Origin of the sequence: Tabrizicola sp. (genome assembly GCF_041913445.1) — a bacterium.
In the GTDB taxonomy this organism is placed as follows: domain Bacteria; phylum Pseudomonadota; class Alphaproteobacteria; order Rhodobacterales; family Rhodobacteraceae; genus Tabrizicola.
On the sequence record NZ_JAYSFG010000003.1, the window covers coordinates 131,858 to 188,604 of the forward strand.

Annotated in this window: 53 protein-coding genes (1 of these 53 cut by a window edge); 37 read left to right on the forward strand and 16 right to left on the reverse strand. The window is 66.2% G+C overall.

Annotated elements, in window-relative coordinates; all coding sequences use genetic code 11:
• Positions 1-76 precede the first annotated feature (76 nt).
• The 3 genes from ACE3Q6_RS04830 to ACE3Q6_RS04840 form a co-directional block, all read right to left on the reverse strand.
• The gene (locus ACE3Q6_RS04830) at positions 77-244 is read right to left on the reverse strand and encodes a YdcH family protein (protein WP_374429207.1); all 168 of its coding nucleotides are present in this window, start codon (positions 242-244) and stop codon (positions 77-79) included.
• A 95-nt stretch (positions 245-339) separates the two neighbouring features.
• Positions 340-1,098, reverse strand: a complete 759-nt coding sequence (locus ACE3Q6_RS04835) for a tRNA1(Val) (adenine(37)-N6)-methyltransferase (protein ID WP_374429209.1) — start codon at positions 1,096-1,098, stop codon at positions 340-342.
• A complete protein-coding gene (locus ACE3Q6_RS04840) occupies positions 1,098-1,313 on the reverse strand; it encodes a DUF2007 domain-containing protein (protein WP_374429211.1) in 216 nt (71 codons plus the stop codon). Before ACE3Q6_RS04840 ends, ACE3Q6_RS04835 begins: the two co-directional genes overlap by 1 nt.
• A gap of 85 nt (positions 1,314-1,398) precedes the next feature.
• Between ACE3Q6_RS04840 and ACE3Q6_RS04845 the strand changes: the two genes are divergently transcribed.
• The 20 genes from ACE3Q6_RS04845 (at position 1,399) to ACE3Q6_RS04940 (ending at position 22,317) form a co-directional block, all read left to right on the forward strand.
• Entirely contained in the window at positions 1,399-2,379 is a 981-nt protein-coding gene (locus ACE3Q6_RS04845; RefSeq protein ID WP_374429676.1) for a polyprenyl synthetase family protein, read from the forward strand.
• Between the two features lie 261 nt (positions 2,380-2,640).
• Positions 2,641-3,471, forward strand: coding sequence for an FHA domain-containing protein (locus ACE3Q6_RS04850; RefSeq protein ID WP_374429679.1), 831 nt, complete (start codon positions 2,641-2,643; stop codon positions 3,469-3,471).
• The gene (locus ACE3Q6_RS04855) at positions 3,452-4,534 is read left to right on the forward strand and encodes a PP2C family serine/threonine-protein phosphatase (RefSeq protein WP_374429213.1); all 1,083 of its coding nucleotides are present in this window, start codon (positions 3,452-3,454) and stop codon (positions 4,532-4,534) included. Before ACE3Q6_RS04850 ends, ACE3Q6_RS04855 begins: the two co-directional genes overlap by 20 nt.
• Positions 4,535-4,537: 3 nt before the next feature.
• Positions 4,538-7,006, forward strand: coding sequence for a hypothetical protein (locus ACE3Q6_RS04860; protein WP_374429215.1), 2,469 nt, complete (start codon positions 4,538-4,540; stop codon positions 7,004-7,006).
• A 132-nt stretch (positions 7,007-7,138) separates the two neighbouring features.
• Entirely contained in the window at positions 7,139-9,202 is a 2,064-nt protein-coding gene (locus ACE3Q6_RS04865; protein ID WP_374429217.1) for a dynamin family protein, read from the forward strand.
• Between the two features lie 30 nt (positions 9,203-9,232).
• On the forward strand, positions 9,233-10,186 hold the full coding sequence (locus ACE3Q6_RS04870; RefSeq protein WP_374429219.1) for a dynamin family protein: 954 nt from the start codon (positions 9,233-9,235) through the stop codon (positions 10,184-10,186).
• 24 nt (positions 10,187-10,210) lie between these two features.
• Positions 10,211-10,576 carry a hypothetical protein gene (locus ACE3Q6_RS04875; RefSeq protein ID WP_374429221.1) on the forward strand — a complete coding sequence of 122 codons (366 nt, stop codon included), beginning with the start codon at positions 10,211-10,213 and terminating at the stop codon, positions 10,574-10,576.
• A 129-nt stretch (positions 10,577-10,705) separates the two neighbouring features.
• The gene (locus ACE3Q6_RS04880; RefSeq protein WP_374429222.1) at positions 10,706-11,458 is read left to right on the forward strand and encodes a hypothetical protein; all 753 of its coding nucleotides are present in this window, start codon (positions 10,706-10,708) and stop codon (positions 11,456-11,458) included.
• Positions 11,459-11,562: 104 nt separating this feature from the next.
• Positions 11,563-12,408 carry a flagellar motor protein MotB gene (locus tag ACE3Q6_RS04885; protein ID WP_374429224.1) on the forward strand — a complete coding sequence of 282 codons (846 nt, stop codon included), beginning with the start codon at positions 11,563-11,565 and terminating at the stop codon, positions 12,406-12,408.
• Positions 12,409-12,498: 90 nt separating this feature from the next.
• Positions 12,499-13,806 carry a flagellar hook protein FlgE gene (locus tag ACE3Q6_RS04890; protein ID WP_374429226.1) on the forward strand — a complete coding sequence of 436 codons (1,308 nt, stop codon included), beginning with the start codon at positions 12,499-12,501 and terminating at the stop codon, positions 13,804-13,806.
• A gap of 6 nt (positions 13,807-13,812) precedes the next feature.
• On the forward strand, positions 13,813-15,270 hold the full coding sequence (gene flgK / locus ACE3Q6_RS04895) for a flagellar hook-associated protein FlgK (protein ID WP_374429228.1): 1,458 nt from the start codon (positions 13,813-13,815) through the stop codon (positions 15,268-15,270).
• A gap of 26 nt (positions 15,271-15,296) precedes the next feature.
• Positions 15,297-16,268, forward strand: coding sequence for a flagellin (locus ACE3Q6_RS04900; RefSeq protein ID WP_374429230.1), 972 nt, complete (start codon positions 15,297-15,299; stop codon positions 16,266-16,268).
• Positions 16,265-17,308, forward strand: coding sequence for a flagellar basal body P-ring protein FlgI (locus ACE3Q6_RS04905; RefSeq protein ID WP_374429232.1), 1,044 nt, complete (start codon positions 16,265-16,267; stop codon positions 17,306-17,308). Before ACE3Q6_RS04900 ends, ACE3Q6_RS04905 begins: the two co-directional genes overlap by 4 nt.
• Before the next feature lie 299 nt (positions 17,309-17,607).
• Entirely contained in the window at positions 17,608-18,222 is a 615-nt protein-coding gene (locus tag ACE3Q6_RS04910) for a ribonuclease D (RefSeq protein ID WP_374429234.1), read from the forward strand.
• Positions 18,203-19,165 (forward strand): SIS domain-containing protein, encoded by a 963-nt coding sequence (locus tag ACE3Q6_RS04915; RefSeq protein WP_374429236.1) that lies wholly within the window; start codon positions 18,203-18,205, stop codon positions 19,163-19,165. Before ACE3Q6_RS04910 ends, ACE3Q6_RS04915 begins: the two co-directional genes overlap by 20 nt.
• Positions 19,166-19,768: an LPS export ABC transporter periplasmic protein LptC gene (gene lptC / locus ACE3Q6_RS04920; RefSeq protein WP_374429238.1), complete on the forward strand. Its 603-nt coding sequence runs from the start codon at positions 19,166-19,168 to the stop codon at positions 19,766-19,768.
• Between the two features lie 22 nt (positions 19,769-19,790).
• Complete coding sequence (gene lptA, locus ACE3Q6_RS04925; protein ID WP_374429240.1) at positions 19,791-20,276, forward strand: lipopolysaccharide transport periplasmic protein LptA; 486 nt, start codon at positions 19,791-19,793, stop codon at positions 20,274-20,276.
• Positions 20,276-21,031 (forward strand): LPS export ABC transporter ATP-binding protein, encoded by a 756-nt coding sequence (lptB, locus tag ACE3Q6_RS04930; RefSeq protein ID WP_374429242.1) that lies wholly within the window; start codon positions 20,276-20,278, stop codon positions 21,029-21,031. The genes lptA and lptB overlap by 1 nt, the downstream gene beginning before the upstream one ends.
• A gap of 212 nt (positions 21,032-21,243) precedes the next feature.
• Positions 21,244-21,819, forward strand: coding sequence for a ribosome hibernation-promoting factor, HPF/YfiA family (gene hpf / locus ACE3Q6_RS04935; RefSeq protein WP_374429244.1), 576 nt, complete (start codon positions 21,244-21,246; stop codon positions 21,817-21,819).
• Between the two features lie 33 nt (positions 21,820-21,852).
• The gene (locus ACE3Q6_RS04940) at positions 21,853-22,317 is read left to right on the forward strand and encodes a PTS sugar transporter subunit IIA (protein WP_374429246.1); all 465 of its coding nucleotides are present in this window, start codon (positions 21,853-21,855) and stop codon (positions 22,315-22,317) included.
• Positions 22,318-22,502: 185 nt separating this feature from the next.
• On the opposite strand, the gene ACE3Q6_RS04945 is transcribed toward ACE3Q6_RS04940, so the two are convergent.
• The 7 genes from ACE3Q6_RS04945 to cysQ all read right to left on the reverse strand — a co-directional run bounded on the left by ACE3Q6_RS04945 (position 22,503) and on the right by cysQ (position 30,400).
• Positions 22,503-23,891, reverse strand: coding sequence for a nodulation protein NodH (locus ACE3Q6_RS04945; RefSeq protein ID WP_374429248.1), 1,389 nt, complete (start codon positions 23,889-23,891; stop codon positions 22,503-22,505).
• Positions 23,888-25,567, reverse strand: coding sequence for a beta-1,6-N-acetylglucosaminyltransferase (locus ACE3Q6_RS04950; protein ID WP_374429681.1), 1,680 nt, complete (start codon positions 25,565-25,567; stop codon positions 23,888-23,890). The genes ACE3Q6_RS04945 and ACE3Q6_RS04950 overlap by 4 nt, the downstream gene beginning before the upstream one ends.
• 29 nt (positions 25,568-25,596) lie before the next feature.
• Positions 25,597-26,607 carry a glycosyltransferase family 2 protein gene (locus ACE3Q6_RS04955; protein ID WP_374429250.1) on the reverse strand — a complete coding sequence of 337 codons (1,011 nt, stop codon included), beginning with the start codon at positions 26,605-26,607 and terminating at the stop codon, positions 25,597-25,599.
• A gap of 31 nt (positions 26,608-26,638) precedes the next feature.
• The gene (locus tag ACE3Q6_RS04960; protein WP_374429252.1) at positions 26,639-27,652 is read right to left on the reverse strand and encodes a glycosyltransferase family 2 protein; all 1,014 of its coding nucleotides are present in this window, start codon (positions 27,650-27,652) and stop codon (positions 26,639-26,641) included.
• An 89-nt stretch (positions 27,653-27,741) separates the two neighbouring features.
• Positions 27,742-28,638, reverse strand: coding sequence for a UTP--glucose-1-phosphate uridylyltransferase GalU (gene galU, locus ACE3Q6_RS04965; protein WP_374429254.1), 897 nt, complete (start codon positions 28,636-28,638; stop codon positions 27,742-27,744).
• A gap of 188 nt (positions 28,639-28,826) precedes the next feature.
• Positions 28,827-29,615, reverse strand: coding sequence for a 3-deoxy-manno-octulosonate cytidylyltransferase (locus tag ACE3Q6_RS04970; RefSeq protein WP_374429257.1), 789 nt, complete (start codon positions 29,613-29,615; stop codon positions 28,827-28,829).
• Positions 29,612-30,400: a 3'(2'),5'-bisphosphate nucleotidase CysQ gene (gene cysQ / locus ACE3Q6_RS04975; RefSeq protein ID WP_374429261.1), complete on the reverse strand. Its 789-nt coding sequence runs from the start codon at positions 30,398-30,400 to the stop codon at positions 29,612-29,614. Before cysQ ends, ACE3Q6_RS04970 begins: the two co-directional genes overlap by 4 nt.
• Before the next feature lie 108 nt (positions 30,401-30,508).
• On the opposite strand from cysQ, the gene ACE3Q6_RS04980 reads away from it, so the two are divergent.
• The 13 genes from ACE3Q6_RS04980 (at position 30,509) to ACE3Q6_RS05040 (ending at position 44,225) form a co-directional block, all read left to right on the forward strand.
• Entirely contained in the window at positions 30,509-31,333 is an 825-nt protein-coding gene (locus ACE3Q6_RS04980) for an ABC transporter permease (RefSeq protein ID WP_374429265.1), read from the forward strand.
• Entirely contained in the window at positions 31,330-31,926 is a 597-nt protein-coding gene (locus ACE3Q6_RS04985; RefSeq protein ID WP_374429269.1) for an SH3 domain-containing protein, read from the forward strand. The genes ACE3Q6_RS04980 and ACE3Q6_RS04985 overlap by 4 nt, the downstream gene beginning before the upstream one ends.
• 204 nt (positions 31,927-32,130) lie before the next feature.
• Positions 32,131-34,038, forward strand: coding sequence for a molecular chaperone DnaK (gene dnaK, locus ACE3Q6_RS04990; protein WP_374429272.1), 1,908 nt, complete (start codon positions 32,131-32,133; stop codon positions 34,036-34,038).
• A 72-nt stretch (positions 34,039-34,110) separates the two neighbouring features.
• Complete coding sequence (dnaJ, locus tag ACE3Q6_RS04995) at positions 34,111-35,259, forward strand: molecular chaperone DnaJ (protein WP_374429276.1); 1,149 nt, start codon at positions 34,111-34,113, stop codon at positions 35,257-35,259.
• 72 nt (positions 35,260-35,331) lie between these two features.
• Positions 35,332-36,096: a DNA repair protein RadC gene (radC, locus tag ACE3Q6_RS05000; RefSeq protein WP_374429278.1), complete on the forward strand. Its 765-nt coding sequence runs from the start codon at positions 35,332-35,334 to the stop codon at positions 36,094-36,096.
• Positions 36,097-36,123: 27 nt separating this feature from the next.
• Positions 36,124-36,801: an HAD family hydrolase gene (locus ACE3Q6_RS05005; protein WP_374429280.1), complete on the forward strand. Its 678-nt coding sequence runs from the start codon at positions 36,124-36,126 to the stop codon at positions 36,799-36,801.
• Positions 36,798-37,745 (forward strand): sugar-binding transcriptional regulator, encoded by a 948-nt coding sequence (locus ACE3Q6_RS05010; protein ID WP_374429282.1) that lies wholly within the window; start codon positions 36,798-36,800, stop codon positions 37,743-37,745. Before ACE3Q6_RS05005 ends, ACE3Q6_RS05010 begins: the two co-directional genes overlap by 4 nt.
• Positions 37,746-37,860: 115 nt before the next feature.
• Positions 37,861-39,171 carry a sugar ABC transporter substrate-binding protein gene (locus ACE3Q6_RS05015; RefSeq protein WP_374429284.1) on the forward strand — a complete coding sequence of 437 codons (1,311 nt, stop codon included), beginning with the start codon at positions 37,861-37,863 and terminating at the stop codon, positions 39,169-39,171.
• 162 nt (positions 39,172-39,333) lie between these two features.
• Positions 39,334-40,206 carry a carbohydrate ABC transporter permease gene (locus ACE3Q6_RS05020; RefSeq protein WP_374429286.1) on the forward strand — a complete coding sequence of 291 codons (873 nt, stop codon included), beginning with the start codon at positions 39,334-39,336 and terminating at the stop codon, positions 40,204-40,206.
• Between the two features lie 2 nt (positions 40,207-40,208).
• Positions 40,209-41,039: a carbohydrate ABC transporter permease gene (locus ACE3Q6_RS05025; protein WP_374429288.1), complete on the forward strand. Its 831-nt coding sequence runs from the start codon at positions 40,209-40,211 to the stop codon at positions 41,037-41,039.
• Between the two features lie 7 nt (positions 41,040-41,046).
• The gene (locus ACE3Q6_RS05030; protein WP_374429291.1) at positions 41,047-42,036 is read left to right on the forward strand and encodes an ABC transporter ATP-binding protein; all 990 of its coding nucleotides are present in this window, start codon (positions 41,047-41,049) and stop codon (positions 42,034-42,036) included.
• A complete protein-coding gene (locus ACE3Q6_RS05035; protein WP_374429292.1) occupies positions 42,033-42,797 on the forward strand; it encodes an L-iditol 2-dehydrogenase in 765 nt (254 codons plus the stop codon). Before ACE3Q6_RS05030 ends, ACE3Q6_RS05035 begins: the two co-directional genes overlap by 4 nt.
• A 3-nt stretch (positions 42,798-42,800) precedes the next feature.
• A complete protein-coding gene (locus ACE3Q6_RS05040) occupies positions 42,801-44,225 on the forward strand; it encodes a mannitol dehydrogenase family protein (protein ID WP_374429294.1) in 1,425 nt (474 codons plus the stop codon).
• On the opposite strand, the gene ACE3Q6_RS05045 is transcribed toward ACE3Q6_RS05040, so the two are convergent.
• The 3 genes from ACE3Q6_RS05045 to secA all read right to left on the reverse strand — a co-directional run bounded on the left by ACE3Q6_RS05045 (position 44,222) and on the right by secA (position 49,532).
• On the reverse strand, positions 44,222-45,736 hold the full coding sequence (locus tag ACE3Q6_RS05045; RefSeq protein ID WP_374429296.1) for a phosphate ABC transporter substrate-binding/OmpA family protein: 1,515 nt from the start codon (positions 45,734-45,736) through the stop codon (positions 44,222-44,224). The genes ACE3Q6_RS05040 and ACE3Q6_RS05045 overlap by 4 nt on opposite strands.
• 18 nt (positions 45,737-45,754) lie before the next feature.
• Entirely contained in the window at positions 45,755-46,633 is an 879-nt protein-coding gene (locus tag ACE3Q6_RS05050; RefSeq protein WP_374429298.1) for a hypothetical protein, read from the reverse strand.
• A 160-nt stretch (positions 46,634-46,793) separates the two neighbouring features.
• Positions 46,794-49,532, reverse strand: coding sequence for a preprotein translocase subunit SecA (gene secA, locus ACE3Q6_RS05055; protein WP_374429301.1), 2,739 nt, complete (start codon positions 49,530-49,532; stop codon positions 46,794-46,796).
• A gap of 189 nt (positions 49,533-49,721) precedes the next feature.
• Between secA and ACE3Q6_RS05060 the strand changes: the two genes are divergently transcribed.
• From ACE3Q6_RS05060 to ACE3Q6_RS05075, 4 genes are all read left to right on the forward strand, one after another.
• A complete protein-coding gene (locus tag ACE3Q6_RS05060) occupies positions 49,722-50,564 on the forward strand; it encodes a peptidylprolyl isomerase (RefSeq protein WP_374429304.1) in 843 nt (280 codons plus the stop codon).
• Positions 50,565-50,588: 24 nt separating this feature from the next.
• On the forward strand, positions 50,589-51,968 hold the full coding sequence (gene argJ / locus ACE3Q6_RS05065) for a bifunctional glutamate N-acetyltransferase/amino-acid acetyltransferase ArgJ (RefSeq protein ID WP_374429305.1): 1,380 nt from the start codon (positions 50,589-50,591) through the stop codon (positions 51,966-51,968).
• A gap of 116 nt (positions 51,969-52,084) precedes the next feature.
• Positions 52,085-52,483, forward strand: coding sequence for a (deoxy)nucleoside triphosphate pyrophosphohydrolase (locus ACE3Q6_RS05070; RefSeq protein WP_374429307.1), 399 nt, complete (start codon positions 52,085-52,087; stop codon positions 52,481-52,483).
• An 82-nt stretch (positions 52,484-52,565) separates the two neighbouring features.
• Positions 52,566-52,709, forward strand: a complete 144-nt coding sequence (locus ACE3Q6_RS05075; RefSeq protein WP_374429309.1) for a hypothetical protein — start codon at positions 52,566-52,568, stop codon at positions 52,707-52,709.
• Between the two features lie 62 nt (positions 52,710-52,771).
• On the opposite strand, the gene infB is transcribed toward ACE3Q6_RS05075, so the two are convergent.
• The 3 genes in view from infB to nusA are tightly spaced (at most 24 nt apart) and all read right to left on the reverse strand, a layout consistent with a single transcriptional unit that may run on beyond the window.
• On the reverse strand, positions 52,772-55,354 hold the full coding sequence (gene infB / locus ACE3Q6_RS05080; RefSeq protein WP_374429311.1) for a translation initiation factor IF-2: 2,583 nt from the start codon (positions 55,352-55,354) through the stop codon (positions 52,772-52,774).
• Complete coding sequence (locus ACE3Q6_RS05085; protein ID WP_374429313.1) at positions 55,351-56,007, reverse strand: RNA-binding protein; 657 nt, start codon at positions 56,005-56,007, stop codon at positions 55,351-55,353. Before ACE3Q6_RS05085 ends, infB begins: the two co-directional genes overlap by 4 nt.
• A gap of 24 nt (positions 56,008-56,031) precedes the next feature.
• On the reverse strand, positions 56,032-56,747 hold the end of the coding sequence (gene nusA / locus ACE3Q6_RS05090; protein WP_374429315.1) for a transcription termination factor NusA. It continues 895 nt past the right edge of the window; only the last 716 of its 1,611 coding nucleotides appear in the window; its start codon lies beyond the right edge, outside the window — the gene reads right to left on this strand; the stop codon is at positions 56,032-56,034.

Below are 56,747 nucleotides of genomic sequence, written 5' to 3' on the forward strand. Positions count from 1 at the left end.
CCTGGACCATTGCCTTGGCGGCGGTGCTGATTGCCGGGGGGGCGGCGCAGGCCGCGCGGGCCAGCGCCGGAAAGGATCAGTGAGCGCTGAGGCGGGCGATCTCTTCCTTCAGCTTCAGCTTCTGTTTCTTCAACTCGGCGATCTTAAGATCATCCACGCCTGGGCTGCGCTGAGCCTGCTCGACCATTTCAGAGAGGTTTTCGTGTTTCCTGCGCAGTTCCACCAGATGCGATGCGACCGTCATGGATCCCTCCTTGGTTGTTGATGGGATCAGTGCACCACGAAAGCCGAGTCGTGTCATCACCTGTTACGGTTGTGTGACAGAATGATGCGGAGAATTCAGCGGAACGCTGCCAGCAGGTCGGCACCGTCCCGCAACACCGCGTTGGCGGCAGGGGTATAGCTTTCCCGGTCCCCGTCATGCGCGGCCCCGGCGTGGATCACGAAGGGCGCGAGCAGACGGAACGGCGCGCGGCCGCCTTTGCGGGCCTGGACGATGACGCGCAGCGCAGGTCGTCCCTCACGCGGGGCAAGGGGCAAGACAGCGGCCGAGCCAAGCTTGGGCGGCAGGGCCGCAAGGACCTCGGGCAGTCCATCGGCGCCGCAGATGAGGGTCAGCCAGCCCCCGGGGCGCAGGCGGCGGGTGGCGGCGGCGACCCAGTCGGCGAGGGGCGTCTCGACCTGCATGGCCGTGGCGCGGGCCGCGACGGGCGAGGGGCTGCCGCCGGCGTGATAATAGGGCGGATTGGCGATCACGTGGTCGAAGTCGCGGCGAAGCTCGCGGGGCATTCGGGCGAGGTCGCCCTGGTGCACCTCGACCGGAATGCCGTTCCGTTCGGCATTGCGGCGCGCCAGATCGGCATAGGCCGGTTGCAGCTCCAGCCCCGCAAGGAAAAGGCCCGGCACCCGGTGGCCAAGACACAGGGCCGCCGCCCCTGCCCCGCACCCAAGGTCAAGCACGGACTGTCCCGGTTCGGCCGGGCAGGCGGCGGCGAGCAGCACCGGGTCGGTCGCGGCGCGGTAGCCTTTCACGGGCTGCAACAGGCGCAGGCGGCCGCAGAGGAACTTGTCGTCCGAAAGCTGGTCCTCGGCGAACATCACGGGTCAAGCGGGATGTCGTTGTCGCGCAGGATCGCGGCGGCGCGGAAATGGTCCCGCTCGGCCACCATCAACCGGCGCGGCAGAATGCCCAGGCTGCCGTCCAGGACGCTCATGTGGACGTCCAGTGGAAAGGCCGCTATACCCTCGCCCTCAAGAAGGACCGTGGCGAAGGCGATCACCGTGGGGTCGGTCGTGCGCAGAAGTTCCTTCATGGATCTCAGGTAATCCCGCCCTTCGCGCGGGGCAAGGGCGGCAGGCGGCATGGACGGGTCGGGCGAGACGGCGGTGGACAAGGCAATGGCGCCGCAGGACGCGCTGAGCGATGCGCTGTCGGCAGACATGGCGGCGGTCAACGCGCTGATCCGCGCGCGGATGGCAAGCGAGCACGCCCCCCGCATCCCCGAGGTGACGGCTCATCTGGTCGAAGCGGGCGGAAAGCGGCTGCGGCCGCTGCTGACGCTCGCGGCGGCGCGGATGCTGGGCTACGGCGGGCAGGACCACGTGAAGCTGGCGGCGACGGTCGAGTTCATCCACACGGCCACCCTTCTGCACGACGACGTGGTGGACGAAAGCCAGCGCCGGCGCGGACGGCCGACGGCGAACCTTTTGTGGGATAACAAGTCCTCGGTCCTGGTGGGCGATTACCTTTTCGCCCGCAGTTTCCAGCTGATGGTCGAAACGGGCAGCCTTCGGGTGCTGGACATCCTGGCCAATGCCTCGGCCACAATTGCCGAGGGCGAGGTGCTGCAACTGACGGCGGCGCAGGACCTGAAGACCGACGAGGCGATCTACCTGCAGGTCATCCGGGGCAAGACGGCAGCGCTGTTCGCTGCGGCGACCGAGGTAGGGGGCGTCATCGCGGGGGCCGACGAACGCCACGTCACAGCCTTGCGCGACTATGGTGACGCCCTGGGCATCGCCTTCCAGATTGTTGACGATATGCTGGATTATGGCGGCTCGGCCACGGTGATCGGCAAGAATACCGGCGACGATTTCCGTGAACGGAAGCTGACCCTGCCACTGATCAAGGCGGTGGCTCGCGCCACGGCGGAAGAGCGCAGCTTCTGGACCCGGGTGATCGAGAAGGGTGACCAGCAGGAGGGCGACCTGGCCCAAGCCATGGCGATCCTGGCCCGCCACGACGCCATATCTGCCTGCCGCTTGGATGCCCTGGGCTGGGCTGCCAAGGCCAAGGCGGCGGTGAACAGCCTGCCCGAGCACCCGCTGCGCGACATTCTTTCCCGGCTTGCGGATTTCGTGGTAAGCCGCGTGGCCTGAGCGACAGGAAGCACTTGATCCGTGAAATGACCGAATTAGGATCATTTTTTGGACAAAGTTCTTGAATAATCGGTACGAAACGGGGTGGTCTGATCCATCAGACCATCACGGCTGCAAGGGCAGCCGGGGTGTTTCGGGCGGTGCGATGTGTTTCTGGATGCAACAGTTCGGCAGGCACGCTTGGCCCTTCAGGCCTTGGTAACCTGAACCGGCAACAATGAAGACGCTTCGGACGGTGTTCCGGGGTGCGGGGTGCAGAACATGAATCTCTTCGGCTGGCTCTTTGGACGGTCCTCGAAATCGAAGTCCGCGGCGCGCTTCGATGGCAGCGAGCAACAGAAGATCGAGGCCACGAAAGCGGCAGTCCAGTCGGTTGCGCAGGGCAATGGACCCGCCGCTGGCCGGTTTCCCAAGCTGTCCGACAGCAGCCCGGAAGTCCTGACCCAGACGCCGAACAGCGCGGTGGTGGCCAAGGACGGCCCGACCCCGGCGGTCAACATCTGGGAGCTTGAGGAAGAGGAGCCGGCACCCGCCGCTCCGGCCCCGACCCCGGCGCGCGAAGTCGCGGCCGACGCCAGCGCGCGTCGTCGGGCGACGCGGACCAAGACCCGGGTCCTTGGCTTCGAGCCGCAGCCGGCGGCGGTGGTGCCGCTCTTCGACGAAGGCCGCATGGAGGAATCGATCGAGCCGGGCGACAAGGCGGGCGTGGTGATGTACCCGACCGGCTGGCTGGTCATCATCTCGGGGCCCGGCCGTGGCGCGGCATTCCCGGTGATGCGGGGCGTGTCGCAGATCGGGCGCGGCAGCGACCAGACCATCTCGCTCGACTTCGGCGACATGGCGATTTCCCGCCAGAACCATGCGGCGATCGCCTATGACCCCGCCACGCACCAGTTCCACCTGGGCCATGGCGGCAAGTCGAACCTCGTGCGCTTGAACGGAAAACCCTTGCTTACTACCTCGGTTGTCACCGACAAGGACGTCATCCAGATCGGTGAAACGACGCTGATGTTGAAGGTTTTGTGTACGCCAGACTTTAACTGGTCTGCGGTCGAGTCCGAGGGAGACGGTAATGATATGGCGATCGCGTGAGCCACGATATGATGTGGCTTCCGGCATAAGCCAGGGCGCGCGCGACTATCAGGAAGACGCGATCACCGCGGATTTCCCGGTCGGCGCCGAGGCCGGCTTCGTCGTTCTTGCAGACGGGATGGGCGGCCATGCCGCCGGGGACGTCGCCTCCAAGATCGTGCTGACCGAGGTCTTCAGCGAGCTGAAGTTCCATTTCGCCGATGTCACGGCCTTCGAGACGCGCGCGCCGGAAATCCTGCGGTCCGTCGCGGATCTTGCAAACGAGACCTTGCGCCAGCACACCCGCACCCACCCTGAGACCGAGGGTATGGGTGCCACGCTTGTGGTCCCGGCACTGGTGGAGAACAGGCTCTGGTGGATCTCCATTGGGGATTCGCCGCTGTTCCTGTTCCGCAATGGCCGGCTGACCCAGCTGAACGAAGACCATTCGATGGCGCCGCAGATCGATTTCATGGTGAAGTCCGGCCTGATGGACCCGCAGGTGGCGGCCAATCATCCGGACCGCAACTGCCTGATCTCGGTCCTGATGGGCACCCGGATCCCGAAGATCGACTGCCCGACGAAGCCGTTCGAGCTGAAGGCGGGCGACATCGTCATCTGTGCCTCGGACGGGTTGCAGTTCCTTACGAATGCCCAGATCGAGAAGGTGCTGAACAAGTACCGCAAGACCCGGTCCACCGAAATCGCCGAACGGCTGTTGGAAGAGATCACGCGGCTGGACGACCCGGACCAGGACAACATCAGCTTCACCGTGATCAAGGTGAACGACGCCTCGGCCCGCGGCGCGGAGGATCGGCCCCAGGCTCCCACGGTCGCCGTGGCCCGCCCACGGCGGCTGACGACGGTCGCGCCGGATCACCTGCGGCAGCCGGGGCAGAAGTCGGCGGCTGCCCACACGCTTGCCCCGGTCCCGGTCCAGGTCCCGAACCCGCTGCCCGAAAGCCGGGCCGAGCGCGCGCCTCGCCGGGTCGTCGAGGCGGTGCAAGAAAGCAACCCCGATCCGGCGGTTGAGGATTTGTCCCCTGCAAGGTTGCGGCCACGGCGAGTCACCGTCATAAAGTAAGACATGGCAGATACCGACGGAGAACTCACAGTCGCCCAGCGGCTTGGCCGCGCGCTTGACCGCGGGCTGTTTCCTGCCGGCGGTCCGGCCGAGGCTGCCGAGCGTCTGATCGAACGGCTGGAACGCCCGGCGCGGATCGCGCTTCTGGGCCTGCCGGGTTCGGGCAAGTCGTCGATCCTGAACCTGCTGGTCGGAACGGTCGTCGTCCCGGAAACTTTGCGCCTGCCGACGATCATCGTCCAGCACGGCGACGTGGGGCGGATGCTGTGCACGCTGACCGACGGGACCACGAAGATCGTTCCGGGCACGGACCTGGCGGATGCCCTGCCGCTGGCCCCAGCGCTGGTGACGCTGGAGATCGACCTTCCTGCTTTGAAGGTCATCAGCCTTCTGGAAGTGTCCGCCGGGCCGATGGAGGCCGAACAGAAGCGCGCCGCGACCTGGGCCAGCAAGCGGTCGGACATCGTGATCTGGTGCACGACCTCGTATTTGCCGAAAGAGCAGGCGGTCTGGGAAAGCCTGCCGGATGCGGTCAAGGACAACAGCTTCATGTTCCTGACCAAGGTCGACCTCCTGGGCAGCCGGGATGCTGCGCAGGCGATGCATGACCGGGTCGAGCTGCGCGCCAGCGAAGAGTTCCGCCAGATCCTGTCGATCTCGGCCAAGCAGGCGCGGGCGGCGATGCCTCCGGGCGGACAAGTCAACCGCGAACTGTTCCGGGACAGCGGCGCCTCGGCGGTGATCACGGCCATCAAGACCCGGGTTCAGTCGGGTCGCCGCGCGGACATGGACACGGCCGAGTTGCTTCTGGCGCGGCACGTCGAGGCAAGCGAGCTGGTCGCCAAGCGCTTTGCGGATGCCGAGGACGACGCTCCCAAGGTCTGGACCCCTCCGCCCGAGCCGGTGGCCGAGCCGGTGCCTGCCGCCGAGCCCGCGCCGGTTGTCGAGACCCGGGCCGAGCCAATGGCAGTCCCGGCGCCAGAGCCTGAGCCATTGCCGGAGTCGGAACCCGAACCAGAGCCGGTGGCCGAGGCAGAGCCCGTCGTCGAGACGCCGGCGCCCGCCGTGGAGCCGGAACCGGCGCCCGAACTGGCGCCCGAGCCGGTGGCCGCCGCTGCGCCGGTCGAGCCGGAACCGCAACCGACGCCCGAGCCCAGCGCGCCGGAACCGGAGGCCGAGCCGTCAGGGACCCGGCGGCGGTTCGCCGACCGTATCAAGCGCGTTTCGTCGGATGGCGACGCGGCGGCTGCGCCTGCGGTTCCGCTGCGGACGACCTGGAAGTCCAAGGCCGAGACCGAGGCCTCGCCTGCACCAGCGCCCCAGCCGGAACCGGAGACGGCTCGGGAAAGCTCCCGTCGCCCGCGTGCCTCGGCCGTCGCTCCCGTCGCCGAAGAGCCCGCCGTGCCTGTGGTCGAAGAGGCGGCATCGCCTCCGCAGCCGGACCCGGTGCCCGAGCCGGAACCGGAACCCGTCGCGGCCGCGCCGGAGACGCTTGCCGAGCCGGATCTGCTTCCCGAGGACGAGGAACCGGTGGCGGAACGGCCCAGACTGCGCGACCGCCCTGCCCGTGCGGTAACGCCCAGACCCGAGCCCGCCGCCGAAGCGCCCCGGGCGATCCGACCGCAGTTGTTCGGTGCGCGGCGCCCCGCGGCGACGGGCCGCGACCTGCCGCTGCCCGACCTGTCCGCGCTGCGCGCCACGCCCGAGGAGATGGAGGCGGCGCTGGAGGAAAGCCAGCGCGAGGAGCTGGCCGGCGCCGAAGAGGGTGAAGAGCCCCCGGTGCCCGATCAGGGCCTTGACGTCGAGGCGCCGGAACCGGAAGAGGAGCCGGCCCCGGTCGCACGCGCCGAGCCGCCCCAGGATCTCCCGCGGCTGTTCGACCGCGAACCCCGCGCTCGGCCCGCTGCCCCCGTCGACACGCCCGCCGCACCACCGCCGTCCGCGCCGGTCACGCGCTCTCCGCGGGTGGCGGTGGCGGCGCCGTCGGCCGCTCCGGCGACGGCCGTCCCGGATGACCAGTTCTCGCCCGCGGCGATCATGCGGCGCGAGCCGCGCATCGCGCCCGACGCCCCCGCGCCGCGCCGGGAACGTCCCCGGATCGCCCCCCGCGCCGTGCCCGTCGCGGCCCCCGGCCCCGCCGCTGCGGCCCTGCCGACGACCGAGCAGGGGCTGGTCGACGAGGCCGTCGGACTGATCGCCGTGCGGTCGGCCGGCCTTGCCGGCGTTGTCGATCCCGAGGGCAAGGTGCCGGTCGACATGATTCTGGAACACGCCCGGGAAACTAGCGAACAGCTGCAGAACGTGGTATCGCGTGGCCGTTCCGAAGAGATGCGCAGAATCAGCAGTGACGTGGGGGAGGTCTTGGACCTTATCATGTTGATGCAGTTGGAAAAAGGTCATGCACCTGCAGATGATGCTCTGACGCTTCTTCTACAACTTAAACGCGAATTGGAAACATTACGCACAGTGTGACGTCATTGTGAGCGTAGAATCGTCAAGAATGTGCCCAATTGGGACCACTTTCCAAACTTATGACACGATTGCGAGGACTTGTGCGTTGCGCTTGCGAACGAAACGGATCGAGCCCGCAGGTATGAGGTGATCATGGGACTGGGTGCCGTAGCTGAGAACCAGGACGAGCTGGATGGGGTGGATATCCAGGAGCCGGAGGTTGCGCTGAAACGCAATTTCCCGGGCCTGACCCGTATTGCCGACGCCATCACGCAGTTCGAGGATGTGCTTCGCGATTTCGTGACGATGGCCGACCCGGACACTTCGAAGAAGGTGACCCGGATCATGAGCCAGGTCCGGGAAGTGGAACCCTCGGTGACCGTGATCGGCCAGATCAAGGCCGGGAAGACCTCGCTTCTGAACGCCATGATCGGCGCGCCGGGGCTGCTGCCGACGGATGTGAACCCCTGGACGTCGGTCGTCACCTCGCTGCACATCAACACGCCCTCGCCCGAGCTGAACGTGAAGGCGAAGTTCAAGTTCTTCGACAACGCCGAATGGGAGAAGCTTGTCTCGAACGGCGGCCGGATCGGCCAGCTGGCGGCGCGTGCCGGGGCGGATGACGAGCTGGAGAAGCTGCGCCTGCAGGTCGTGCAGATGCGCGAGAAGGCGCAGGCGCGCCTGGGCCGCAAGTTCGAGATGCTCTTGGGCACCGAACACCGCTACGGCACCGTGGATGACGCGCTTCTGCGCCGCTACGTCTGCGTCGGCGACGAGGAAACCGGCGGTGCCGAGGCGGGCCGCTTCACCGACATCACCAAGTCGGCGGACCTGTATATCGAGCGCGAAGATTTCCCGATCATGATGTGCATCCGGGACACCCCCGGCGTGAACGACACGTTCATGATGCGCGAGCAGATCACCATCAACGCGGTCCGCGACAGCCGGTCCTGTATCGTCGTCCTGTCCGCACACCAGGCGCTGACGACGATGGACATGGCGCTGATCCGCCTGATCGCGCACCGCCAGTCGCGCGAGATCATCATCTTCGTCAACCGGATCGACGAACTGCCCGACCCGGCCAACCAGGTCCCCGAAATCCACCGCGCGATCCTGGAGACGCTGGAAAAGAACAACGCGCCGCCGGACATCGACATCATCTACGGCTCGGCCCATTGGGCGAACTCGGTCCTCGAAGGCAAGATCGACGAGATGGCCGAGGATTCGACCGATTCGGCAATCAACTGGACCCGTGCGGCCTTCGCCGACAAGATGAACGACTGGTCGGCCGAACAGCTGGTCTGGCACGCCTCGGGCGTTCCGGCACTGCTGGATGCTTTGGGCCAGCGGATGTACGAAGGCCCGGTCCGCGAGGCGCTGCAGAAGTCGTCGCGCCAGGCGCTGAACCTAGCGCAGTCGCTGGACGTGGTCGATCAGGTCCGCATCCTGGAGTCGGACGGCCAGCTGAACCGGACGATGACGCCCGACCAGCTGGACAGCGAGCTGCGCAAGATCGAACTTGCCGCGGTCGAGAAGCTGACTGCGCTGACGAACAACGTCTGCAAGGATTTCACCAACCGCATCGACCAAAGCTATGAGCGGTTCCTGGATCGCGCGACCAACAGCCTGATCGAACACCTGCAGGCCAACGGCGAGGACGCGACCTGGCACTACAGCCCGCTGGGGCTGCGGATGCTGCTATCCTCGTCCTACCAGGTCGTGCTGAAGAAGATGCATGCCATCGCGGCCGAGGTGAACAACGAAACCGCGGTCAAGATCGCCGACCTGTACGGCAAGACCTTCTCGATCACGGTCGAAGGCTTCAAGATCGAGACGCCCGTGGTGTCCTACATCCCGCCGCCGATCAACCTGGGCCAGACGATCGCGCTGGACCTGCAGGTCAGCTGGTGGAAGGGCTGGTGGCAGCGCCGCCGCGGCTACAAGGCCTTTGCGCAGGACTTCAACAAGCTGATCCGGGCGGAAACCGATCCGATCATCAACGACCTGAAGACCATCCAGATCGGGCTGTTCCGCGAACGCACGCAGGCCACCCTCAAGGACTTCCTGCAAGAGCAGCGCGAACTTCTGATGAGCGCTCTGGCATCTTCCGAGATTTCGATGGAAGAGATGAAGGAACTCTTCGGCGTGAACGCCTGGGAGGACCGGCAGGAATGCCTGGCCTCGATCATGGACGAGCTGGCGATTTACGCCGACTAGGTTCTGCAAGGGTACGAAAGGACCTGAGGAATGCCGCTGACCCGCAAGCCCCGCATCGCCATCATGGGCGAATTCAGCTCGGGAAAGAGCACGCTTTGCAACGTGCTGATGGGGGCGAAGCCTCTGCTGGAGAAGGTGACTGCAACGCAGCTGCCTCCGGTCTGGCTGTCCTACGGCCCCGACGACGCCTACACGATGGGCCTGGACGGCCATGCCTATGACCTGGACCTGGCAGAGCTGGAGCAGGTCAGCCTGGAAACCACGGAACATGTCCGCATCTTCATGAAGAGCGACATCCTGCGGTACTGCGACCTGATCGACATGCCCGGGATCTCGGACCCGTCGATGTCGTCGGAAGTGTGGGAGCGGATGGCGCACCTCGCGGACGCGGTTCTGTGGTGCACCCACGCGACGCAGGCCTGGCGGCAGTCCGAATCGGGCGTCTGGTCCACCTTCCCGCAGGAAATGCGCCGCAACAGCCTGCTTCTCGTCACGCGCTTCGACAAGATCCTGGGCGAGAACGACCGGGCCAAGGTCCTGAAACGCGTCAAGCAGGAAACCGACGGCCTTTTCGCCGACGTCTACCCCGTGTCACTGCTCCAGGCGATGCGCGCGGGCGACGACGAGGAGAAGTGGCGGGCCAGCGGGGCGGACGACTTCACCAAGGCCCTGTTCGAGGTCATCCACCGCATCATCGACGAAGGCCACCCGGAGAAGGGTGACGAGGAGAAGCCCACGATCCAGCCTGATCCGGCGAACGAGACCGAGGTCGGCCAAAGCCTCATCTCGAAGACTTTCGAGCGCCTGATGGTCATCCGCAACACGCCGGTCATCAAAGTCCTGCCACGGCGCGTTGCCGCCGGCGAACGGCTCTTGCGCACGGAACGGCCGACGGGTGAAACCGGACCGACCACCGTGTCCTTTGCGGACCAGCTGGTCGGGATCGACGAACCGGCGCCGATGCCCCGGCTCAAGAGTTTTTAAGCCGGGAAAGGCACAAGCTTGGGTGTGACTGAAAGCCTTGGCGCCGTCGTGAAGGCGTATCCGCAGGCCCGTCTCGTGGCCTTCGCGGACCTGTCATCCCGCATGATCCTGTCAAGCGCGGGCACGCTCTCGACCACGCAGGAACATCTGGACAGGCTTTGCGACCAGGCGCGCGCCAGTTTCGACGATCCGCTCTTCGCGCTGGCGGTCGAGGCTTTCGGGGAACCCAACGGCGCGGTGGTCATGGGGCCAGAGAACCTGCGGGTCTTCTTGCGCTCAGAGACCGAACCGGCCGATGCCATGTGCTGCATCTGCGACCACGGCATTGACCTTCCTGCGTTTGTGGCCAAAATCCGCAGCACGCTTGAAAGCATCACTCATGCTGGGTGACGAGGGCCGGGCAGACCGTTGAACAGGGGCACGATTCCCATCCTTGCGCGTCTGCAAAGCCTGCAGACGGCCGCCCGCATCGTGCCGGGCGGTGGGTGGGTCGTTTCCGAAGCGACGGATAGAAACCCGGTGGCCCAGCTGCTTCGCGTCACGAACGAGACGATGCTGGCCCGGTCGCTGCGATTCGTATCGATGGGCGGACCCAGCCTGACGCTGGATGTCGCGGGGCGCCGGATCCTGCGTGTGACGGACGCTCAGGGACTGGTCGGTGCCGAGACCTGCCTTGGGCGCGAGGCGCTTGAGGACGAGAACAAGGACGACCTGATCAAGCTCCTGCAGGGCGTCGCGATGCCGCGGCAGGAGTTGCACGTGATCTCGGGCCCCGTCGGGCGTGGCGGCGAGGAGGTCAGTGTCGGCCTTCCGGTCGCGCTCTTGGCGGACCTGCTTCTGATCGATCTGAACGCGGTCGGCCCCGACGAGGACCCGGTGGCCGCACCGCAGGAGGAAACAGCACCGCCAGCCGCGTCGTCCGACGGCAGCCCGGCCGAAGGCGGTGGCCTGGCCGGTTTTGCGGCGGCGCTTGGACCGTCTCTGGTCGCCTGGCTGATCAAGGGCGGCAGCGAGGATGGCCGGTCGGAGGGACCGGAGGAGATGGTCTCGCACCTGGACGGCTTTCTGGGGGAGGAGCAGGCGTCGCTGGAGCAGCAGTTCGACGTCCTTTCCGCTGCCCCGGGGGATCCGATCTGCATGACGCTGGGCGCCACTCTGGTCGAGGGTCACAGCATCGTGGCCGCCCGCATCGGGGCGTCGATCCTGCTGGGCGTCATCGAGGGCGATGCGACGACGGCAACCCTTGGCGCGTGGCGGGCCGCGCTGGCTTAGGCCTGTGCCGCATCGCGAAAGTCGTTAAAATCCTTTGGGTTAAGCGCGCGTAAAGGCTGCGGATGCTATTCCTGTTGCTGGGTGTATGGCTTGGGTGATGTGGGATGGCTGCGCAAGGCAATGCGGCGCCGGTCATCATCAAGCGGAAGAAGGTCATCAGTGGCGGGGGCCACCACGGCGGGGCATGGAAAGTTGCCTACGCGGACTTCGTGACCGCCATGATGGCGTTCTTCCTCTTGATGTGGCTGCTGAACGCGACGACGGAAAAGCAACGGAAGGGGATCTCGGACTATTTCAATCCGACGATCCCGGTGAACCGCATCTCGGGCGGGGGCGACGGCGCCTTCGGAGGTGACAGCGTCTTTGCCGAAGAGACGATGGCCCAGACCGGGACCGGCGCGATGGACCGGAAGACCTCGGCCAGTTCCGCCGATGCCGCCGGAGATGAGGCCGGCAAGGGGGCAGCGGGCGAGGGCCGGGCCCAGTCCGAGCTGGAGGACGTCGAGAAGGCGCTTCTGGCGCGGGGCGGTGAAAGCAACACGATGGAACGGCTGCTGCGCCATGTCGTCACCCGGGTCACGGATGAGGGTCTGGTGATCGAGCTTTTCGATCTTCCCGATGCCCCCTTGTTCGATGCGGACAGCGCCGAGCCAACCAAGGTCACATTGGCGCTTGTGGATCTTCTGGGCGAAGTGCTGAACCTGACCACCAACGAGATTGCGGTCTCTGGCCACCTGCGTGCCCATCCGGTGACGCTGATCGACAATCCGGTTTGGGACCTGTCAGCCGACCGCGCCCAGCGCACCCGTGAACTGCTGGAGGCGGCGGGGATTGACGCGGCGCGGATGCAGCGCATCTCGGGCTTTGCCGACCGCAAGCCCGCGGTGGCCGATCCTGCGGCCGAACGCAACAACCGGATGGAGATCATCCTTCTGCGCCGCGACAGATAATCCTTCGACTTTTATCCATTAGGCGCGTGTTAAGGGGCCGTGCTGCAGGGTCGTTCCACCAGGAATCGAAGCTGCAGAAAGGCGCTTTCCATGACGATTTCCTCCTCGCTTTCGGCGGGCGTGGCCGGTCTTAACGCGAATGCAACGCGGCTAGCCTCGATTTCCGACAACATCGCGAACTCCAGCACCTACGGCTACAAGCGCGCCTCAACCGATTTCACCAGCATGGTGATCACCTCGTCGCGCGGGTCGGGGACCTATTCGGCCGGGGGCGTCCGGGCCTCGACGATCCGCCTGATCGACGAACGCGGCGACCTGGTGGGGACCGGGAACCCGCTGGACCTGGCGATCGCCGGCCGCGGGATGCTGCCGGTGATCAACGAAGTGTCGCTGGGCAATGCGCTGTCGGACACCCCGCTTCTCATGACGCGGACCGGCAGTTTCCGTACCGATGCGGACGGGGTGCTGAAGACCGATTCGGGTCTGGTGCTGCTGGGGTGGCCAGCGAATGCCGACGGCACGATTCCGTCCAATCCGCGAGACACGATCTCGGGCCTGGTTCCCATCGTGATCAACACCAACCAGACCGCAGGCGATCCCACGACGACGATGAACCTTGGCGTCAACCTGCCCGCCACCTACACCGAGGCCGGATCGACCGCCGTGCCGCCTCCCCTGTCGGTGGAATACTTCGGCAACCTCGGCACCTCGGAGTCGCTGGAGATCACCTTCATCCCGACCGTCCCGGCCACCGGCTCCTCGAATGCCTGGACCATGCAGATCCGCGACAGCGCCGGCGGCGGCAACCTGATCGGCGAGTACAACCTGACCTTCGACGACAGCCGCGGGGCGGGGGGCACGCTGGCCTCGGTCACCGTGGTGTCGGGCGGGGCCTACAACGCCGCCGACGGCACGCTGGCCCTGACCGTGGCCGGCGGCCCGCTGACCGTGGGCATCGGCCGCGCCGGCGACCCGAACGGGCTGACCCAGCTTTCCGACAACTTTGCGCCCGTCTCGATCACCAAGAACGGCTCGCCCGTCGGCAACCTGACTACGGTCGAGGTCGACGAGAAGGGCTATGTGAACGCCACCTACGACACCGGCTTCACCCGGCGCCTGTTCCAGATCCCGCTGGTGGATGTGCCGAACCCCAACGGGCTTCTGTCGCTCTCGAACCAGACCTACCAGGTCTCGCCCGACTCGGGGTCGTTCTTCCTCTGGGATGCGGGGTCCGGGCCGACCGGGTCGATCCAGGGCTATTCGCGCGAGGGATCGAAGACCGACGTCGCGGCCGAACTGACCAGCCTGATCCAGACCCAGCGCGCCTATTCGTCCAACGCCAAGGTCATTCAGACGGTGGACGAAATGCTGCAGGAAACCACCAACATCAAGCGGTGATAGGCGATGAGCGTCACCTCCGCCCTTGCCGGGGCCCTGTCGGGGCTGTCGGCCACCTCGCGTCAGGCGGAGATCCTGTCGTCGAACGTGGCCAACGCGACGACGCCCGGTTATGCCCGCCGGGAGGTAAGCCTTGGGGCTGCGGTCCTGGCAGCGCATGGTCAGGGGGTGCAGATCCTGGGCGTCCGCCGCGACGTCGACCGGCATCTTCTGGGCGAGCGTCGGCTGGCGGAAGCCGGAACCGGCGAGCGCAACGTCCGGGCCGAGTTCCTGCAGCGCGTCGAACAGGCGCTTGGCAGTGCGGACAGTCCCTCGTCGCTGGCGGCGCGCCTGGCTGCCTTCGACCAGTCCCTGGTCGAGGCGGCGGGTCGGCCGGAAGCGCAGGCCCGGCTGAACGGTATCGCCACCACCGCCAAATCGCTGATGGCCGGGTTCGCGGCAGCCACGACCGACATCCAGAACGCCCGCGCCTCGGCAGACCGCCGGATCGGCGAGGAAGTCACCCGGCTGAATTCCACTCTGCAGCAGCTGCATGAGCTGAACGTGAACCTCCGCTCGTTCACCGGGGCGGGTCGCGACGTCTCGGCGCTTCTGGATGAGCGGCAGCGGCTGGTCGACCAGATCTCGGCCATTGTCCCGATCCGAGAAGTTCCGCGCGACCTGAACCAGATCGCGCTGTTCACCACCGGCGGAGCGCCGCTGCTGGACGGCTCGGCGGCCGTGTTCGGCTTTACCCCGGTCCACACGATCACCCCCGAGATGACGCAGGCACTTGGCGGGCTGTCCGGGATCACCATCAACGGCCGGCCCTTCGACACTGCCGGTTCGGCAAGCCCGATCCTGGGCGGCACGCTCGGCGCGCTCTTTGCCGTGCGGGACGAGCTTGCCGTCACGGCCCAGGGCAAGCTGGACGCCGCGGCCCGCGACCTGGTGGAGCGGTTCTCGGGCCTTGACCCAAGCCTGGCTCCCGGTGCGGTCGGGATCTTCACCGATGCAGGCGGCGCCTTCGATCCTTTGGACGAGGTCGGCCTGGCCGGCCGCTTGCGCCTGAACCCCGCCGCCGATCCGGCCCAGGGCGGCGCGCTCTTCCGTTTGCGCGACGGACTGGGGGCCGCGACCGAAGGGCCGCCCGGCAATGGTGCGCTGCTGAACGCACTGCACGCTGCCCTGTCCGGAGCGCGGCCGCTCTCCTCGACCGGCTTCCCCGCCGGAAACCGCAGCTTTGCGGTGCTGACCTCGGACATCCTGTCCGACACTGCCGCCTTGCGGCTCTCTGCCCAGTCCGAGCAGAGCTTCACCGCCGCCCGGCTGACCGCACTGACCGACCTTGAAGACCAGAACGGCATCGATACCGACCAGGAAATGCAGGAGCTTCTGGTGATCGAGAAGAACTACGCCGCCAACGCCAAGGTGATCCAGGCGGTCGCCGACATGATCGACACGCTGATAAGGCTTGACCGATGACCCGGATCTCGGTTGGCGACGCAAGCATGACCAACATCCTGTCGCGGCAGGGGGCGGACCTGCGGGCCCAGGTGCAGCACGCTGCGCAGGAAGTCGCGACTGGGCGCCATACGGACATCGGTCAGGTGATGCGCGGCGACCTGTCCCCGCTTCTGGCGGTGGACGCAAGCCTGGCGCGCCTTGCGGCTTACCGGACCAACACTACCGACGCGGCCTTCCAGACGGCCGCACAGCAATCAGCGATTGGCGGCCTCTCGCAGCTCGCCGCCGGGATCACCATGACCCTCATGGGCTCACGCGACTTTCCGACGCCCGCCCAGGTGAACGCGACCGCCGCGGAGGCTCGGGGGCGCCTCGCCTCGGCGGTTGGGTTGGTCAACACGCAAGCCTCGGGTCGGGCGGTGTTCTCCGGCACGGCCACGGACACGGTCCCGCTGGGCAGCGCAGACGACATGCTGGTCGCGCTCGAGACGGCTGCGGCGGGGGCGACGACGGCGGGGCAGGTCGAGGCGGCGGTGAACGGCTGGTTCGCCGATCCGCTTGGGTTCGGGGCCTTCTACCAGGGCGACGTGGCGCTATCGGCAGCCCCCATCGCGCCAGGAGAGACGGCGGACCTGTCGACCACCGCGATGGATCCGGCGATCCGCGACACGCTGGCAGGCTTCGCGATGGCGGCGCTGATCGACCGCGGCGTACTGACCGGGAATCCCGAGGAACGCGCGCGGCTGGCGCAGATTGCCGGGCAGACCCTGCATCGGACCGAGGATGCCCGGATCACCCTTTCTGCCCGGATCGGCACGGTGGAAGCGCAGATCGAAGCCGCGCGGACCCGCAACGCGGCCGAGGAGACCTCGCTTGGCATCCTGCGGTCCGACATCGGATCGGTCGATCCCTACGAAGCCGCGACCCGGCTTGAGACGGTCCGGGCACAGCTTGAGTCTCTCTACCTCGTCACCGCCCGCGTCTCGCGGCTCAGCCTCACGGAGTATCTCAGATGATCCGCTTCCTTCTGGCCCTGATCCTGTCCGCCGGCGCCGCGCTGGCCGAGCCGATCCGGATCAAGGACCTGGTGGAGTTCGACGGCGTGCGCGGGAACGACCTGGTGGGCTACGGGCTGGTTGTCGGGCTGAACGGGACCGGCGACGGGCTGCGCAACGCGCCGTTCACCGAAGAGATCATGGCGGACCTCCTGGAACGGCTGGGGGCCAACGTGACGGGCGAGGAGTTCCGGCCGAAGAACGTGGCCGCCGTCTTCGTCACCGCCCAGCTGCCGCCCTTTGCGCGGGCGGGCGGGCGGATCGACGTCACGGTCTCGGCCATCGGAGACGCGAAAAGCCTGCTTGGCGGGACGCTGGTGATGACGCCCCTGAACGGGGCGGACGGGCAGATCTATGCGGTGGCCCGGGTGACGCAGGGCGTGCCCACCGCTGGCGTGATCCCCTCGGGCGCGCGGGTGGAGCGGGAGGTGGAGTTCGACTTCGCTGGCCTGCCGTCGCTGCGGCTCGCGCTGAAGTCGGCGGATTTCACCACGGCGGCGCGGATCGAGCAGGCGGTGAACAAGGAATTCGGCGCGCGGGTGGCCGAGATGACTGACGCGGGGACAGTCTCGGTGGACATCGGGGCGACGGGGATGCGGTCACCGGCCCATGTGCTGGCCCGGCTGGAGGGGATCCTGGTGCAGCCGGAAACCCGGGCGCGTGTGGTGGTGGACCAGCGGTCCGGCACCATCGTGATGGGGGCGGACGTGCGGATCAGCCGGGTCGCGGTGGCGCAGGGGAACCTGACGCTGCGGGTCGAGGAGAGTCCGCTCGTCTCGCAGCCGAACCCCTTCACCGAAGGAGAGACGGTGGTGGTGCCACGGTCGAATGCCTCGATCGCGACCGAGGGGACAGGCCTTGCCGAGGTGCGGGGCGGGACGGACCTGGCCGAGGTGGTGGCCGGGCTGAACGCGCTGGGGGTGGCGCCGCATGACATGATCGACATCCTGAAAAGCATCAATGCGGCCGGGGCGCTGCATGCCGAATTCGTCGTGAACTGAGGGATGTCCGGTGTGGACAGAAGTTTCCAGCATTTGGAATCAACGCGTTGACTGTGGACATTCGGAATTCGTTTACCGTGTCTTGGCTCTCGCCGATGCAGGTGATGCGCCAGGTTCCAAGGTCAGTGGACCTTGAGCCTGCCGGTGTCCGTGCCCACGACCGGGCAGGCCGGGTGCGCCGCCCCGGCGAGGAGGCCTGAAAGGCAACGGCGAGCGGCCCCATGCAGAGGCCTGAGCCCAAGGTTGACCCTTCGGGGCCGCAAGCGTAATCCGGGGTGGATCCAGCAAAGAGCACACCCTTGGCCATCCATCTGCACCAATCCGACCTTCCCGACGGCCTGATCCTTGGCCCCGTCGTCGCCATCGACACCGAGACCATGGGCCTTGACCCTCGCCGGGACCGGCTTTGCGTGGTGCAGCTGTCCGACGGCAGCGGCGACGCGCATCTGGTGCAGATCGCCAAGGGCCAGACCCGCGCGCCGAACCTGGAGCGGCTTCTGGCCGACCCCGCCACGCTGAAGCTGTTCCACTATGGCCGCTTCGACATCGCGGTGATGAAGAAGGCCTTCGGCGTCACCACAGCCCCGGTCTGGTGCACCAAGATCGCCTCGAAGCTGGTGCGCACATTCACCGACCGGCATGGGCTGAAGTATCTCTTGGCCGATCTGGTCGGCGTCGATGTCTCGAAGCAGCAGCAGACCAGCGATTGGGGGGCCGAGGTGCTGACGGAGGCGCAGAAGGAATATGCGGCCTCGGACGTCCTCTACCTGCACCAGCTGAAGGCCGAGCTGGAAGCCAGGCTGATCCGCGAGGACCGGCTGGATCTGGCACAGCGGCTGTTCGCCTTCCTGCCGACCCGGTGCGAGCTGGACCTTCTGGGCTGGGAAGATACCAATGACATCTTCCTCCACTGACCTTCTGGCCACCGGCCGCCGGGTGATCCGCCGCGAGGCGGGGGCGCTTGAGACCCTAGCCGAGGCGCTGGACGGAGCCTTCTCGCAGGCGGTGAGCCTTCTGATGGACGCGCGCGGCCGCGTCATCGTGTCGGGCATGGGCAAGTCGGGCCATATCGCGCGGAAGATCGCGGCCACCTTCGCCTCGACGGGAACGCCCGCGCATTTCGTCCATCCGGCCGAGGCGAGCCATGGCGACCTGGGGATGGTGGCCGAGGGCGACGTGCTGATCGTGCTGTCCAACTCGGGCGAGACGCCGGAACTGGCCGACCTTCTGGCCCATGCCAAGCGCTTCGGCATCCCTCTGATCGGTATCACCAGCCGCGACGGGTCCACCGTGATGCGGCAGGCGACCGTGGGCCTTCTGTTGCCGCAGGTGCCGGAAGCCTGCGAGAAGGGGATCGTGCCCACGACCTCGACCACCATGACGCTGGCCTTGGGCGATGCCCTGGCCATCGCGTTGATGGAACATCGCGCCTTCACGCCGGACCATTTCCGCATGTTCCACCCCGGGGGCAAGTTGGGGGCAAAGCTTCTGAAGGTCCGCGACCTGATGCATGACGAGCCGCCCTTGGTGGCCGACACGCTGCCGATGGGCGAGGCCCTGCTGGAGATCACGAGGCGCGGCTATGGCGTCGTGGGAGTGACCGACGCCAACGGCGATCTGATCGGGATCATCACCGACGGCGACCTGCGGCGGCACCTGGAAGGCCTGCTTCTGCACCGGGCGGGCGAGGTGATGACGCCCAACCCGCGCACCATCGGCCCCGACGCGCTGGCGGGCGAGGCGCTGGCCCTGATGAACGCCCGCAAGATCACCTGTCTTCTCGTCACGGCGCCCGACACGCGCCGGGCCATCGGCATCCTGCATGTGCATGACTGCCTGCGGGCCGGTGTCGTCTGAGTGGCCCAGGCCGACCGGCATACGCGCGTGGTGGGCTGGCTGAAGGTGGCCCTGCCGCTGATGGCGCTGGCGATCCTGTCGACCCTGTTCCTCGTCGCCCGCCGCGTGGACCCCGAGGCCGCTCTGCCCTATGCCGAAGTCGACGTCGAGGACCTTGCGCGCGAGCCGCGGATGACCGCGCCAACCTATGCCGGTACGACGGAGGACGGCGCCTCGGTGACCCTGTCCGCCGACGAGGCGCGCCCGGCCGCAGATGGTGCTCCTGCCAAGGCGGCGGCGCTTCGGCTGGACCTTGCCACCCCCGACGGTGGCCGCACCGAGCTTGTTGCAGCCCAGGCGCAGATGGACGACACCGCGCAGCAACTGGTGCTGTCGGGCGGCGTTACCGTGACGACCTCGACCGGCTACCGGCTGGAAACGGCAGAGGTCGCGGCCAAGCTGGACCGGACCGGGCTGGAAAGTCGGTCTCCGGTCATGGCCACGGGCCCGGCGGGCGAGATCAGTGCCGACGGCATGGTGCTACGTCAGGACAACCGGACCCCGGGGTCCTATGTTCTGGTTTTCAAGGGCGGCGTCCGGCTGATATACCAACCGGGCAGCTGAGACGGCTGCAGAGGTTCGACGCATGGCATTTCGACTTGGTTTTCTGGTCCTGACCCTGGCGCTGGCGGCGACGACTGCCGGGGCGCAGCAGAAGATCGCGTTCGGCGACCTGAACCAGGACACCAGCCAGCCGGTCCAGGTGACGGCCGACCAGCTTGCGGTGAACAATGCCGACGGCACTGCGATCTTCACCGGCAACGTTGTCGTGACCCAGGGCGAGATGAAACTCGCTGCCGCCGAAGTGAAGGTCAACTACGGGACCGAACAGAACGACATCGAAAGCCTGGAGGCGACCGGTGGTGTGACGGTCACCAACCTTGGCGACGCGGCCGAGGCGCAGGAGGCCGTCTATACCATCGATTCCGGCGTGATCGTGCTGTCCGGGGATGTGCTGTTGACGCAGGGCGGCTCGGCCATGGCAGGGCAGAAGCTGACGATCAACCTTCAGGACGGGACCGGGCTGATGGAGGGCAGGGTGACAACGACCTTCCAGCCCGGGGGCAACTGATGGCGCCCGAGCTGAAGGTGACAGAGGGCCAGGCCGGGTTGCAGATCCGCAGCTTGCGGAAGAGCTACAAGAAGCGTCCGGTGATCCGGGATGTCTCGATGACCCTGCACCGGGGCGAAGTGGTGGCCTTGCTCGGGCCGAACGGGTCGGGGAAGACGACCTGCTTCTATTCCATCGCCGGCCTTGTGATGCCCGAGGGCGGGCAGGTCCTGATCGACGGCAAGGACGTGACCGCCCTGCCGATGTACCGCCGCGCCCGGCTGGGGATCGGCTACCTGCCGCAGGAGGTTTCGATCTTCCGGGGCCTGACGGCCGAGGACAACATCCTGGCCGTCTTGGAGATCGTCCAGCCCGACCGCCACAAGCGGCGCGAGCGCCTGGAGGAATTGCTGTCGGAGTTTTCCATCACCCATCTGCGGCGGACCCCGGCCCTGGCGCTGTCGGGCGGTGAGCGGCGGCGGGTCGAGATCGCGCGCTGCCTTGCGGCGGACCCGAAATACCTGCTCTTGGACGAGCCTTTCGCCGGGGTGGACCCGATCGCGGTGGGGGAAATTCGCCACTTGGTGCATGACCTGAAAGGCCGTGGGATTGGCGTGCTAATCACCGACCACAACGTCCGCGAGACGCTGGAGATCGTGGATCGCGCTTATATCCTGCACGACGGCAAGGTTCTGATGAGCGGGACGACGGACGAGGTCGTGCGCGACGAAACCGTGCGGCGCGTCTACTTGGGCGAGAACTTCCGCATCGTCTGACCGAACGCATCGATTCGGTTGACAAGGGGCCAGAGGGCTGCGCCAAATACCCGCAATGCGTGCGTCATTTGCCACCGGTTTGCCCCGTCGTGCCGCGAAGACTTCAGTCGGCTGTCCTTGCGTGACGCAACGTTCCTTCCATCTCTATTATAGGGGTGCGGTCCACAGGGGCTGACCCCGAAGTACGCTGGAAGCATGTGAAAGGAGAGGCCATGCGCTATCAGATCAGTGGGAAACAGATCGACGTCGGCGAGGCTTTGCAGACCCATGTGAAGGCCGAAATGGGCGAGGTGGTGGAGAAGTACGCCCAGCGTCCGACCGAATGTGTCGTGGTTTTCTCGCGGGTTGCGCATGAATTCGTCTGCGAGGCGGTGATCCATCTGTCCACCGGCCTGACCGCGCAGGCCAAGGGGCACGCGGCCGAGATCTATGCGGCCTTCGAAAGCTGCCGCGAGAAGATGGACAAGCAGCTCAGGCGCTACAAGCGGCGGATCCGCAACCATCACTCGAACCGTCCGGGACCGGTTGAATTCGGCGGGGCGTCCTCGTATATCCTCGCCGCGAACGAGGACACCGAAGAGGCCGAGCCGGACAGCCTGCAGCCCGTGGTCATCGCCGAGATGGAGACGAAGATCCCTTCGATCACCGTGGGCGAGGCCGTGATGCAGATGGAGCTGGCGGGGCAGAAGATGCTGGTGTTCCGCAACGAAGGACATGGGGGCGTGAACGTCGTGTACCGTCGGGATGACGGGAACATCGGCTGGATCGACCCTCGCAACAGCAAGTAAGGCGCCCTTGCGGCGCAGGATCGTCACGGCCCGATGGAACTTTCCAAGCTACTCGTCCCAGGCGCGGTTCGCGTGGTTGGGCAGTTCACCTCCAAGAAGCGGCTGTTCCAGGAACTGGGCGAGATCGCGGCGCAGGCCTATGGGCTGTCCGGCGCGGCGGCGATCGACGGGCTGCAGGAACGCGAGTCGCTGGGTCCGACCGGCGTGGGGCATGGCATCGCCCTGCCCCATGCGCGGCTGGAGGACCTGAAGGGGATCATCGGGGTCTTCCTGCGGCTGGAGAAGCCGCTTGACTACGACAGCGTCGACCGGCAGCCGGTGGACCTGGTCTTCGGCCTGTTCGCGCCCAAGGATTCCGGGGTTGATCATCTGAAGGCGCTGGCATTGGTCAGCCGGACGATGCGGGACCCGGCGGTGGTGGCGAAGCTGCGGGCGAATTCGGACCCGGCCAAGCTGTACGCGATCCTGACAGAGAGCCGGGCGCCCCAGGCGGCTTGATCCTGTCCACGGTGGACAATCGCCTGGCTTGCAAGGAAATCAATAGCTTGGGTGCGGGCGTTAGGGGTTTCTTAACGTCTGACCGCGGCTCTTTCCCCCTCACCCTGGCCCTCTCCCCCGTGGGGGAGAGGGGACGCCGGTTGTGAATGTTTTTCTGCCTTCCTTGGCGGAGGCCTTGGGGCTGGTCAGGTCCGCCAGCGGGTAAAGCCGAAGCCCATGTAGTCGCGCTGGTAGGCTTCGGCGGCGGCGGTTTCGAGGGTTTCGTCCCAGATCGACAAGAGCGCGGCCTCGGCAGGGTCGGGGGTGACCGCGGGCGGAGGGACGCCTGCCTCGGCGGCGAGGGCGGCCAGCCCTTCGGCCAAGCGGTCTTCGCGCAAGAGATGGTCCAGCGGCTGGAAGCCTGCCATGCCCTGCACCAGCGCGGTCTGGCTGGCGAGGCTGGGGTCGACCCGCGACCCGGTCTGACCGCCGGTGGCGAGCCGGCAGTAGGTCAGGAAGATCAAGAAGGCGGCGCGTTCGGCACTGGCGGTCGCGAAAGGTTCGCCCGGGGGCTGAAGCTCGGCCAGGAAGCCGTTGATCAGGATGCGGCGGAGGTCCTGCGCCTCGCCCATCACGATCTTGCGGCGGAAGGCGGCATGGGCGCGCAAAAGCGGGTGGCGCAGCACGGTGAAGCTGCGGTGGCCGGGATGACGGCGCTTCCATTGGCGCAGCGTCTTCTGCTCGAATCCTTCGGTCACCGCGCCCAGTCCCGCGAACCAGTCGCGGACGGCGGCCTCGGGGCCAGAGCGGATCGGAAAGAACAGGAGGCCAGCCTCGGAGGCCAGCGCGTTCGGCACGCCAGCGGCGCGGCGGGGTTCGAAGCTGGGGGTCCGACCAAGATTGAAAACGTCGATGGCGGCGATGGCTTCGGCAAGGGCTTCGGGGTTCTCCAGCTTGTCCTCCAGGGGGCCGGGGTTCTGCTTCTTCAGCGTGTCGTCCAGGGATTTCAGCCGCGCCTCGACCCCCAGAAAGGCCGCGAGCCCGTTGATGACCTCGAGCGAGCCAAGGTCGTCGTAGTCGAGGTAGAAGGCGGTCTGGCCCGTGGTCTGCAGTGCATTGAGAAGGAACAGCTGGAAGGCCTGGATGTCTTGCAGAAGCTTCAGGAATTCCGGCACGTCGAAACGGACCTTGGCGGTCTTCAGCCGCTTCGGATTGGTCAGCTTCCACTGGTCGGTGGCCTGGGCGATCTTCCAGGACACGTAGCTTTCCACGGGGTTGCGCGTGAGGATGATCTTGGCGCAGCCGGGGTCGGGCAGCACGTCATCGAGGATGCGCAGGTCGTGGTCGTGGAAGAAGCGGAAGCCGGGCAGACCGTCGGTTTCCTCACGCAGTTTGCGCAGCAGGGGCCGCGGGTCGCGGTCGCGCTCTTCCATGGTGATCCCGAAAAGCTCAGTCCGGTCCTTCTTTCCCAGGATGTAGCGGTTGAAGACTTCGCCATGGCTGTGGACGCCCGGAAGCGCGTTCAGGTTCGCCTCGAGGAGGTTCGACCCGGTCCGCATCTCGGCGAAGACGACGAAGCTGTGGAAGCGGCTCATCTGACGACGCGGGGCCGGGCGAAGGAGGGCGAGGGCGAGGCAAGCTCGGCGTCGGAAGGGAAATCGCCCATCAGGACCGGTGCCATGCCCTGGTTGCGCAGGTCCTGAAGGAAGCCGCCGAAGCCGTGGAGATCCTGAAGCCGTGGCAGGTCGGTCACGCGATGCGCGGCGCGGGGGTTCAGGAGGTCGACAAGCTGCTCCAGCGGTTCGGAGGGGTTCTCGATGAACTCGGTGAGAGACCAGATGCGGATGCGGGCCTTGCTTTCGGGGCCCTTCAAAAGCTGCAGGAAATCGCTTTCGACCTTCTGCAGGCGCGCCGCCTTGTCCCTTACGTCGGCGGCACTGCGGCCGGATTGCCAGAGCGGGATGGCGAAAGCGCCGGTCACCACGAAGATCGAGGCGTTGGGGTCGGACACGATGGTCGGCGCGATCGCCTGTTCATCCTCGGGTCCGAACTGAAAGCACTGCGTCTCGCCCCGGGTGTTCCAGATCAGGTTGGCCAGGAAGCTTTTCGGGTTGTAGTCGCGCAAGGTCGGGCTGTCGGACAGGCCGCCCTTGAAGACCGGCTCGCCCCCCGCGAACTGGACGCGGTCGAAGGCGAAGAGATGGCCGTGGACCCGCGCGTCCAACGCCCGCGCAAGCCAGGGCTGGAAGTCCGGGATAAGCTGGGCGAAGCCCGAGAAGACGCCATAGGGCGCGGCGAACTGGGTTCCCCCGCGGGCGCGGGTCGGAAAGCGGCTTTGCATGTAGAGGCCGGGGCGACCCGAGACCCGCCGCTCGACCGCCTTGGCGAAGAGCCGGTTGATCTTGCCGGGGCTGGGCACCGGGGCATGGGCGCGGTCGCCGTCGGGCGTGAGGAAGGTATCGTAGAGAAGCTGCGCCTGCGGCCAGGCCTTGCGCGCGATGAAGGCATCGGCCTGGCGCAGGAGGTGCAGGTGGTCGTCGTAGAAGATGTAGGGCCGGCCCTGGTAGTCGAACTTGGACAGGGTCAGCGAGCGGCTTTCGATGCGGGGCGAGACCTGGCGCACGAGGCTTTGAAAATAGCTTTCATCGGGGATCCAGACGCGGCGGAAGTAGCGGTCGATGCGCGCCCGGTCGGGATGGTTCAGGATCGCCTGGAGAGTCGGTCGGGTCAGGCACCACCACTGGCTGCCGAGATGCGGCACGAGGCCCGGCGGAAGGCGGCGGCGGAAGCCCAGCTTGCGCTGGAGCGCGACATAGCTGTCGAAAAGCCGGCGCTGGCGCTTCCAGGAAAAGGGAAAGCGGAGGGTGAAGCGTTCCTCGTTTAGCCCGCCGATGGTCCAGCCGACATCGGCGGTCGTGACGCTTTCGATGAAGTCGGTGATCGGATGGGCGGCGAGATGGGCCTGCAAGGCGCGGACCGGCTTGATCGGCAGGCAGGAGCCGGAGGCGAGGAGGACGTGGCTGACCTCGGGGAAGTCGGCCAGCATCCGGTCCGCAGCCACAAGCGTGGCCTCGACGATCCCGAACGTGCCCCATTCACAGGCGAAGCGGCCGATGAAGCGGATGTCGGGCAGGTCCTTCAGCGCGGCGCGCAGCGTGTCGAACTGGGCCTGCGGCGTGCGGGCGTCGACGTGGACCACCACGGGACAGCCGTGCATCGCCCAGTGCCGTGCCAGTTGCGCTGCACGGTCCAGCGCCGCATGGCACAGCATGATCACGCCCATTTTGACGTCCGGGAGGGTCACGCCCAGTTTCCCTTCGACATCAGGCCGAGAACTTCCAGCTGTCTCCAGTTGACGTATTTCTCGCTCCAGTTGCACCAGAGATCGCGCTCACGGGCGATGCCTTCGCGGTAGGCGCGGTACTCGGCGCTTTGGGCGTAGTGTTCGCCGCGCGCCAGTTCCTCGGCGGCGCGGGCGGCGAAGGTGTCGAGGAACTTGGCGTGGAGGAGGACGCCCGAGGGCTTTTCACCGCCCTGGTCGTCGTAGACGAGGTTCAGGCGGCGGGGCAGGGCCATGTGGGTCGAGGAGACATAGGCGTAGGAGCGGTGCCATTTGACGAGGGGCGTCTTGTTCATCGCGGGCGCGCGCTTGGGGCGGTCGGTGAAGAAGAGCCGGGCGCGGGGGCCGCCCTGGATCCAGAGGTTGCGGTAAAGCGGGTTGCGGGAGATGACGTAGTTGCCGCTGTCGAAATACTGGGCGATCTCGAAGGGATTCTGGCCCTCGCGGTAGGGCTGCTCGTGCATCGGGCCCTTGGGGTACATGTCCAGCATCATGGCGCTGAAGCTGACCGTCTCGCCGCTGTCGAGCCAGTCGGTCAGGGCGCGGAGGGGGCGGGTCTCGCAGAAGGGGTAGACGAAGAATTCGTCCACGTCGACGGTGAGGCACCAGCGGCCGTGGCCGTAGCGGCGCAGCAGGTGCATCATCCAGTCCATGCCGAAGCGCGACTGCTTGTAACCGGCGGTGGCGGACCAGACCGAGACGTCCGGCTGCTCGGCCAGGTATTCGCGCGTGCCGTCGTCCGAGCCGTTGTCGACGATGAGGAAGTGGTCGATCCCGAGGCGACGGTAGTATTTCAGGAAATAGGGGAGCCGCACCCTTTCGTTCCGGACGGTGGAAAAGAGGAGGATCGGCTGGGCGGGCAGGTTGGCCGTGCGGTCGGAGACGGGGCTGAGCTGGCGGCGGCGGCGGAAGGCGCGGGCGATGAGGTACTGGCGACGGATGCGCAGTCTGAGAAGGGTCATCAGGCCCATCCGCGACACCCAAGTCTGCAACCGTGAACCGTCATACCCAACCGCCCCGCGACATGAGGCCCAGGGCCTCCATCTGTCGCCAGCCGATGTAACGAGTGGACGCCGACGTATGCAAGACCGGGTCTGCAGTCAGATGGTCGTAGTAGGCGGCATATTGAGCGGCGTTGCCGAAATGCTCGCCCCGTTCCTTCTCTTCGGCAGAGCGTTCGGTGATCCCGGGGAGGAACTTGGTGTGCAGAAGGACGCCGGACGTCAGCTCGCCCCCGTCGGTCGCGTAAACCTCGTTCAGCCGGGGCGGCAGGAGGGAATGGGTCGAGTTGACATAGGCGTGGCGCCAGTGCCAGCGGACCAGCGGGATCTTGTTCAGGGTGGGCGCGCGGCGAGGGTCGGTGGCGAAGAAGGCCCGCGCCCGCGCGCCGCCCTGGATCCAGAGATTGCGCATCCGCGGCTGGACCTGCACCTGGTAGTTGCCCGCATCGAACCAGGCGAGGTGGCGAATCGGGTCGTCGTCCGGCCCGACCTCGCCCTGCGAAACCGACCCCAGGGGGTACATGTCGATGGTCAGCGCGCCGAAGCTGTCGCGGCCCTGGTCCTGCAGCCAGCCCGTCAGCGCAGGCAGCGGTCGGGTCTGCCAGTAGGGGTAGATCAGCAGCTCGTCCGCATCCAGCGTCAGGCACCAGTGGCCGGAGCCGTGACGCATCTGCAGCCAGGTCAGCCAGTCCATCCCGAAACGGGCGGCCTTGTAGCTGGACGTGGTTCGCCAGAGGGAAAGGTCGGGCTGATCCAGCAGAAGATCGGCCGTGCTATCGGTGCTGCCGTTGTCGACCGCCAGGAAGTGCCGCACGCCCAGTGCGCGGTGATGGCGCAGGAAATGCGGCAGGCGCGCAGCCTCGTTGCGGACGCAGAGGAAGCAGAGCACGTCCTCGGGTTCGATCCGGGCGGTGTGGTCGGAGAGGGCGTCAAGCTCACCCCGTTTCCGCCAGGCGCGCCACAGGAGACGCTGGCGGCGCGTGCGCAGCTTCAGCGCCAGAAGGGCGCCGGTCACTCCGCCAGGTGGCGGGTCGAGATCACCGATGGGGCAGGCGTGAGGCAGGCCCCGGGGAAAGCTGCGCCTTGCTCCCGGGGACGGCAAGCTTACTGCGCGGCCTTCTGCATCGCGGCCATCTCGTGCAGGAAGTCGCCGAATTCCGCGCCGAACTCGGGCCGCGACAGGCCGAAGGCGACGGTGGCCTGCAGGAAGCCGATCTTCGAGCCGCAGTCATAGCGCTGACCGCGGAAGCGCAGGCCGAAGACGCCGCCCTTCTTCTTGGTCTCTTGCGCGATGGCGTCGGTCAGCTGGATCTCGCCGCCCGCGCCCTGCTTGATCTTGTTGAGATTGGTCAGCACCTGCGGCGTCAGGATGTAGCGGCCGATCACAGCCAGGTTCGACGGGGCGTCCTCGGGCTTGGGCTTTTCCACCATGCCCTTGACGCGGACGATGGACCCCATGTCCTCGCCAATGTCGAGAACGCCATAGCTGGAGGTTTTCTTCGGCGCGACTTCCATTGCGGCGACCATGCAGCCGCCGGTTTCGGCGTGGGCTTCCACCATCTGCTGCAAGCAGGGCTTTTCGGCGGCGATCACGTCATCGGGCAGGAGGACGGCGAAGGGTTCGTTCCCGATCAGGCGGCGGGCGCACCAGACGGCATGGCCCAGGCCCATCGGCCGGTTCTGCCGGACATAGGCGATGGCGCCCGAGTCCATGTTGGTGTCCTTCAGGATGTCCAGCAGGTCGGTCTTGTTCTTCTTCTTCAGCTCGGATTCCAGTTCCGGCGCGTGGTCGAAGTAGTCCTCGAGCGCAGATTTCCCGCGCGAGGTCACGAAGATGAATTCCTTGATGCCGGCGGCGCGGGCTTCGTCGATGGCGTACTGGATCAGCGGGCGATCCACGAGGGTCATGATCTCTTTCGGAATCGACTTGGTTGCAGGCAGAAAGCGGGTCCCGAGGCCGGCAACCGGGAACACTGCCTTGGTGATCTTCTTGGCTTTCATGACTCGTCCCTACCTGTATGTTCGTGTTCAATAGCTGTGTCGTGAAACGACTGTCAGGCGAATCTGACCTTATCCGGGCAGCCCCGCGGCAATATTGGCAACCTGCCCGATGCTAGACCCTTTCGCACCAAAAAACGACTCCGGGATGATCGTCCAGAGCCGCAGCGGCCGGTCAAGTGCGCCTTTCGTCACCCCGCCTCTGCAAGCATCCGTTCGATGATCGCAACGTCGGAGGGGTTGTTCAGTTCCCAGAACTGGCGGCCCTTCGCCTCGACCTCGACGCACAGCACCGGACGGCCGTTTTCCAGGAAGCGCAGCTGCTCCAGACCCTCGAGCGTTTCCAGGGGACCCACGGGCCAGGTCGGGTAGGCCAACAGTGCGGCGGGGCGGTAGGCGTAGACGCCGACGTGGTGGAAGACAGGCGTGGGCGCGTCGGGGGCATAGTCGCGCCCGGTGTAGGGGATGACTTCCTTCGAGAAGTAGAGCGCCCTGCCGCCAGTTCCGAAGACGGCGGTGGTGCCGCCGACGCGGCCATGGCGGCGGTCGTTCAGGAAGCCCGCGACAGCCCGGCCATCGCAGCGCAGGACGGGGGTGGCAATGTCGGCCTGGGGGTCGGCGGCCAGCCCGGCGATGAGGTGTTCGACAAACCAGGCGGGGGTGAGCGGCGCGTCGCCCTGGAGGTTCACGACGATGTCGTAGCCGGGAAGCTGGGCGGCCACCTCGGCACAGCGTTCGGTGCCATTGCGGGCGTCCGACGAGGTCATGACAACCTCGGCTCCGAAGGCGCGGGCGTGTTCGGCGATGCGGCTGTCGTCGGTGGCGACGACGACGCGGTCGATACCCTGGACGGAGGTTGCGGCCTCCCAACTGCGGCGGATCAGGGTCTTCTCGCCGTCGGGGCCCTTGAGCGTGACGAGCGGCTTGCCCGGGTAGCGGGTCGAGGCATAGCGGGCGGGGATGGCGACAAGGGTCTTCATTTGAGCGTCACCCCGGGTGCGTAGGCGATGAAGAAGGGGTTGTCCCAGCCGGGTTTGCCATAGGCGAGGGGCTGGTGGTCGTCGAAACGGACGACATGGCCCCCTGCCCCACGCAGGACGGCATCCCCGGCGGCGGTGTCCCATTCCATCGTGCGGCCAAGACGGGGGTAGAGGTCGGCCTCTCCGGTGGCGACAAGGCAGAACTTGAGGCTGGAGCCTGCGCTGGTCATGTCGCGGACGGCGTAGCGCGCGATGTAGTCGTCGGTCGCCTGGTCGCGGTGGGATTTCGACGCCACGACCATCAGCGCGGCGTTGTCGGGGGTGGAGACCCTGAGCGGAGTCACGGGGCCGGGGATGGGGCCGAAGGGGCCGGCTTCCTCGACCGACTTGCCGTCGGGAAGGGTGTAGAACAGGCGCTGTTTCGCCGGGGCGTAGACGACGCCCAGGGCAGGAACGCCGTCGCGGACATAGGCGATGTTGACGGTGAAGTCGCCGCGGCGCTGGACGAACTCCTTCGTGCCGTCGAGCGGGTCGACGATGAAGAAGGTCTGGGCGGTCAGGGCGTGGGAGGCGGCCTGTTCCTCGGTGATGAGCGAGACGTCCGGGAAGGCGGCGCGGAGGCCCGCGGAGATCACGGCATCGGCGGCCTCGTCCGCTTCGGTCACGGGGGAGGCGTCGCCCTTGGCGCGGACCTCGAAATCGGGGCCGTGGTAGACCTGCAGGATACGCTCGCCCGCTTCCAGCGCCAATCGGCGGAAAAGCGGCACCATGGTTGCAAAATCCATCACGTCTCCTGCGGCGAATTGATCAAGGGAAGTGCGGCCCTTATCCTTCGTCGTCAACGGAACGGCAAGATTCCTGCTGCAGGATGCCGCCGGAAGGAGAGGGCCCGCATGTTCCGCCACAAGCCGCACGAACGTACATGGCTTGGCCTGGGGTTCGAAACCCTGGAGCTGATCTATCACGTCGCGGTGCGCAAGCTGCGCAAGACGCACAACAACGCTGTGCTGGGGCTGGTGATGTCGATCGTCCAGTCGCTGCTGATGCTTTTGATCATGTATTTCATGATGAGCCTGTTCGGCATGCGCCGGATCGCGGTGCGCGGCGACTTCATGCTGTACGTGATGTCGGGCGTCTTCATGTTCATGACCCACATCAAGGCCATCGGCGCGGTGTCCAGTGCGGACGGCCCGACCTCGCAGATGATGATGCACGCGCCGATGAACCCGATCATCTCGATCATGGGGGCGGCGCTGGGGTCACTTTACCAGCAGACGCTGTCGGCGGCGGTAATCCTGTTCGTCTACCACGCGATCTGGAACCCGATCACCATCGACGAACCAGTCGGGATGCTGGGGATGTTCCTCTTGTCGTGGTTCTCCGGGGTGGGAATCGGGATGGTGTTCCTGTCCGCCAGACCCTGGCAGCCCGAGACGGTGGGGATCCTGGTGTCGATCTACCAGCGGGCCAACGTGATCGCCTCGGGCAAGATGGTGCTGGCGAACAACCTGGCCTCCAACCGCCGCGACTGGTTCGACTGGAACCCGCTGTTCCACACCATCGACCAGGCGCGGGGGTTCGTGTTCCTGAACTACACGCCGCGCTATACGGATTACCATTACGCGGTCTACTACGCGCTGGTCTGCATGATGATCGGCCTGATGATGGAATTCTTCACCCGCCAACACGCCTCGGCCAGCTGGAACAAACGGCGATGATCCGGATCCTTCTAACCCTGCTTTTCCTGGCCCTGCCGGCGCAGGCGCAGGACTTTCCCGCGCTTTACGCCGTCACCGGCGTCGCGGCAGACGATGTGCTGAACATCCGCAGTCGGCCTGATGCGGGCGCTCCGATCATCGGCGCGCTCGCCCCGGATTCGACGGGGGTCGAGGTCCTGGGCCGGTCCGGGAACTGGGCGCTTGTCAGTGCGGGCGAAGGGATGGGCTACGCCTCGCTGCGCTTCCTGTCGCGGGAGCCTGGGCCATCCTGGGCCGCTCTGGAGGCGCCGCTGACCTGCATCGGGACCGAACCCTTCTGGACGCTGGAGATCGACCCGGCCGCGGAAAGCACCCGCTTCCGCACGCCCGAGGCCCCGGATCCGGCCGCAAAGCCCATCACCGGGCTCTGGCCCGCGCAGCCTTGGGCGCGAAGTGCCGCCGTCGGCCTGGCGGACGGTCTGGCCGTCCTTACCGGGGCCGAGTGTTCGGACGGGATGTCAGACCGGAGTTACGGGATCGCCGTGGACATTTTCCGCACCCTGTCCGGCCGCGAGATCCGGCTTGCCGGATGCTGCAGCCTGGGCCGGCCCTGAGCAGGGAATAATGCGGAAATTTTGCGCATCATCGCCCAAGATTCGCGGCTCGCCCCGCGCGCGGACCGTTGCAGGCCCGAAATGGCCTGCCTATATACGCCTCACACGGGAGCCAGGCCGCCAGACCTGACCCCCATCCAGGGCGGGGATGCCTGCTTGCAAGGGTCCTTGCCGGAACATCGCCTGAAGTAAAGGGATACACACATGGCCAAAGTCATCGGTATTGACCTCGGGACCACGAACTCCTGCGTCGCCATCATGGACGGCTCGCAGCCTCGCGTCATCGAGAACTCGGAAGGCGCGCGCACGACGCCTTCGATCGTCGGCTTCACGGAAAGCGAACGCCTGGTCGGCCAGCCCGCCAAGCGCCAGGCCGTGACCAACCCCACCAACACCGTCTTCGCGGTCAAGCGCCTGATCGGCCGCCGCCTGGGCGACGCCGAGGTTGAGAAGGACAAGAAGCTTGTCCCCTACAAGATCGTCGACGGCGGCAACGGCGACGCCTGGGTCGAAGTGCGTGGCGACAAGTATTCGCCGTCGCAGGTCAGCGCCTTCATCCTGCAGAAGATGAAGGAAACGGCCGAGTCCTATCTGGGCGAGACCGTCACCCAGGCCGTGATCACCGTCCCCGCCTATTTCAACGACGCCCAGCGCCAGGCCACCAAGGACGCGGGCAAGATCGCGGGCCTCGAGGTGCTGCGCATCATCAACGAACCGACGGCTGCGGCGCTCGCCTATGGCCTCGACAAGAAGGATTCGAAGACCATCGCGGTCTATGACCTTGGCGGCGGTACCTTCGACATCACCATCCTGGAAATCGACGACGGCCTCTTCGAGGTGAAGTCCACGAACGGCGACACGTTCCTCGGCGGTGAAGACTTCGACATGCGCATCGTCCAGTACCTGGCGGACGAGTTCAAGAAAGAGCATGGCGTCGACCTGACGCTGGACAAGATGGCGCTGCAGCGTCTGAAGGAGGCCTCGGAAAAGGCCAAGATCGAGCTCTCGTCGTCCCAACAGACCGAGATCAACCAGCCGTTCATTTCGATGGACAAGAGCACCGGGCAGCCCCTGCACCTGGTGGTCAAGCTGACGCGCTCGAAGCTGGAAAGCCTGGTCGAGGACCTGATCAAGAAGTCGATCAAGCCCTGCATGGCGGCTCTGAAAGACGCCGGTGTCTCGAAGGACGACATCGACGAGGTCGTTCTGGTCGGCGGTATGACCCGCATGCCGCGCGTTGTGGAGGAAGTGACCAAGTTCTTCGGGAAAGAGCCCCACAAGGGCGTGAACCCCGATGAAGTCGTGGCGCTGGGCGCGGCCATCCAGGCGGGTGTTCTGCAGGGCGACGTCAAGGACGTGGTGCTTCTGGACGTGACGCCGCTGTCGCTGGGGATCGAGACGCTGGGTGGCGTGTTCACTCGCCTGATCGACCGCAACACGACGATCCCGACCAAGAAATCGCAGGTCTTCTCGACCGCCGAGGACAACCAGAACGCGGTGACGATCCGCGTGTTCCAGGGCGAGCGGGAGATGGCCGCGGACAACAAGCTGCTGGGCCAGTTCAACCTGGAACAGATCCCGCCCGCCCCGCGGGGCGTGCCGCAGATCGAGGTGACCTTCGACATCGACGCCAACGGCATCGTGTCGGTGAAAGCCAAGGACAAGGGCACGAACAAGGAGCAGGCGATCACCATCCAGGCCTCGGGTGGTCTGTCCGATGCCGACATCGAACAGATGATCAAGGACGCCGAGGCGAATGCCGAAGCGGACAAGGCCCGGAAGGAGCTGGTCGAGACCAAGAACCAGGGCGAAAGCCTGTTGCATTCGACCAAGAAGTCGCTGGCCGAGCACAGTGATAAGGTCGACCCGTCCACCGTCGAGGCGATCGAGCTGGCGATGAGCCCGCTTGAAGACGCGCTGAAGGGCGAGGATGCGGGCAAGATCAAGGGCGCGATCCAGAACCTGACCGAAGCCGCGATGAAGCTGGGCGAGGCGATCTACAAGGCCAGCCAGACTGAGGGTGGTTCCGGCGAGGAAGAGCCGCGGCCGGTGGATGACGATGACATCGTCGACGCCGACTTCGAGGATCTGGGCAACAACAAGCGGAAGTAAGCCGCGGAATTCGGGAAAAGGGGCGGTTCGGGAACGGACCGCCCCTCCTCGGTTCCTCATGGGGGTTTTGCCGTGGCAAAGCGCGATTATTACGAAGTGCTCGGGGTGAAGAAGGGCGCTTCGGCCGAAGAGCTGAAGAAGGCTTACCGGACGAAGGCCAAGGAGCTGCATCCCGACCGCAACTCCGACAACCCGCAGGCCGAGGCCCAGTTCAAGGAAGTGAACGAGGCCTATGACTGCCTGAAGGATGAACAGAAGAAGGCGGCCTACGACCGCTTCGGCCATGCCGCCTTCGAGAACGGCATGGGCGGGGGTCCGCGTCCTGGCGGCTATGGCCAGCAGGGCGACTTTGCGTCGGCGTTTTCCGACGTGTTCGAGGACCTGTTCGGCGATTTCATGGGCCGGGGCGGCGGTGGCGGCGGGCGGTCCCGGGCCCAGCGCGGCTCGGACCTGCGCTACAACCTGCGGGTTTCGCTGGAAGAAGCGTACTCCGGCATCCAGAAGACGATCACCGTGCCAACGTCCGTCACCTGCGACACCTGTCACGGGTCCGGGGCGGAGGGCGGGGCGGAGCCTGTCACCTGTCCGACCTGCAACGGCATGGGCAAGGTCCGGGCGCAGCAGGGTTTCTTCACCATCGAGCGCACCTGCCACCAGTGCAACGGCATGGGCCAGATCATCAAGAACCCCTGCCGGACGTGTAGCGGCCAGGGGCGGATGCAGAAGGAAAAGCAGCTCTCGGTGAACATCCCGCAAGGGGTGGAAACGGGCACGCGGATACGTCTGGCCGGCGAGGGCGAGGCCGGTCTGCGCGGCGGGCCGAATGGCGACCTTTACATCTTCATCGAGGTGAAGGAGCACGCGCTCTTCCAGCGCGACGGGGTGCACCTGTTCTGCCGGGTGCCGGTCAGCATGCCGACGGCGGCGCTGGGGGGCGAGATCGAGGTTCCCACCATCGACGGCGGCAAGGCGCGGGTGAAGGTTCCGGCCGGGGCGCAGTCGGGCAAGCAGATGCGGCTTCGCCAGAAGGGCATGCCGGCGCTGCGGTCGGCGAATACCGGGGACATGGTCATCGAGCTGGCGGTGGAAACCCCGGTGAACCTGACCACGCGGCAGCGGGAGCTTTTGAGGGAGTTCGAGAAGCTGAGCGAGGAGAACAACCCGGAAAGCTCCAGCTTCTTTTCCAAGGTCAAGGGCTTTTGGGACGGGATGAAGGGGTAACGGTAAGGTGGGGTTGAACCCCACCCTACGGCCTTAACGCTTTCTCAACCATGACCCGGCAATCTGGGTCGCATGGTCACGTCGTTCAATGAACCTTTTCTACCTTTGGTCGCGCCTGCGGGGGATGCCGATGAGGCCGAACCCCAGGCGCTGACCGGGCGGCTGCCGTCCTACATCGCAGACCACCGGCAGCGCCTGCGCGACCGCTTCATGCAGGCGGGCGGTGCGGCGCTGCCGGACTATGAGCTCCTGGAGCTGGTCCTGTTCCGCGCCATTCCCCGGCAGGACGTGAAGCCCCTCGCCCGGCTGCTCCTCGACACGTTCGGGGATTTCAACCGGGTCATCACCGCCTCCCCGGCCCGGCTGCAGATGGTCAAGGGCGCCGGGCCTGCCGTGGTGCTGGAGTTGAAGCTGGTGGAAGCCGCCGCGCAAAGGATGATGCGGGCGCGGGTGATCCAGAAGCCGCTCCTCTCCAGCTGGGACGCCCTGCTGGACTATTGCCACACCACCATGTCCCACCGCGAGACGGAGCAGTTCCGCGTCCTCTTCCTCGACCGCAAGAACGTGCTCATCGCGGATGAGGAGCAGGCGAAGGGTACGGTCGACCACGTCCCCGTCTACCCGCGTGAGATCGTCAAGCGGGCGTTGGAGCTGAACGCATCGGCGCTGATCCTGGTCCACAACCACCCCTCGGGCGACCCGACGCCCTCGGAGGCTGACATCAGCATGACCCACCAGGTCAAGGACGCCTGCGCCGCGCTGGGGATCACGCTCCACGACCACCTGATCATCGGCAAGAGCCGCGAGTTGAGCTTCCGCTCACAGGGCTACCTTTAGCCCACCCTTTGCGCTACGCCTAAGCGAATGAGCGAGTTCGACCTTGTCATCTTCGACTGCGACGGCGTGCTGATCGACAGCGAGATCATCAGCGCACGGATGCTGGTGACGGAACTCGCGCGGCTGGGGCTGACCATCGACCTCCCATACGTCGAACGCCATTTCCTCGGCCGCAGCTACCCCGTGGTGATGGAGACGATCCGGCGCGAGTTTGGCCTGGACCTCCCGCCCGAGTTCGAGGCGCAGTATCGTGAGGCGCTGCTGGCGGCCTTCCAGCAAGAGCTGAAGGTCGTCCCGCATGTCCACGAGGTGCTGCAACGGATCGGCGTGCCATTCTGCGTGGCCACCTCCTCCAGCCCCCGCAGGGTGGAGATGTCGCTGAAGCTGGTCGGGTTGACGGACCTTGTGGGGGAACGGGTGTTCACCTCCACCCTCGTCGCCAGTGGCAAACCGGCGCCGGACCTGTTCCTCTATGCGGCCGCCAAAATGGGCGCGGACCCGGCGCGGACGTTGGTGATCGAGGACAGCCTCACGGGCCTCCGCGCCGGGCTCGCCGCCGGCATGACCGTCTGGCGCTTCATCGGCGGCAGCCATCTGGGACCGCAGACACCCGAGGAACCGGAGGACGCCCGCCCGCATCGCAGGCTTGCCAGCTTCGCCGAGTTTTTCCAGATTGCGCCCGGTTTGGGCAGGCAGGCAGCATGAGCAACGAGCCGACATTGCAGGATGAAGCCGCCCGTGCGGGTTGGCTGTACTATGTCGCAGGAATGACCCAGGACCAGATCGCGACCGAGCTGGGGGTCAGCCGCCAGCGGGCGCAGCGCCTGGTCAGCCGGGCGATGGCCGAGGGGCTGATCCATGTGCGCCTCAACCACCGGATCGGGGCCTGCCTGGACCTGGAGTCCGCCCTCATGGACCGCTTCCACCTGACGCGCTGCCGCGTCGCCCCCTCGCTTGGGCCCGGAGTCGACCCGGCACGCACCGTCGCGCCTGCCGCGGCCGGAGAGCTTGAGAGGGTTCTCAGGACCACCCGGCCCCTGGTGATCGCTTTCGGGACCGGACGGGCGTTGCGGGCAATGGCGGAACAGTTCAGCTTCGCCGAGCCGGTGCAGCACCGCATCGTCTCGCTTTTGGGCAACATCGCGCCGGACGGATCGGCAACGCTGTACGACGTGATCAGCCGCATCGCGGAAAAGCTGAACGCGACCTATTATCCGATGCCCGTGCCGGTGATCTCGGACACGCCCGAGGAGCGTGAGTTCTTCATGCACCTGCGTCCGGTGCGCACCGTGTTCAACCTGGCGCGACAGGCGGACGTGACCTTTGTTGGCGTCGGTCAGATGGGGCCGGATGCGCCGCTGGCCCTTGACGGGTTCGTCACCCCCGAGGCCCTGCGTGAGTTGCAGGCGCTGGGTGCCGTGGGCGAGATCGGAAGCTGGATCTTCGACGCCCAGGGACAGTACATCGAGACCCCGCGCAATGCGCTTGTCGGCGGCGTGCGGGTCGAGCCGGGGCAGTCCCAGCCCGTCATCGGCGTGGCGGCGGGGCAGAACAAGGTCGGCGCCATCCACGCCGCACTGACCGGCCGCATCATCAATGGCCTCGTGACCGACGAAGACACGGCCACCGCGCTTCTGCAGCACGAATAACCGGCGAGTCCCTCGCAGTCGCAGCGTATGTGGGGGCTTGACGACTCTGGTCCGGCTGTGAGTAAATGCTCAACAGGCGAGGATTTGCTCATTTTCGCCATCAAGGGAGGACTACATGACAAAGACGCTGCGCGCCCTTATGGGTGCAACGGCTCTTGTCGCGCTTGCGGGCGTGGCATCGGCCGAGACGACCATCACCGTCGCCACCGTGAACAACGGCGACATGGTCCGGATGCAGGGCCTGATGGACGACTTCAACGCCAAGCACCCCGACATCAAGGTGGAGTGGGTGACGCTGGAAGAGAACGTCCTGCGCCAGAACGTGACGACCGACATCGCCACCGGCGGCGGCCAGTATGACGTCATCACCATCGGCACCTATGAAGTTCCGATCTGGGGCAAGCAGGGCTGGCTGGAAAGCCTGAACGACCTGCCAGCGGAGTATGACGTCGACGACCTGCTGCCGGCGATCCGCGGCGGTCTGACCGTGGACGGCAACCTTTACGCCTCGCCCTTCTACGGCGAGTCGTCGATGGTGATGTACCGCAAGGACCTGATGGAAGCTGCCGGGATGACCATGCCCGACGCTCCGACCTGGGCCGACATCGAGGCGGCGGCCAAGGCGATGACCAACCGCGATGCGGACATCAATGGCATCTGCCTGCGCGGCAAGGCCGGCTGGGGCGAGAACATGGCTTTCCTGACCGCCATGTCCAACAGCTTCGGCGCGCGCTGGTTCGATGAAAACTGGGTGCCGCAGTTCGACCAGCCCGAGTGGAAGGCGACGTTGGACTTCTACCTGAACCTGATGAACAACTACGGGCCTGCGGGCGCGTCGAACAACGGGTTCAACGAGAACCTGACGCTGTTCAACCAGGGCAAGTGCGGCATGTGGATCGACGCCACCGTTGCGGCGTCCTTCGTGACCGGCAAGGATTCGACCGTCGCTGACAAGGTCGGCTTCGCGCTCGCCCCGGACAACGGGCTTGGCAAGCGCGGCAACTGGCTCTGGGCCTGGAGCCTGGCGGTTCCGGCGTCGTCGGATGCCAAGGATGCGGCCAAGACCTTCATCAACTGGGCGACCAACAAGGACTACCTGGCACTTGTCGCCTCGAAGGAAGGCTGGGCCAACGTTCCTCCGGGGACGCGGACCTCGCTCTATTCCAACGAGGAGTACGCCAAGGTGCCGTTCGCCAAGATGACGATCGACAGCATCAACTCGGCTGACCCGACCAACCCGACCGTGAAGCCGGTCCCGTATGTGGGTGTCCAGTTCGTCGCCATCCCGGAGTTCCAGGGCCTGGGCACCACGGTGGGCGAGATCTTCTCGGCGGCGCTGGCTGGCCAGAAGACGGCTGACGAGGCGCTGGCCGAGGCTCAGGCCGCGGTTACCGAAGAGATGAAGGCCGCAGGCTACATCCAATAACAAGAACCGGGGGCGACCTCCCAAGGCCCCCGGATTCACACTCGGCTTGCGGACCCCCCAGAGATCCGCAAGCCGCCCTTCACAAGCGAAACCGTATCAGTGCTTGCGCGGCCCAATTCGCGGCCGCACCCTTTCGCCATCGGAAGCCCGGGGAGGCCGCTCATGTCCACGCAATCCAGCCGCCTGGCCGCCCGCATGATGGTGGCGCCCTCGGTGGTCCTGCTGCTGATCTGGATGATCGTGCCGCTGGCGATGACGCTGTACTATTCGTTCCGGCTCTATCGCCTGTTGTCGCCGGACCGGACGGGCTGGGTCGGGTTCAACAACTATCTGTGGTTCTTTAACTCGCCCGATTTCTGGCTGGCGCTGTTCAACACGCTGGCGCTGGTGGGCGGTGTGCTGATCATCACGGTGGTGCTGGGCATCCTGATCGCGCTTCTGATCGACCAGCCGGTGAAGGGCCAGGGCTTCCTGCGCATCCTGGTGATCGCGCCGTTCTTCGTGATGCCACCGGTGGCCGCGTCGATCTGGGAAAACCTGTTCATGCACCCGCAGAACGGCCTGTTCTCGGCCGTGGCGCGGGGCTTCGGGATGCAGCCGATCCTGTTCCTGGAGCAGTATCCCATGTGGTCGGTGATCGGGATCGTTTCGTGGGAATGGCTGCCCTTCGCGACGTTGATCCTGCTCACGGCTCTGCAGTCCTTGTCGTCCGAGCAGCTGGAGGCGGCAGAGATGGACGGGGCCTCGGCCTTTGCCCGCTTCCGCTACATCATCCTGCCGCACATGACCCGGGCGATCACCGTCGTGATCCTGATCCAGACGATCTTCCTTCTGGGCATCTTCGGCGAGATCTTCACGACCACGCAGGGCGGGCCAGGATCGGCCTCCACCACGCTTCCTTACATGATCTTCAAGCAGGCAATCGCGGCGAAGGACATCGGGCGCGCGGCGGCCGGAGGGATCATCGCCGTGATCCTGGCGAACATCGTGGCCTATTTCCTGATGCGCGGCCTTGGCCGCAACCTGGAGAACTAAAGATGGCCCGCGCCCTTTCCCCCCGCCGCCTGTGGCTCACCACCGCCGCCGCCTGGTTCGTGGCCCTGCTGATCTTCTTCCCCGTGTTGTGGATGATCCTGACCAGCTTCAAGACCGAACCCAGCGCGGTCGCGATGCCGCCGCAACTGTTCACCGCAGACTGGACGCTGGAGAACTATGCCGAAGTCTGGGCGCGGTCGGACTATCCACGGTTCTTCTGGAACTCGGTCGTCATCTCCGTGGGTTCCACCCTGCTTGGGTTGCTGATTGCGATCCCAGCCGCCTGGGCGATGGCCTTCGTGCCCGGGAAGAAGACCAAGGACCTGCTGATGTGGATGCTGTCCACCAAGATGATGCCCGCCGTCGCGGTGATGATCCCGCTGTATCTGCTGTTCCAGCAGCTGGGATTGATCGACACCAAGTTCGGCCTCGTCATCGCGCTGATGCTGATGAACCTGCCGATCATCATCTGGATGCTTTACACCTACTTCAAGGAAATCCCTGGGGAAATCCTGGAAGCCAGCCGCATGGACGGGGCGACGCTGTGGGGCGAGATCATCTATGTCCTGACGCCGATGGCGCTGCCGGGGATCGCCTCGACCATGCTCCTCAACATCATCCTCGCCTGGAACGAGGCGTTCTGGACCATCGTCCTGACGACCACCAAGGCGGCGCCCCTGTCGGCCTTCATCGCCAGCTTCTCGGCGCCGCAGGGCCTGTTCTACGCGAAACTCTCGGCAGCCAGCGCGATGGCGATCCTGCCGATCCTGATCCTTGGCTGGTTCAGCCAGAAGCAACTCGTCCGCGGCCTGACCTTTGGCGCGGTGAAGTGAGGACAACATGGGCAAGATCCAACTGACCAAGGTGCGCAAGGCGTTCGGCGAGGTCGACGTCATTCCCGGCATCGACCTGACCATCGAGGACGGCGAGTTCGTCGTCTTCGTGGGGCCGTCGGGCTGCGGGAAATCCACGCTGTTGCGGCTGATCGCGGGGCTGGAGGATACGACCTCGGGCGTGATCGACATCGACGGCAAGGACGCGACGAACCTGCCTCCGGCCAAGCGCGGTCTGGCGATGGTGTTCCAGTCTTACGCGCTTTACCCGCACATGACGGTGCGGAAGAACATCGCCTTCCCGCTGAAGATGGCGGGGATGGACCAGGCGGAGCAGGACAAAAGGGTGGAACGTGCGGCCAAGGTGCTGAACCTGTCGAACTACCTTGACCGTCGCCCGGGCCAATTGTCGGGGGGTCAGCGCCAGCGGGTGGCAATCGGGCGGGCCATCGTGCGGGAACCGGCGGCCTTCCTGTTCGACGAGCCCTTGTCCAACCTCGACGCGGCCCTGCGGGTCGGGATGCGGCAGGAGATTTCCGAGCTGCACCAGTCGCTGAAGACCACGATGATCTATGTGACCCACGACCAGGTGGAGGCCATGACGATGGCCGACAAGATCGTGGTGCTGAACGCGGGCCGGATCGAACAGGTCGGCGCTCCGCTGGAGCTGTACAACCACCCCCGGAATCTGTTCGTGGCGGGCTTCATCGGCAGCCCCAAGATGAACTTCATCGAAGGGGCCGAGGCTGCGAAGCACAACGCCCATACCATCGGCGTCCGGCCCGAGCATATCTCGGTCGGTGATGGGCCGTGGGAGGGTGTCGTGGGCCTGTCGGAGCATCTGGGGTCCGACAGCTTCCTCAAGGTCGCGGTCGAGGGTGTCGGCACGCTGACCGTCCGCGCGCCGGGCGAGGTCAATGCCCACCACGGCGACCGCATCCGGCTGGCTCCGGCCGGGAAAATTCACCGCTTTGATACGAATGGACTGGCACTATGAGACTTGCAGGGAAAACGGCACTTGTGACGGGCGGGGCGCGGGGCATCGGCTTGGCCTTTGTCGAGGCCTACCTGCGCGAAGGCGCGCGGGTGGTGATCGCGGACGTGGGCGGCGCTGAGGCAGCGGCGGCGAAGCTGGGGGAGCGGACGCTGGGGATCACGATGGACGTGACCGACCAGGCGTCGATCGATGCGGGCGTGAAGGCGGCGGCGGAGTGGGGCGGCGGGATCGACATCCTGCTGAACAACGCGGCGATCTTCGATCTGGCGCCCATCGTCGACATCACGCGGGAAAGCTATGACAAGATCTTCGCCGTCAACGTGGCGGGGACGCTGTTCCCGCTGCAGGCGGTGGCGAAGGTGATGATCGCGCAGGGGCGTGGTGGAAAGATCATCAACATGGCGTCGCAGGCCGGTCGCCGGGGTGAGGCGCTGGTGGGGGTCTATTGCGCCTCGAAGGCCGCGGTGATCAGCCTCACCCAGTCGGCCGGCCTCGACCTGATCAAGTACAAGATCAACGTGAACGGGATCGCGCCGGGCGTCGTCGACACGCCGATGTGGGACGCGGTGGATGCGCTGTTCGCGAAGTACGAGAACAAGCCCTTGGGACAGAAGAAGAAAGAGGTAGGCCTTGCGGTCCCCTACGGCCGGATGGGCCGCCCCGAGGACATGACCGGGGCCGCCGTTTTCCTGGCCTCCTCGGATGCCGATTACATCGTCGCCCAGACGTTGAACGTCGACGGCGGCAACTGGATGAGCTGAGCCATGACCGTGCAGATGCCTGCCTATGATCGTTCGAAGCTGACCCCGGGGATCGTGCATATCGGCCTTGGGAACTTCCACCGGGCGCATATGGCCGTCTACCTGGACGACCTGTTCGGGATGGGGTTGAACCACGACTGGGCAATCCTGGGCGCCGGGGTGCGCGAGGGCGACGCCCGGATGCGCGAGGCGTTGAAGGCTCAAGACTGCCTGTCGACGGTGATCGAGCTGGACCCTGCGGGCAAATCCGCCCGGCGGGTGGGGGCGATGATCGACTTCCTGCCGGTCGAGGCGGACAACGCTGCCCTGATCGCGGCGATGGCGCGGCCGGAGATCCGGATCGTCAGCCTGACGGTGACGGAGGGCGGTTACTTCATCAACCCGGCGACGGGGCAGTTCGACCCGATGCACCCCGAGATCGTCGATGACGCGGTCGACCCGCACAAGACCGCCTTCGGGGCAATCATCGCGGCGCTCAAGGCGCGCCGGGCGGCTGGGGTGAAGCCCTTTACGGTGATGTCCTGCGACAACCTTCCCGGCAATGGCCATGTGACCAAGGCAGCCGTGATGGGCCTTGCGGGACTTGAGGACCCGGACCTCGCCTACTGGATTGGCGACAACGTGGCCTTCCCGAACGGGATGGTGGACCGGATCACTCCGGCGACCGGGCCGCGGGAGCGGGCGATGGCGGCGGCGTTCGGGCTTGGCGACGACCCGGTGCCGGTGACCTGTGAGCCGTTCCGGCAGTGGGTGCTGGAGGACAACTTTCCGGCGGGGCGGCCTGCCTGGGAGAAGGTGGGCGTGACGCTGACGCCCCATGTCCACAATTTCGAGATGATGAAGATCCGCATCCTGAACGGCGGGCACGCGACCATCGCCTATCCCGGGGGCCTCATGGACATCGAGTTCGTCCACGAGGCGATGGCGAACCCGTTGATCCGGGGGCTTTTGGACAAGGTCGAGGTGAACGAGATCATCCCCTACATCCCGCCGGTGCCGGATACCAACCTGGGCGACTACTACCGGCTGATCGTGGACCGCTTCTCGAACCCCGAGGTCGCGGATACCGAACGCCGCCTGTGCCTCGACGGCTCGAACCGGCAGCCGAAGTTCATCGTGCCGTCGATCCGGGATGCCCTTGCGGCGGGCGGGTCTGTGGAGGGGCTGGCCTTGGTCTCCGCGATGTGGTGCCGGTATTGCTATGGCGAGACGGATAGCGGGACCGTCATCCCTCCGAACGACCCGGATTGGGATGCCCTCGTCGCGCGGTCGAAGGCCGCGAAGGCGCGTCCGGCGGCCTGGCTGGAGATGACGGCGGTCTATGGCGACCTTGGGCAGGATGCGCGGTTTGCAGGCGCGTTCGAGCGGTGGCTGAACCGGCTTTGGGCCGTGGGGACCAAGCAGACGTTGACCGAATACCTGGCTTAAGGCGCGGGAGCGTCGGGGGGCGGCGCGAAGTCGGGGACGACCCAGAGCTCGACCCGGCGGTTCAGTTGGCGGCCGATGGCGGTTTCGTCGCAGGCCATCGGGAGGGCTTCGCCGAAACCTTCCACGACCGGCAGATCCTGGGGCGCGAGGTCCGGGGCCACGGCCGCAAGCTCCTGCGCGACCTTGGCGGCGCGTTCCACCGAGAGCGCCAGGTTTGCCTCGGCCGCGCCCGATCCGTCGGAGAATCCAGCCAGCACCAGTTTCTGGTTGCGGAATTGGCCTGCCGCGATCAGCTGAGCAAGATCGGCGAGGTTGTCCTGCGACTGGGCGTCGAGGGTAGAGGAGCCATCCTCGAAGCGGAAGGTCAGGCTGACACGGTCCGCGCCGTCCATGATCCCCGCCAGTCGCTTCAGGTCGTCCAGCGTCACGTCCTCGCCCGCGCCCTGGATCGCGTTGATCAGCCGCAACCCGTCCGCCGTCATGGGCTGGCGGCTCGCCGAACGGTCGATGAACCCCGCCGCCGACACGGCCGCCTGGGCATCAGGCGTGCGCAGGAAATCCAGGAACTCACGGGTCAGAAGCGGCAGGCGGCGCTTGGGCGTCAGAAGAAGCACGGGCAGGGACAGGGGATAATCCTCGGCCTTGATCGCCAGGGAGGTCGGCAGAAGCGGGAAGCCGCAGCTGTCGGTCAGCGGCATCCGGCGGGCCGGGGCGATGGCCGAGCGGCCGGACACCGCAATGGCCCAGGGGTCCTTGGCTACCGCCTCGGCCAGGCTGGCAAGGTCCGGGTGCAGGACCGTGGCCTTGTCCTCGGTGCCAAGCCGGTCGGCCAGCGCGCGTTGCAGATCCGTCTCGGGCGCCAGTGCGTGCAGGACCACCGGCATGTCCGGGCCACCGATCTGCGCCCAGTTGTCGACTTCGCCCGCGAGGACCTTGCCAAGCTCGGTGGTGGAGATTTCCGGCGTGGGGTTGTCCGGGGCGACCAGCACCACAAGCGCATCCATCGCGACCGCGTGGCTGCCAAGGTCGGGCTCGGTCCGGAAGGCCAGCATGAGGTCGGCCGCACCATCCTGCAGCGTGGCGGTGGCAAGCTGGGGCGGCATCGCCGAGAAGGAGACCTCGGCCAGTTCCTTGCGACTTTCCGGGTCCAGGATGCGCGCGCCGTAAGCTTCGCCCGCACCCTCTTCGTAGACAAGGCCCCGCGACCTGGCGAAGGCCTGGAAGAGGGCCGGCAGCAGCGGCGCGGCGTCCGATGCCCCGACCACGCGCATGACGGCGCGCGGCGCGATGAGGTCGGGACAGGCGGGGCCTTCGCAGATCACGCCCTGGCCATCCACGGTCAACGGTCCGTAGGCGGTGTCGATCCGGTAGAATTCGCCGTCATAGCCCTGCAGAGTGCCGGTCAGCACGATGCCGCCCTCGCGGGCCACCAGGGTGACGTCCTGGGCAACGGCAGGTCCTGAAACAAACAGCGCAGCGCAAAGCGCCACGAGTCCTGCCTTCACATGCATACGCGGCCAATCCGGTCCTTACTTCGGAGCGGCAAGTTTCAGGCCGGGCGCAAGATTCTTCAACACCAGAATGTCACCCGCCGTCCCGCAAAGCGGCACGGCGACGGTCTGCTCGGTCGTCGTGGCAATACCGCTGGCCGAGTGGACGGTCTCCACCCTTAGAGTGCGGCCGCAGGTCGCCGGGGTGATCAGCAGTTCGCCGGTGATGTCTGCCGTACCCAGATCCTTGCCGGGCACCGAATAGACGCGCGCCAATACCGGCGACGGCAGGTTTGCCTGGCCAAGGGCTAAGACGCCCTGTTCCGTGCCGGACAAGCTGGGGCTGCCGATCAGAACGCGGTCGCCGTCCGTGACGCGGAGTTCCATCTCGAGCGGGCTGGCCCAGCTGATCGCGTAGCGGGCATAGGATGCGGCGTCAGGCACATCGACCCGACCGAGGACCAGCCGGGAATCCTCGAGATAGACCGCGACCATCGCATCGCTGCGCAAGGCTGGCAGCACGACGGAGGCCTGTCCGTCGGCCTTGGTCTGGGCCGAGAAGGACAGACCGGAATGCCGGACGACGAAGCGTTCGCCCCGGTTGCAGGGTGCGATCAGCCGTGCCTCGATCATCGCGCCGGGCAGCGTGGCAAGCGTCAGCTGGGCCTCGCATCCTTCGGTCACGGGTGCGGAGGCTTCGGCTGCGACCGACGTGATTCCGGTCACCCGCGCGAACCCCGCGTCCGAAGGCGTGCTCAGCGAGGCGGATTCCGGAATGGCAGCCGCGACACGGTCGGCAGGACGCTCGTCGCGCGCCGCTTCAGCCGCAGTCAGCAAAAGCGAATGCTCGGCCGCGGGGGCCTTCAGCGTCTCGGCAGTATGGGCGGCCCCTACGGCGACCGCCAGGACGGCGGACACCCTTAGAACCCTTTTGCCCCAAAGCATGGCAGTGCCCCGGTGAGAATCGTTACCGTTTCCGGGTTAGAGCCGAATAGGGGCGGAGAAATGGCATTATTTGGGAAGGCTTACGGTTTGCTGCCCTGATCGGCCGGGACCGAGGCCCCGGCCGGGCGACGCCTCAGGCGAGGCGACCGTGGCAGTGCTTGAACTTCTCGCCCGAACCGCAGGGGCAGAGGTCGTTGCGCCCGGGGTTGCCCCAGGTGGACGGGTCGGCTTCGTCGAAACCAGCCAGCCGCGTTGCGGCCTCGGCCACCGGGGCAGCGGCGACGGCGGCGGCAGCAGGAGCGGCCGCGGCGGCTTCCAGCACCTTCGGCTGCTGCGCCGCGGCCTGGGCGGCCGCCATCTGGCGCATCATCTCTTCCTGTTCTTCCTTGGTCACGGGACGGATGCGCGACAGCTGCTGGGTCGTCTGTTCCCGCAGCGAGTTCAGCAGGTTGCCGAACAGCTGGAAGGCTTCGGTCTTGTATTCGTTCAGCGGGTCGCGCTGCGCATAGCCCCGGAAGTTGACCACCGAGCGGAGGTGTTCCAGCCGCAGAAGATGTTCGCGCCACTTGCTGTCGATGGCCTGCAGAAGAACCTGCTTCTCGATGGTCTGCATGGTCGCGGCGCCGAACTTCTCGGTCTTCTCGGCCATCATCTTGTCCGAGGCCTCGATGATCCGCTCCAGCACGACGGCCTGGTCCACGCCCTCTTCGGCGGCCCAGTCGGCAATCGGCAGGTCCATGTTCAGCATGTCGCGGACCGAGGCGGTAAGCGCGTCGGTGTCCCAGGCGTCCGGGTAGGATTTCGGCGGCATGGCGAGGTCGACGAGATCCTCGATCACCTGGTGGCGCATGTCGGCGGCGACATCGGCGACGTGGTCGGCCTGCATGATCTCCATCCGCTGCGAGAAGATCGCCTTGCGCTGGTCGTTCATCACGTCGTCGAACTTGAGAAGCTGCTTGCGGATGTCGAAGTTGCGGCCTTCGACCTTCGCCTGCGCCTTTTCCAGGGACTTGTTGACCCAGGGGTGAACGATGGATTCGCCTTCCTTCATGCCCAAGGTCGACAGGATCTTGTCCAGCCGTTCGGACCCGAAGATCCGCATCAGGTCGTCTTCCAGCGACAGGAAGAAGGCCGAGCGGCCGGGGTCACCCTGACGGCCCGAACGGCCGCGGAGCTGGTTGTCGATGCGGCGGCTTTCGTGGCGTTCGGTCCCCAGGACGAACAGGCCACCGGCCTGCTTGACGGCCTCTTCCTCGTCCTTGTGGGCGGCTTCGATGCGTTCCCGGATGGCGACGTGGTCGCCTTCGGGATCGGCGGCGATAGCCTCCATGATCTTGAATTCGACGTTGCCGCCAAGCTTGATGTCGGTCCCGCGGCCGGCCATGTTGGTGGCGATGGTCACGGCGCCCAGCTTACCCGCATCGGCGACGATCTTGGCTTCCATCTCGTGCTGGCGGGCGTTCAGGACGTTGTGCTGGATGCCTGCGTCCTTCAGCAAAGCGGAGAGCTGTTCGGATTTCTCGATGGACGTGGTGCCCACAAGGATCGGTTGGCCCTTCGCATGGGCTTCCTTGATCGCCTCGAGGATGCCGTCGAACTTCTCGCGCGCGGTGCGGAAAACCTGGTCGTGTTCGTCGATCCGGGCGACGGGGCGGTTGGTCGGGACCTCGACCACGCCAAGGCCGTAGATCTCGCGGAATTCCTCGGCCTCGGTCGCGGCGGTGCCGGTCATGCCCCCGAGCTTTTCGTAAAGCCGGAAGTAGTTCTGGAAGGTGACGCTGGCGTAGGTCACGTTCTCGGGGTTGATCTTCACCCCTTCCTTCGCCTCGATCGCCTGGTGCAGGCCCTCTGACAGGCGGCGGCCCTTCATCATGCGGCCGGTGAATTCGTCGATCAGCATGACCTCGCCGTCGCGGACGATGTACTGCTGGTCCTTGAAGAACAGCTTGTGCGCCCGGAGCGCCTGGTTGACGTGGTGGACGATCGAGGTGCTTTCCGCGGCGTAGAGGCTCTGCCCCTCGGGCAGTATGCCGGCCTGGCGCAGAAGGTCCTCGATGACGTCGTTGCCCTCTTCGGTGAGGGTCACACCGCGGGTCTTTTCGTCGACCGTGTAGTGTTCGGGCTGCAGGTGCGGGATCACCTTGTCCACCGCGCTGTACAGCGGGCTGCGGTCCTGGCTCGGGCCAGAGATGATGAGCGGCGTCCGCGCTTCGTCGATCAGGATCGAGTCGACCTCGTCGACGATGGCATAGTGGTGGCCGCGCTGCGCCATGTCCTCGAGCGAGGCTTTCATGTTGTCGCGCAGGTAGTCGAAGCCCAGCTCGTTGTTCGTGGCATAGGTTATGTCGGCGCGGTAGGCGACCTTCTTCTCGTCATCGGGCTGCTGCCCGTAGACGACGCCGGTGGTCATCCCCAGCGCGGCATAGACCTTGCCCATCCATTCCGCGTCGCGCTTTGCCAGGTAGTCATTCACCGTGACGACGTGGACGCCGCGCCCGGTCAGGGCGTTCAGATAGGCCGCGAAGGACGCCATCAGCGTCTTCCCCTCGCCCGTCTTCATCTCGCTGATATTGCCCTGGTGCAGGAACATCGCGCCCTTGAGCTGCACGTCGAAGGCCCGCAGTCCCAGCGCGCGCCGTGCGGCTTCCCGGCAGTTCGCGAAGGCTTCGGGCAGGATCGCATCCAGGCTTTCGCCGCCTTCCTGCACGCGCTTCTGGAATTCGCGCGTCTTGGCGATGATCCCCTCGTCGCTCAGCTTCTGGAACTCGGGCTCGAGCGCGTTGATCTGCGCCACGATGGGGCGGACGGACTTTACCTTGCGGTCGTTCGGAGTGCCGAACACCTTCCGCGCAATCGATCCAAGACCCAGCATGTTTTCTCCGTGGGGCGGCTTCTCTGACAGCATCGTGTGGCCGTTGGGCTTGCCCGCCCTCACGGCCTTCCCTAGAAGGTCCAGAGCATGACCGGTCGAGCCCGTTCCACGCGACTGTCGCGATGTAAGGGGAAGCACTGGCATAGTCAACTTAAGCAGGCCGAAGGCCGCGATCAGGAGTAGGTGAAAATGATGAAACGCACGAAATTCTGGTCGGTCGTGGCTTTGGCGGCGGCGCTGTCCGGCCCCGCGCTGGCCGAGGGCGAGACGGCCGACACCGTGGTGGCGACGGTCAACGGCGTGAACATCACGCTGGGCCACATGATCGCGCTCCGCGAGACGCTGCCGGCAGAGTACCAGCAGCTGCCCGACGATGTGCTGTTCAAGGGGATCTACAACCAGCTGATCCAGCAGGAAGTCCTCGCGCAATCGGTTGGCGAGCTGGGGCCGCGTGTGCTGGCGACCATCGACAACGACAAGCGCGGGCTCGTCTCCGGCATCGCGATCGAGATGCTGGTGGCCAGCGCCGTCACGGACGAAGCGCTGCAGGCCGCCTATGACGCGCGCTTCAAGGACGCGGCGCCCCAGACCGAATACAATGCATCGCACATCCTGGTCGCGACCCAGGAAGAGGCCGACGCGATCAAGGCCGAGCTCGCCGCAGGCGCGGATTTCGCCGAGATCGCCAAGGCCAAGTCGACCGACACCGGATCGGGCGCCAATGGCGGTGACCTTGGCTGGTTCGGCCTTGGGATGATGGTCAAGCCCTTCGAGGACGCCGTCGTGGGCGCGAAGGTTGGCGAAGTGACCGGCCCGGTCCAGACCGACTTCGGCTTCCACCTGATCCTGGTCAAGGAAACCCGCGTGGCCGAGAAGCCCACCCTGGACCAGCTGCGCGAGGAACTGGCCGCCGAGATCGAGAATGCGGCCATCACGGCGAAGATCGAGGAACTGACCAAGGCCGCGACCGTGACGCGCGAAGGCGAGGGGTTGGACCCCGCGCTTCTGAAGAACTCGGCCCTGATCGACTGACGCACGCAAGCCTGGGGGACGGCGATGGCAAAGACTGACTGGAAGGCCGAAGCAAAGGCGCTGAAGAAGAAGGTCCGCAAGCTGAAGGACAGCCTGACTGCGGCCGCGGGTCCCGTGGCCGAGGCGGTGTCCGAGGCGGTGGGCGACGTGGTCGTCGCGGCGAAGAAGGCGCTGAAGCCGGTATCGCCGCTGGCCCCGGCCAGTTTCCCGGTGCTTCCTGCGATCAAGGGGGCCGAATTCGCCGCCGTCGAGGCCGGGGTGCGCTACCAGAACCGCAAGGACGTGATGCTGGTCCGCCTGGCGCCCGGCACCACGATGGCCGGGGTGTTCACCCGGTCCTCGACCCGGTCCGGCTGCGTCCGGGACTGCCAGGCGAAGCTTGCGATGAAGGTCCCGGACGGCGCGGGGGCGGCGATCATCGTCAACTCCGGCAACTCCAACGCATTCACCGGTCGCGTGGGCGATGAAGCCGTCGCAGCCGTCACGGGCGCTGTGGCCGAGGCGCTAGGGGTTCCTGCCTCGCGCGTGTTTTCCTCGTCGACGGGCGTAATCGGTGAGCCGCTGCCGTTCGAAAAGATCACCGCCAAGGTTCCCGACCTGGTGGCCGCGCTGCAGGAAGACGCCGTGGAAATGGCCGCGCAGGCGATCATGACCACCGACACCTTCCCCAAGGGCGCGGCGGCCACCGTGCAGGGCGAGGGCGGGGTGATCCACATTTCCGGAATTGCCAAGGGTTCGGGCATGATCGCGCCCGACATGGCGACGATGCTGGTCTACATCTTCACCGACGCGAAGATCGGCGCGAACCAGCTGCAGAAGATGATCTCGCGCAATGTGGATGCGACCTTCAACTCCATCACCGTGGACAGCGACACCTCGACCTCGGACACGCTTTTGATCGCCGCCACCGGCCAGTCCCCCGCTGCCGAGCTGAAGGGCCCGACGCTCAAGGCATTCGAGACCGCGCTGGCCGGCGTGATGCGCGATCTGGCGCTGCAAGTGGTCCGCGATGGCGAAGGCGCGACCAAGCTGGTCGAAGTGCGCGTCACCGGCGCGGCGACGGACGAGGATGCGGCGAAGGTGGCCTTCTCCATCGCCAACTCGCCGCTGGTCAAGACCGCGGTTGCCGGGCAGGACCCGAACTGGGGCCGGATCGTTGCCGCTGTGGGCAAGTCCGGCGCCCAGGCGGATCGCGACAAGTTGACGATCCGCTTCGGCGACATCCTTGTTGCGCAGAATGGCTGGCGGAACCCGGACTACCGGGAAGAGGACGGCGCCGCCTACATGCAGGGCCAGGAGCTGGTCTTCGCCGTCGACCTCGGCCTGGGCAAGTCGAAGCGGTCGGTCTGGACCTGTGACCTGACCTCGCGCTACATCGAGATCAACGCCGACTACCGCTCTTGATTTCATCTTTGCCCAAGTATCCCACGGGTGCAGCCTTGGTTGCGCCATTGGTTCGAGAAACCAAGGCTGCGGGGGGTGTGAAACCCCCGGGCTTCCACCCCGCGAAAGCCCCTGACATGAAGATCGTCCTCGTCTCTGCCGTCGCCCTGATCGATTCCGACGGGCGCGTCCTTCTGGCCCAGCGGCCCGAGGGCAAGTCGCTCGCCGGGCTCTGGGAGTTTCCCGGCGGCAAGGTCGAACCCGGCGAGACGCCCGAGGCCGCGCTGGTTCGAGAGCTGAAGGAAGAGCTGGACATCGACACCTGGACGTCCTGCCTGGCGCCCCTGACCTTCGCCAGTCACAGCTACGATGATTTCCACCTGCTGATGCCGCTTTTCGCCTGCCGCAAGTGGCAGGGCATCGTCCGCGCGACCGAGGGCCAGACGCTGGCCTGGGTGGCTCCGAACCGGCTGAGGGACTATCCGATGCCACCCGCCGATCTACCTTTGATACCCATTCTTCGGGACTGGCTTTGATACTGTGGGTTTTGCCGTGACAGAGCCCCGCTTTCGGGATTTAACTCGGCACAACCTCAGGTAGAGCCGACGGAGCCGCAGCATGTTGAGAACAATCCAGATCGGAAGTTGCATCCAGGTTCAGGGCGTGCTGGTGCGCAGCCTGTCGGATGGACGCATCGTCGTCAGCGACGGCAGCCGGGAATTCATCGGCTCGCCCATCCCCTTGGTGCGCAGTCCGCTCTGACCCTTTGGACCGAAAAAAAGCCGGGCAGATTGCCCGGCTTTTTTCTTTGCTGACGGTCGCGGTCAGTCCAGCGTGCGCTGGACTTCCTCGCGCTCGAAGATCTCGATGACATCGCCCTGACGGATGTCCTCGTAGTTTTCGAAGGCCATACCGCATTCCTGGCCCGAGATGACTTCCTTCACCTCGTCCTTGAAGCGCTTCAGCGTCTTCAGCGTGCCCTCGTGGATCACCACGTTGTCGCGCAAGAGGCGCACGCCCGCCGAACGACGCGCCACGCCCTCGGTGACAAGGCAGCCCGCCACCTTGCCGACGCCCGAGACCTTGAAGACCTCGAGGATCTTCGCATAGCCGATGAAGGTCTCGCGCACTTCGGCCTTGAGAAGGCCCGAGGCGGCGGCTTTGATGTCGTCGACCAGGTCGTAGATGATCGAGTAGTAGCGGATCTCGACGCCCTTCTGGGTGGCCGAAGCCCGAGCCGTCGCGTTGGCGCGGACGTTGAAGCCGATGATCGGGGCCTTCGACGCCTCGGCCAGGGCAACGTCGGTGTCGGTGATGGCACCGACGCCCGAATGCAGCACACGGACGCGGACTTCCTCGTTCCCGATCTTCTCCATCGCCTGGACGATCGCTTCGGCAGAGCCCTGGACGTCGGCCTTGATCAGGATCGGCAGTTCGGCGACGGACTGGTCGGCCTTGGCCTTGGCCATCAGCTGTTCCAGCGTGGTCGCGGCCCCTGCGGCGGCGCGCTTGTCCTTGGCGGTCTTGATCCGGTAGTCGGCGATCTCGCGCGCTTGCGCCTCGGTCTCGACGACGTTCAGCGTGTCACCGGCGGAAGGCGTGCCGGAGAGACCCAGCACCTCGACCGGAACCGAAGGTCCGGCTTCCGCAATGGTCTCACCCTTGTCGTTGATCAGCGCGCGAACCTTGCCCCACTGTTCGCCGACGACGAAGATGTCGCCCTTGCGGAGCGTGCCGTTCTGCACGAGCACGGTGGCCACGGGGCCGCGGCCCACGTCCAGCTTGGCTTCGATCACCGCCCCCGACGCCGCCCGGTTCGGGTTGGCGCGGAGTTCGAGGACTTCGGCCTGCAGCGCGATGGCTTCCAGGAGGTCGTCCAGGCCCAGGCCCGTCTTGGCCGAGACTTCCACGTCCTGCACGTCACCGGACATGGCTTCGACCACGACCTCGTGCTGGAGAAGGTCGGTGCGGACCTTGGTCGGGTTCGCCTCGTGCTTGTCGATCTTGTTGATCGCCACGATCATCGGGACCTTGGCGGCCTTGGCGTGGTTGATCGCCTCGACCGTCTGCGGCATCACGGCGTCATCGGCCGCGACCACCAGCACCACGATGTCCGTCACCTGGGCCCCGCGCGAGCGCATGGAGGTGAAGGCCGCGTGGCCGGGGGTATCGAGGAAGGTCACCAGCTGGCCGTTCGGCGTCTTCACCTGGTAGGCGCCGATGTGCTGGGTGATCCCACCGGCTTCGCCCGACACGACCGAGGTCTTGCGGATCGCGTCCAGAAGCGAGGTCTTGCCGTGGTCGACGTGGCCCATGATCGTGACGATCGGGGGACGCGGCAGCAGGCTGTCGTCGCTGTCCTTGACGGTGTCGATGACCTGTTCGACGTCGGCGTCGGACACGCGGACGGCCTTGTGGCCGAATTCCTCGATGACGAGTTCCGCGGTGTCGGCGTCGATGGCCTGGTTCATCGTGACCATCATGCCCATCTTCATGAGCGCCTTGACCACGTCGGCGGCCCGTTCAGCCATGCGGTTTGCCAGTTCCGAAACCACGATGGTCTCGGGGAGTTGCACGTCGCGGCTTTGCTTTTCGGCCTTGTGACCCAGACCCAGCGCCTTGGCGCGGGCCTTTTCCTGCTTGCGCTTGATCGCGGCAAGGCTGCGCTGGCGGCCGCCTTCGTCCGAGATGGCGTCCGAAAGGGTCAGCTTGCCCGAGCGGCGGCCTTCGTCGCCACCGCGCTTGGCACCACGGTCGGCGCGGTCGTCCTTTTCACGGTCGGTCTTGCGCGGCGTCGGCAGGCCGGGCTTGGCCGAAGCCGGGCCGCGCGCATCCTCGGTCGCTCCGGGCGCTGCGGGCGCGGCGCGGTCGGCCGGCTTGGCCGGTGCGGGCGGCGGCGTGGCCGACCGGGCGCGGGTGCCGAGCACGTCGGCCTTGCGGGCCTCGGCGGCGGCGATCCGGGCAGCGGCTTCGGCCTTGGCGGCGCGTTCCTCTTCCTCGGCCTTCAGGCGCAGGGCTTCCGCGCGTTCGCGATCCTCGCGCTCTTTCGCCTCGATCTCGGCACGGCGCTGGGCGCGCTCTTCCTCGCGGGCCTTGTCTTCCTCGGCCCGGCGGGCAGCATCTTCCACCTCACGCGCCTTGGCGGCACGCAGGGCAGCCAGACGACGCTCCATCTCGGCGTCCGAGATGCCTGCGGGGCGTTTCGACGGATCGCCAAGGTTGGTCGCGGCCGAGGCCGTGCCAGCGCCAGGCGCCCCCGGTTTCACCGGAGTGGGCACCACCACGCGCTTGCGCTTGGTTTCGACCACGACGCTCTTGGTCCGGCCATGGCTGAAGCTTTGCTTCACCTGTCCGGAACGGGGCGCGCCCCCAAGGCCAAGAGGTTTCTTGCCGTCAGTATCGCTCATGCGTTCTTCGTATCCTTCATGGCGGTCTCGCCGCCGTCATCCCCGTCCGACTGGGTTGGCAAATGCCCACGCAGTCCGGCGAGTTTTGCCGCTTCCTCTACAACACGAGTCCTGAGTCCACCAGCGGCAAGCGCGGCGTGTATCGCACGTTCGCGCCCGAATGCCAAACCGATTTCCCCAGCCGAAAGGCAGCCGATGAAGCCGTTTGCGCCATCCGGCGCGTGCAGCTTCGTCTTGCCCCGTTCCGACCCGTCGCTGGCCTGGATCAGCGTCGCCGCCGTGCCCTTGACCAGCCAGTCCTTCACCTTCTCGTAGCCCGTCACCGCGTCCCCGGCCTTGCGGGCCATCGACAACAGATCAATCGTGCGCTGAGCCACCAGAGTTTCGACCAGATCGGCCAGACCCTCGGGCGCTTTCGCCGGTTGCCGGGCGGCGCGGGAGAAGAGGTTCTTCTTCACCGCCTTGTCGATGGCAGCCCGGTCGGCCGAGACATAAATGCCCCGGCCGGGCAGCTTGCCCAGCACGTCCGGGACGATCTGCCCGTCAGGACCCAGGCAAAAGCGGATCAGACCCGCCTTCGGCTGGCTTTCCCCGGTCGCAATGCACTTGCGTTCGGGTTCGTCCCTGTCCTTTTCCCGGCCGCCGCGCGTCATTGCGCGTAACCCCGAGGCCTGAGATCAGGCCTCGGCCTCCTCGTCTTCAACACCCTCTTCTTCGGGCTGCTCCAACTCGGTCGGGTCGACCCAGCCCAGCATCACGCGGGCGGTCATGATCAGGGTCTGCGCTTCCTCAAGCGACATGTCGAACTTTTCGAGGACCCCTTCGTCCTTCTTGCGCTGGCCGTTCTCCGTGGTCCAGCCGCCAGCCAGCTCCCAGTCGGCGCAGGTGGCGAAGTCTTCCAGCGTCTTGATCCCGTCCTTGGCCAGCGCTTCCAGCATCTGGGGCGTCAGGCCTTCGAAGTTCACCAGGCTGTCCTCGACCCCCATTGCGCGGGCGTTTTCCATCGCCTTGGCGTTGGCCGCCTCCAGGTAGTCGCGGGCGCGGGCCTGGAGCTCGGCAGCCGTGTCCTCGTCGAAGCCGTCGATGGACAGAAGCTCGTCGAGTTCCACGTAGGCGACTTCTTCCAGGTTGGTGAAGCCTTCGGCGACCAGGAGCTGGGCCATCATCTCGTCAACGTCGAGCGAATCCATGAACAGCTTGGTGCGTTCGGCGAATTCGGCCTGGCGGCGCTGCGATTCTTCGGCCTCGGTCAGGATGTCGATGTCGAGACCGGTAAGCTGCGAGGCGAGGCGCACGTTCTGGCCACGACGGCCGATCGCGAGCGAAAGCTGCTCATCCGGGACCACGACTTCGATCTTCCCGGCCTCTTCGTCGAAGACGACCTTGGAAACTT

Coding starts and splice junctions, on each gene's coding strand:
- ACE3Q6_RS04980 (WP_374429265.1), top strand. CDS start 30,509: ATGTTCCGCCACAAGCCGCACGAACGTACATGGCTTGGCCTGGGGTTC.
- lptA (WP_374429240.1), top strand. CDS start 19,791: ATGGCATTTCGACTTGGTTTTCTGGTCCTGACCCTGGCGCTGGCGGCG.
- ACE3Q6_RS04830 (WP_374429207.1), bottom strand. CDS start 244: ATGACGGTCGCATCGCATCTGGTGGAACTGCGCAGGAAACACGAAAAC.
- ACE3Q6_RS04955 (WP_374429250.1), bottom strand. CDS start 26,607: ATGGGCCTGATGACCCTTCTCAGACTGCGCATCCGTCGCCAGTACCTC.
- ACE3Q6_RS05015 (WP_374429284.1), top strand. CDS start 37,861: ATGACAAAGACGCTGCGCGCCCTTATGGGTGCAACGGCTCTTGTCGCG.
- hpf (WP_374429244.1), top strand. CDS start 21,244: ATGCGCTATCAGATCAGTGGGAAACAGATCGACGTCGGCGAGGCTTTG.
- secA (WP_374429301.1), bottom strand. CDS start 49,532: ATGCTGGGTCTTGGATCGATTGCGCGGAAGGTGTTCGGCACTCCGAAC.
- ACE3Q6_RS04985 (WP_374429269.1), top strand. CDS start 31,330: ATGATCCGGATCCTTCTAACCCTGCTTTTCCTGGCCCTGCCGGCGCAG.
- galU (WP_374429254.1), bottom strand. CDS start 28,638: ATGAAAGCCAAGAAGATCACCAAGGCAGTGTTCCCGGTTGCCGGCCTC.
- ACE3Q6_RS05060 (WP_374429304.1), top strand. CDS start 49,722: ATGATGAAACGCACGAAATTCTGGTCGGTCGTGGCTTTGGCGGCGGCG.
- ACE3Q6_RS04915 (WP_374429236.1), top strand. CDS start 18,203: ATGACATCTTCCTCCACTGACCTTCTGGCCACCGGCCGCCGGGTGATC.
- ACE3Q6_RS05085 (WP_374429313.1), bottom strand. CDS start 56,007: ATGACGCGCGGCGGCCGGGAAAAGGACAGGGACGAACCCGAACGCAAG.
- ACE3Q6_RS05045 (WP_374429296.1), bottom strand. CDS start 45,736: ATGCATGTGAAGGCAGGACTCGTGGCGCTTTGCGCTGCGCTGTTTGTT.
- argJ (WP_374429305.1), top strand. CDS start 50,589: ATGGCAAAGACTGACTGGAAGGCCGAAGCAAAGGCGCTGAAGAAGAAG.
- ACE3Q6_RS05005 (WP_374429280.1), top strand. CDS start 36,124: ATGAGCGAGTTCGACCTTGTCATCTTCGACTGCGACGGCGTGCTGATC.
- ACE3Q6_RS05040 (WP_374429294.1), top strand. CDS start 42,801: ATGACCGTGCAGATGCCTGCCTATGATCGTTCGAAGCTGACCCCGGGG.
- ACE3Q6_RS04860 (WP_374429215.1), top strand. CDS start 4,538: ATGGCAGATACCGACGGAGAACTCACAGTCGCCCAGCGGCTTGGCCGC.
- lptB (WP_374429242.1), top strand. CDS start 20,276: ATGGCGCCCGAGCTGAAGGTGACAGAGGGCCAGGCCGGGTTGCAGATC.
- flgK (WP_374429228.1), top strand. CDS start 13,813: ATGAGCGTCACCTCCGCCCTTGCCGGGGCCCTGTCGGGGCTGTCGGCC.
- dnaK (WP_374429272.1), top strand. CDS start 32,131: ATGGCCAAAGTCATCGGTATTGACCTCGGGACCACGAACTCCTGCGTC.
- ACE3Q6_RS05035 (WP_374429292.1), top strand. CDS start 42,033: ATGAGACTTGCAGGGAAAACGGCACTTGTGACGGGCGGGGCGCGGGGC.
- ACE3Q6_RS05010 (WP_374429282.1), top strand. CDS start 36,798: ATGAGCAACGAGCCGACATTGCAGGATGAAGCCGCCCGTGCGGGTTGG.
- ACE3Q6_RS04850 (WP_374429679.1), top strand. CDS start 2,641: ATGAATCTCTTCGGCTGGCTCTTTGGACGGTCCTCGAAATCGAAGTCC.
- ACE3Q6_RS04905 (WP_374429232.1), top strand. CDS start 16,265: ATGATCCGCTTCCTTCTGGCCCTGATCCTGTCCGCCGGCGCCGCGCTG.
- ACE3Q6_RS05030 (WP_374429291.1), top strand. CDS start 41,047: ATGGGCAAGATCCAACTGACCAAGGTGCGCAAGGCGTTCGGCGAGGTC.
- ACE3Q6_RS04885 (WP_374429224.1), top strand. CDS start 11,563: ATGGCTGCGCAAGGCAATGCGGCGCCGGTCATCATCAAGCGGAAGAAG.
- ACE3Q6_RS04970 (WP_374429257.1), bottom strand. CDS start 29,615: ATGAAGACCCTTGTCGCCATCCCCGCCCGCTATGCCTCGACCCGCTAC.
- radC (WP_374429278.1), top strand. CDS start 35,332: ATGGTCACGTCGTTCAATGAACCTTTTCTACCTTTGGTCGCGCCTGCG.
- ACE3Q6_RS04870 (WP_374429219.1), top strand. CDS start 9,233: ATGCCGCTGACCCGCAAGCCCCGCATCGCCATCATGGGCGAATTCAGC.
- ACE3Q6_RS05025 (WP_374429288.1), top strand. CDS start 40,209: ATGGCCCGCGCCCTTTCCCCCCGCCGCCTGTGGCTCACCACCGCCGCC.
- ACE3Q6_RS04950 (WP_374429681.1), bottom strand. CDS start 25,567: ATGCTGTGCCATGCGGCGCTGGACCGTGCAGCGCAACTGGCACGGCAC.
- ACE3Q6_RS05070 (WP_374429307.1), top strand. CDS start 52,085: ATGAAGATCGTCCTCGTCTCTGCCGTCGCCCTGATCGATTCCGACGGG.
- ACE3Q6_RS04890 (WP_374429226.1), top strand. CDS start 12,499: ATGACGATTTCCTCCTCGCTTTCGGCGGGCGTGGCCGGTCTTAACGCG.
- ACE3Q6_RS05075 (WP_374429309.1), top strand. CDS start 52,566: ATGTTGAGAACAATCCAGATCGGAAGTTGCATCCAGGTTCAGGGCGTG.
- ACE3Q6_RS04900 (WP_374429230.1), top strand. CDS start 15,297: ATGACCAACATCCTGTCGCGGCAGGGGGCGGACCTGCGGGCCCAGGTG.
- ACE3Q6_RS05020 (WP_374429286.1), top strand. CDS start 39,334: ATGTCCACGCAATCCAGCCGCCTGGCCGCCCGCATGATGGTGGCGCCC.
- ACE3Q6_RS04845 (WP_374429676.1), top strand. CDS start 1,399: ATGGCGCCGCAGGACGCGCTGAGCGATGCGCTGTCGGCAGACATGGCG.
- ACE3Q6_RS04865 (WP_374429217.1), top strand. CDS start 7,139: ATGGGACTGGGTGCCGTAGCTGAGAACCAGGACGAGCTGGATGGGGTG.
- infB (WP_374429311.1), bottom strand. CDS start 55,354: ATGAGCGATACTGACGGCAAGAAACCTCTTGGCCTTGGGGGCGCGCCC.
- ACE3Q6_RS04840 (WP_374429211.1), bottom strand. CDS start 1,313: ATGAAGGAACTTCTGCGCACGACCGACCCCACGGTGATCGCCTTCGCC.
- ACE3Q6_RS04940 (WP_374429246.1), top strand. CDS start 21,853: ATGGAACTTTCCAAGCTACTCGTCCCAGGCGCGGTTCGCGTGGTTGGG.
- ACE3Q6_RS04855 (WP_374429213.1), top strand. CDS start 3,452: ATGATATGGCGATCGCGTGAGCCACGATATGATGTGGCTTCCGGCATA.
- cysQ (WP_374429261.1), bottom strand. CDS start 30,400: ATGGATTTTGCAACCATGGTGCCGCTTTTCCGCCGATTGGCGCTGGAA.
- ACE3Q6_RS04835 (WP_374429209.1), bottom strand. CDS start 1,098: ATGTTCGCCGAGGACCAGCTTTCGGACGACAAGTTCCTCTGCGGCCGC.
- ACE3Q6_RS04945 (WP_374429248.1), bottom strand. CDS start 23,891: ATGAGCCGCTTCCACAGCTTCGTCGTCTTCGCCGAGATGCGGACCGGG.